Source organism: Nostocoides vanveenii (assembly GCF_039531165.1).
In the GTDB taxonomy this organism is placed as follows: domain Bacteria; phylum Actinomycetota; class Actinomycetes; order Actinomycetales; family Dermatophilaceae; genus Nostocoides_A; species Nostocoides_A vanveenii.
In genome coordinates this window covers 1-50,952 of the sequence record NZ_BAAAPN010000025.1, presented here as the reverse complement: position 1 = coordinate 50,952, position 50,952 = coordinate 1, and the positions used below count along the sequence as shown (strand labels likewise).

The 50,952-nt window shown below is 68.6% G+C and carries 48 protein-coding genes, 1 tRNA gene, 1 pseudogene and 1 riboswitch; of the genes and pseudogenes, 24 read left to right on the top strand and 26 right to left on the bottom strand.

Features of this window, described 5'->3' with window-relative positions:
- Window positions 1-104 precede the first annotated feature (104 nt).
- The 5 genes from ABD209_RS04960 to ABD209_RS04940 form a co-directional block, all read right to left on the bottom strand.
- Complete coding sequence (locus ABD209_RS04960) at window positions 105-392, bottom strand: DUF3263 domain-containing protein (protein WP_324386326.1); 288 nt, start codon at window positions 390-392, stop codon at window positions 105-107.
- Window positions 393-471: 79 nt separating this feature from the next.
- Window positions 472-1,833, bottom strand: a complete 1,362-nt coding sequence (locus tag ABD209_RS04955; RefSeq protein ID WP_324386331.1) for a pyridoxal phosphate-dependent decarboxylase family protein — start codon at window positions 1,831-1,833, stop codon at window positions 472-474.
- A 34-nt stretch (window positions 1,834-1,867) separates the two neighbouring features.
- Window positions 1,868-2,797, bottom strand: a complete 930-nt coding sequence (locus tag ABD209_RS04950) for a carbohydrate ABC transporter permease (RefSeq protein ID WP_324386325.1) — start codon at window positions 2,795-2,797, stop codon at window positions 1,868-1,870.
- A complete protein-coding gene (locus tag ABD209_RS04945; protein ID WP_344062945.1) occupies window positions 2,794-3,681 on the bottom strand; it encodes a carbohydrate ABC transporter permease in 888 nt (295 codons plus the stop codon). The genes ABD209_RS04950 and ABD209_RS04945 overlap by 4 nt, the downstream gene beginning before the upstream one ends.
- A gap of 81 nt (window positions 3,682-3,762) precedes the next feature.
- Window positions 3,763-5,133: an ABC transporter substrate-binding protein gene (locus ABD209_RS04940; protein WP_324386323.1), complete on the bottom strand. Its 1,371-nt coding sequence runs from the start codon at window positions 5,131-5,133 to the stop codon at window positions 3,763-3,765.
- Window positions 5,134-5,321: 188 nt separating this feature from the next.
- Here ABD209_RS04940 and ABD209_RS04935 point away from each other — a divergent pair, with 188 nt between their 5' ends.
- From ABD209_RS04935 to ABD209_RS04925, 3 genes are all read left to right on the top strand, one after another.
- Window positions 5,322-7,382: a beta-galactosidase gene (locus tag ABD209_RS04935; RefSeq protein WP_344062942.1), complete on the top strand. Its 2,061-nt coding sequence runs from the start codon at window positions 5,322-5,324 to the stop codon at window positions 7,380-7,382.
- A gap of 2 nt (window positions 7,383-7,384) precedes the next feature.
- Window positions 7,385-8,200: a DeoR/GlpR family DNA-binding transcription regulator gene (locus tag ABD209_RS04930; RefSeq protein ID WP_324386321.1), complete on the top strand. Its 816-nt coding sequence runs from the start codon at window positions 7,385-7,387 to the stop codon at window positions 8,198-8,200.
- A 70-nt stretch (window positions 8,201-8,270) separates the two neighbouring features.
- A complete protein-coding gene (locus ABD209_RS04925; RefSeq protein ID WP_344062937.1) occupies window positions 8,271-9,080 on the top strand; it encodes an LLM class flavin-dependent oxidoreductase in 810 nt (269 codons plus the stop codon).
- A gap of 3 nt (window positions 9,081-9,083) precedes the next feature.
- On the opposite strand, the gene ABD209_RS04920 is transcribed toward ABD209_RS04925, so the two are convergent.
- From ABD209_RS04920 to cysD, 3 genes are read right to left on the bottom strand one after another with little or no spacing between them, the layout of a single operon-like run.
- Window positions 9,084-9,764 (bottom strand): histidine phosphatase family protein, encoded by a 681-nt coding sequence (locus tag ABD209_RS04920; RefSeq protein ID WP_324386319.1) that lies wholly within the window; start codon window positions 9,762-9,764, stop codon window positions 9,084-9,086.
- An 8-nt stretch (window positions 9,765-9,772) separates the two neighbouring features.
- Window positions 9,773-11,683, bottom strand: coding sequence for a sulfate adenylyltransferase subunit CysN (gene cysN / locus ABD209_RS04915; protein WP_324386318.1), 1,911 nt, complete (start codon window positions 11,681-11,683; stop codon window positions 9,773-9,775).
- Window positions 11,683-12,597, bottom strand: a complete 915-nt coding sequence (gene cysD, locus ABD209_RS04910) for a sulfate adenylyltransferase subunit CysD (protein WP_324386317.1) — start codon at window positions 12,595-12,597, stop codon at window positions 11,683-11,685. Before cysD ends, cysN begins: the two co-directional genes overlap by 1 nt.
- On the opposite strand from cysD, the gene ABD209_RS04905 reads away from it, so the two are divergent.
- Window positions 12,596-12,739, top strand: coding sequence for a hypothetical protein (locus ABD209_RS04905; RefSeq protein WP_324386316.1), 144 nt, complete (start codon window positions 12,596-12,598; stop codon window positions 12,737-12,739). The two genes, cysD and ABD209_RS04905, sit on opposite strands and share 2 nt — an antisense overlap.
- 19 nt (window positions 12,740-12,758) lie before the next feature.
- Here the strand turns inward: ABD209_RS04905 and ABD209_RS04900 are convergent, their stop codons facing one another.
- On the bottom strand, window positions 12,759-13,403 hold the full coding sequence (locus tag ABD209_RS04900; protein WP_344062931.1) for an HAD family hydrolase: 645 nt from the start codon (window positions 13,401-13,403) through the stop codon (window positions 12,759-12,761).
- Window positions 13,404-13,468: 65 nt separating this feature from the next.
- Between ABD209_RS04900 and ABD209_RS04895 the strand changes: the two genes are divergently transcribed.
- From ABD209_RS04895 to ABD209_RS04865, 7 genes are all read left to right on the top strand, one after another.
- Window positions 13,469-14,146 carry a uracil-DNA glycosylase gene (locus ABD209_RS04895; RefSeq protein WP_344062928.1) on the top strand — a complete coding sequence of 226 codons (678 nt, stop codon included), beginning with the start codon at window positions 13,469-13,471 and terminating at the stop codon, window positions 14,144-14,146.
- Between the two features lie 139 nt (window positions 14,147-14,285).
- A complete protein-coding gene (locus ABD209_RS04890) occupies window positions 14,286-15,086 on the top strand; it encodes an SGNH/GDSL hydrolase family protein (RefSeq protein WP_344062925.1) in 801 nt (266 codons plus the stop codon).
- Between the two features lie 118 nt (window positions 15,087-15,204).
- A complete protein-coding gene (locus ABD209_RS04885) occupies window positions 15,205-16,362 on the top strand; it encodes an acyl-CoA dehydrogenase family protein (protein ID WP_344062922.1) in 1,158 nt (385 codons plus the stop codon).
- A 405-nt stretch (window positions 16,363-16,767) separates the two neighbouring features.
- Entirely contained in the window at window positions 16,768-18,915 is a 2,148-nt protein-coding gene (locus ABD209_RS04880; protein ID WP_344062919.1) for a hypothetical protein, read from the top strand.
- A 44-nt stretch (window positions 18,916-18,959) separates the two neighbouring features.
- Window positions 18,960-20,162: a S53 family peptidase gene (locus ABD209_RS04875; RefSeq protein ID WP_344062916.1), complete on the top strand. Its 1,203-nt coding sequence runs from the start codon at window positions 18,960-18,962 to the stop codon at window positions 20,160-20,162.
- Between the two features lie 380 nt (window positions 20,163-20,542).
- Window positions 20,543-20,699, top strand: a riboswitch (cyclic di-AMP (ydaO/yuaA leader).
- 11 nt (window positions 20,700-20,710) lie between these two features.
- Window positions 20,711-21,430, top strand: coding sequence for a transglycosylase family protein (locus ABD209_RS04870; protein ID WP_344062912.1), 720 nt, complete (start codon window positions 20,711-20,713; stop codon window positions 21,428-21,430).
- Window positions 21,431-21,674: 244 nt separating this feature from the next.
- Window positions 21,675-21,747, top strand: a tRNA-Thr gene (locus ABD209_RS04865).
- A gap of 82 nt (window positions 21,748-21,829) precedes the next feature.
- On the opposite strand, the gene ABD209_RS04860 is transcribed toward ABD209_RS04865, so the two are convergent.
- Complete coding sequence (locus tag ABD209_RS04860; RefSeq protein ID WP_344062909.1) at window positions 21,830-22,315, bottom strand: hypothetical protein; 486 nt, start codon at window positions 22,313-22,315, stop codon at window positions 21,830-21,832.
- A 143-nt stretch (window positions 22,316-22,458) separates the two neighbouring features.
- Here ABD209_RS04860 and ABD209_RS04855 point away from each other — a divergent pair, with 143 nt between their 5' ends.
- Both ABD209_RS04855 and ABD209_RS04850 read left to right on the top strand, forming a co-directional pair.
- Window positions 22,459-22,953, top strand: a complete 495-nt coding sequence (locus tag ABD209_RS04855) for a MaoC family dehydratase (protein WP_344062906.1) — start codon at window positions 22,459-22,461, stop codon at window positions 22,951-22,953.
- A complete protein-coding gene (locus ABD209_RS04850) occupies window positions 22,950-23,765 on the top strand; it encodes an HpcH/HpaI aldolase/citrate lyase family protein (RefSeq protein ID WP_344062903.1) in 816 nt (271 codons plus the stop codon). Before ABD209_RS04855 ends, ABD209_RS04850 begins: the two co-directional genes overlap by 4 nt.
- A 155-nt stretch (window positions 23,766-23,920) precedes the next feature.
- Here ABD209_RS04850 and ABD209_RS04845 read toward each other — a convergent pair whose 3' ends face one another.
- The 3 genes from ABD209_RS04845 to ABD209_RS04835 form a co-directional block, all read right to left on the bottom strand.
- Complete coding sequence (locus ABD209_RS04845; protein WP_344062900.1) at window positions 23,921-24,220, bottom strand: DUF6458 family protein; 300 nt, start codon at window positions 24,218-24,220, stop codon at window positions 23,921-23,923.
- Window positions 24,221-24,457: 237 nt separating this feature from the next.
- A complete protein-coding gene (locus ABD209_RS04840) occupies window positions 24,458-25,282 on the bottom strand; it encodes a nitrilase-related carbon-nitrogen hydrolase (RefSeq protein ID WP_344062898.1) in 825 nt (274 codons plus the stop codon).
- Window positions 25,279-27,267 carry a bifunctional copper resistance protein CopD/cytochrome c oxidase assembly protein gene (locus ABD209_RS04835; protein ID WP_344062895.1) on the bottom strand — a complete coding sequence of 663 codons (1,989 nt, stop codon included), beginning with the start codon at window positions 27,265-27,267 and terminating at the stop codon, window positions 25,279-25,281. The genes ABD209_RS04840 and ABD209_RS04835 overlap by 4 nt, the downstream gene beginning before the upstream one ends.
- A 26-nt stretch (window positions 27,268-27,293) precedes the next feature.
- Between ABD209_RS04835 and ABD209_RS04830 the strand changes: the two genes are divergently transcribed.
- From ABD209_RS04830 to ABD209_RS04810, 5 genes are all read left to right on the top strand, one after another.
- Window positions 27,294-28,238: a maleylpyruvate isomerase family mycothiol-dependent enzyme gene (locus ABD209_RS04830; RefSeq protein WP_344062892.1), complete on the top strand. Its 945-nt coding sequence runs from the start codon at window positions 27,294-27,296 to the stop codon at window positions 28,236-28,238.
- A 65-nt stretch (window positions 28,239-28,303) separates the two neighbouring features.
- The gene (locus tag ABD209_RS04825; protein WP_344062889.1) at window positions 28,304-30,052 is read left to right on the top strand and encodes a DEAD/DEAH box helicase; all 1,749 of its coding nucleotides are present in this window, start codon (window positions 28,304-28,306) and stop codon (window positions 30,050-30,052) included.
- A gap of 345 nt (window positions 30,053-30,397) precedes the next feature.
- A complete protein-coding gene (locus ABD209_RS04820) occupies window positions 30,398-30,904 on the top strand; it encodes a MarR family winged helix-turn-helix transcriptional regulator (RefSeq protein ID WP_344062886.1) in 507 nt (168 codons plus the stop codon).
- A gap of 127 nt (window positions 30,905-31,031) precedes the next feature.
- Window positions 31,032-32,651, top strand: coding sequence for an MDR family MFS transporter (locus tag ABD209_RS04815; RefSeq protein ID WP_344062883.1), 1,620 nt, complete (start codon window positions 31,032-31,034; stop codon window positions 32,649-32,651).
- A gap of 79 nt (window positions 32,652-32,730) precedes the next feature.
- Window positions 32,731-34,809: a hypothetical protein gene (locus tag ABD209_RS04810; RefSeq protein ID WP_344062881.1), complete on the top strand. Its 2,079-nt coding sequence runs from the start codon at window positions 32,731-32,733 to the stop codon at window positions 34,807-34,809.
- A gap of 10 nt (window positions 34,810-34,819) precedes the next feature.
- Here ABD209_RS04810 and ABD209_RS04805 read toward each other — a convergent pair whose 3' ends face one another.
- The 4 genes from ABD209_RS04805 to pdhA all read right to left on the bottom strand — a co-directional run bounded on the left by ABD209_RS04805 (window position 34,820) and on the right by pdhA (window position 39,735).
- Complete coding sequence (locus ABD209_RS04805) at window positions 34,820-35,788, bottom strand: TolB family protein (protein ID WP_344062878.1); 969 nt, start codon at window positions 35,786-35,788, stop codon at window positions 34,820-34,822.
- A 160-nt stretch (window positions 35,789-35,948) separates the two neighbouring features.
- The gene (locus tag ABD209_RS04800) at window positions 35,949-37,583 is read right to left on the bottom strand and encodes a dihydrolipoamide acetyltransferase family protein (RefSeq protein WP_344062874.1); all 1,635 of its coding nucleotides are present in this window, start codon (window positions 37,581-37,583) and stop codon (window positions 35,949-35,951) included.
- A gap of 35 nt (window positions 37,584-37,618) precedes the next feature.
- Entirely contained in the window at window positions 37,619-38,590 is a 972-nt protein-coding gene (locus ABD209_RS04795; protein ID WP_324387536.1) for an alpha-ketoacid dehydrogenase subunit beta, read from the bottom strand.
- Window positions 38,587-39,735 (bottom strand): pyruvate dehydrogenase (acetyl-transferring) E1 component subunit alpha, encoded by a 1,149-nt coding sequence (gene pdhA / locus ABD209_RS04790; protein ID WP_324387537.1) that lies wholly within the window; start codon window positions 39,733-39,735, stop codon window positions 38,587-38,589. Before pdhA ends, ABD209_RS04795 begins: the two co-directional genes overlap by 4 nt.
- A 300-nt stretch (window positions 39,736-40,035) precedes the next feature.
- Between pdhA and ABD209_RS04785 the strand changes: the two genes are divergently transcribed.
- Window positions 40,036-40,551: a DUF309 domain-containing protein gene (locus ABD209_RS04785; protein WP_344062867.1), complete on the top strand. Its 516-nt coding sequence runs from the start codon at window positions 40,036-40,038 to the stop codon at window positions 40,549-40,551.
- Window positions 40,552-40,566: 15 nt separating this feature from the next.
- Here the strand turns inward: ABD209_RS04785 and ABD209_RS04780 are convergent, their stop codons facing one another.
- From ABD209_RS04780 to ABD209_RS04760, 5 genes are all read right to left on the bottom strand, one after another.
- Complete coding sequence (locus ABD209_RS04780) at window positions 40,567-41,352, bottom strand: thermonuclease family protein (protein ID WP_344062864.1); 786 nt, start codon at window positions 41,350-41,352, stop codon at window positions 40,567-40,569.
- 119 nt (window positions 41,353-41,471) lie between these two features.
- Window positions 41,472-41,885 (bottom strand): hypothetical protein, encoded by a 414-nt coding sequence (locus tag ABD209_RS04775; RefSeq protein ID WP_344062861.1) that lies wholly within the window; start codon window positions 41,883-41,885, stop codon window positions 41,472-41,474.
- A 125-nt stretch (window positions 41,886-42,010) separates the two neighbouring features.
- Window positions 42,011-42,610: a histidine phosphatase family protein gene (locus ABD209_RS04770; protein ID WP_344062858.1), complete on the bottom strand. Its 600-nt coding sequence runs from the start codon at window positions 42,608-42,610 to the stop codon at window positions 42,011-42,013.
- Window positions 42,611-42,619: 9 nt separating this feature from the next.
- Window positions 42,620-43,711 (bottom strand): histidinol-phosphate transaminase, encoded by a 1,092-nt coding sequence (hisC, locus tag ABD209_RS04765; RefSeq protein WP_344062856.1) that lies wholly within the window; start codon window positions 43,709-43,711, stop codon window positions 42,620-42,622.
- Window positions 43,712-43,716: 5 nt separating this feature from the next.
- Window positions 43,717-44,109, bottom strand: a complete 393-nt coding sequence (locus ABD209_RS04760; RefSeq protein WP_324386350.1) for a phage holin family protein — start codon at window positions 44,107-44,109, stop codon at window positions 43,717-43,719.
- A 156-nt stretch (window positions 44,110-44,265) separates the two neighbouring features.
- Between ABD209_RS04760 and ABD209_RS04755 the strand changes: the two genes are divergently transcribed.
- The 4 genes from ABD209_RS04755 to ABD209_RS04740 all read left to right on the top strand — a co-directional run bounded on the left by ABD209_RS04755 (window position 44,266) and on the right by ABD209_RS04740 (window position 48,154).
- The gene (locus tag ABD209_RS04755) at window positions 44,266-45,204 is read left to right on the top strand and encodes an ABC transporter substrate-binding protein (RefSeq protein ID WP_344062852.1); all 939 of its coding nucleotides are present in this window, start codon (window positions 44,266-44,268) and stop codon (window positions 45,202-45,204) included.
- 3 nt (window positions 45,205-45,207) lie between these two features.
- Complete coding sequence (locus tag ABD209_RS04750; protein WP_344062849.1) at window positions 45,208-46,176, top strand: amino acid ABC transporter permease; 969 nt, start codon at window positions 45,208-45,210, stop codon at window positions 46,174-46,176.
- Window positions 46,173-47,009 (top strand): amino acid ABC transporter ATP-binding protein, encoded by an 837-nt coding sequence (locus ABD209_RS04745; protein WP_344062846.1) that lies wholly within the window; start codon window positions 46,173-46,175, stop codon window positions 47,007-47,009. The genes ABD209_RS04750 and ABD209_RS04745 overlap by 4 nt, the downstream gene beginning before the upstream one ends.
- Window positions 47,010-47,179: 170 nt before the next feature.
- Window positions 47,180-48,154, top strand: coding sequence for a hypothetical protein (locus tag ABD209_RS04740; RefSeq protein ID WP_344062843.1), 975 nt, complete (start codon window positions 47,180-47,182; stop codon window positions 48,152-48,154).
- An 82-nt stretch (window positions 48,155-48,236) separates the two neighbouring features.
- On the opposite strand, the gene ABD209_RS04735 is transcribed toward ABD209_RS04740, so the two are convergent.
- The 4 genes from ABD209_RS04735 to ABD209_RS04720 are packed head-to-tail and all read right to left on the bottom strand — an operon-like array spanning window position 48,237 to window position 49,877.
- A complete protein-coding gene (locus ABD209_RS04735; protein WP_344062840.1) occupies window positions 48,237-48,524 on the bottom strand; it encodes a hypothetical protein in 288 nt (95 codons plus the stop codon).
- 51 nt (window positions 48,525-48,575) lie between these two features.
- Window positions 48,576-48,854 (bottom strand): transposase, encoded by a 279-nt coding sequence (locus ABD209_RS04730; RefSeq protein WP_344062949.1) that lies wholly within the window; start codon window positions 48,852-48,854, stop codon window positions 48,576-48,578.
- Between the two features lie 43 nt (window positions 48,855-48,897).
- Window positions 48,898-49,299 carry a transposase gene (locus tag ABD209_RS04725; RefSeq protein ID WP_344062837.1) on the bottom strand — a complete coding sequence of 134 codons (402 nt, stop codon included), beginning with the start codon at window positions 49,297-49,299 and terminating at the stop codon, window positions 48,898-48,900.
- Window positions 49,296-49,877 carry a helix-turn-helix domain-containing protein gene (locus tag ABD209_RS04720; protein WP_344062834.1) on the bottom strand — a complete coding sequence of 194 codons (582 nt, stop codon included), beginning with the start codon at window positions 49,875-49,877 and terminating at the stop codon, window positions 49,296-49,298. Before ABD209_RS04720 ends, ABD209_RS04725 begins: the two co-directional genes overlap by 4 nt.
- Window positions 49,878-50,344: 467 nt before the next feature.
- On the opposite strand from ABD209_RS04720, the pseudogene ABD209_RS04715 reads away from it, so the two are divergent.
- Window positions 50,345-50,862 (top strand): annotated as a pseudogene (locus tag ABD209_RS04715) (transposase); the annotation flags it as partial.
- Window positions 50,863-50,952 lie beyond the last annotated feature (90 nt).

The window sequence follows — 50,952 nt, the reverse complement described above, 5'->3', positions numbered from 1 at the left end:
CCGGTGACAACACCCCCCGGATCATCGACGACAGGGGCAGTAAGTCATGCCGGACTCAGCGACCGAGATCCTCAGGTCGAGGACCCATCACGAAGGTAACGGGGTCAGACCTCCAGGCCCAACCGGCGTGCCGAGCGTTGCCGCTGGCGTGAAGCGCGCAACCGGCGCAGCCGCTTGATGAGCATCGGGTCAGCGGCCAGCGCGGCCGGGTTGTCGAGCAGTCCGTTGAGCACCTGGTAGTAGCGCGTGCTGCTCATGTCGAAGAGATCACGCACCGCCTGCTCCTTCGAGCCGGCGTACTTCCACCATTGACGCTCGAACGCGAGGATCTCGCGGTCGCGGTCGCTGAGCGCCGCCTGATCGGGCGCGCTCGTGACGGTGGCAGTAGTCATCGCCCTCAGCATACCGCCTCGAATGACACGCCTGTCATTCCCGGCGGGCGCGTCGCGCGCTTTCCCGCCCGCGCCCCCGTCAGGCCATGGTGTCGAGGATGGCGCGAATGTCGCCCTCGGAGGTCTCGGGATTGACGATCGCGAAGCGGGCCAGGGTCTCGCCGGCATGGGTGGTCGGCACCACGAAGGCGAACTCATCGCCCAGCAGCTCGTCGCTCCACCGGTGATAGTCGGCGGCCGCCCACCCCAGGCGCCGGAAGACCACGACGGTCAGGTCGCGCTCGCGCACCAACTCCAGATAGGGCCGGCGGGCGACCTCGTCCTCGGCATAGCGGGCGATATTCAAGGTGTGCTCGATCGCCGCGGTGTAGGCATCGGTCCCGTTCACGGTCAGCGAGAACCAGAACGGCAAGCCGCGCGCCCGCCGCGTCAGCCCGATCGAGTAGTCGGTCGGATTCCACTCCGGCGCCTCAGTCAAGACATCGAGATAGCCCGCCTTCTGCGTGTGCGCCGCGCGCGCGAGCGCCGGGTCGCGATAGAGCAGGGCGCAGCAGTCATACGGGGCGAAGAGCCATTTGTGCGGATCGACGATGAAGGAATCGCAGTGCTCGACACCGGCATACCGATCCCGGATCGAGGGGGCGGCGAGGCCGGCACCGCCGTACGCCCCGTCGACATGGAACCAGATGCCGAACTCGCGGCAGACCTCGCCGACCGAGGCGAGATCGTCGATGACCCCGAAGTTCGTCGTCCCCGCGGTCGCGACGACGGCGAAGACGTTCTCGGGGCCGCGTTCGAGGAGCACCGAGCGCAGGTTGGCACCGGTCAGTCGCCAGTTCTCATCCAAGGGCACCCCGACGAACTCGGCGTCCATCACCTCGGCCGCCGACTTGATCGAACTGTGCGCGCCCTCGGTGGACACCAGCAGGGTAGGGCGCACCCCGGTCTCCGCCCGCGACCGTGCCGTATGGCGTGCGGCCACCAGCGCGGACAGGTTGCCGATCGTGCCACCGGAGGTGAATACCCCGCCCGCCCCCGCGGGCATACCGGCCAGGTCGGCAATCCAGCGCAAGGCGAGGTTCTCGGCATATACCGCGCCGGAGCCTTCGAGCCACGACCCGCCGTAGATCGAGGAGGCACCGACGACGACATCGAACATCGAGGCCGCGTCACTAGGCGCGCACGGGATGAAGGAGAGATAGCGCGGGTGGTCGGTCGAGAGGCAACTCGGGGCGAGGTCGTCGGCGAAGATCCGCATCGCCTCGGTGCCGCCCAGGCCGCCGGGCGTGATGGTCTGCCCGACGCGCTCGACCAGCTCGGCCTCGGTGAGCGGCTTGTCGAGCGGGGGCGCGCTACGGATCCGGTCCGCGGCATACGCGATCACAGCCTCGCTGAGTGTGTCGAGGTCGGTATGCCGGTTGGACCGGTAGGAGGTGCCCATCACACATCGGAGCCTACCGAGCGCCCCGGGGCGATCAGCCCTTCGTGGCCCCGAGCGTCAACCCGGAGACGAACTGCTTCTGGAGCAGGAAGAAGATGATCAGCGTCGGCAGGGCGACGAGCACCGAGCCGGCCGCAACGAGGTTGTTGTCGGTGAAGAACTGGCCGCGCAGATTATTCAGCGAACTCGTCACGGGGAACTTGTCACCCTGCTGCAAAAGCACCGTGGCCCAGAAGAATTCGTTGTAGATCCACGTGACTTCCAAGGTTGCCAAGGCAGCCAGCGGCGGGCGGCACAGCGGCAAGGTCAGCTGGAAGAACTGCCGAAGCACGCCGGCCCCGTCGACGACGGCCGACTCGTAGAGCTCCCTGGGGATGGTCTTCATATAGTTCGAGAGCACAAACGAGCAGAAGCCGGTCTGGAAGGCGACATTGACTAGGATCAGCCCGAGGTGGCTGTTGAGGAGCGTGCCCGAGCTGGACAGAAACTCCGGCATCGGGATCTTGCGGAACATGCGGTAAACGGGGATCAAAAGCGCCTGCGGCGGAAGGAGATTCGCGGCAGTGAACAGGCCGAGAAGCGCCAGGTTGAACTTGAACGAGAAGCGTGCGACCACGAAGGCGATGCAGCAGGAGAGAAAGAGGGTCAGCAGCACCGCGGGCACGGTGATCTTCACCGAGTTCATGAAGGTGTGCGCGAAGTTCGCCTGCTCCCAGGCGTTCTTGTAGTTCTCCATGGTGAAGCCACCGAAAGAGACATAGCCGTGCTTGGCGGTATACGCATAGTCGCGGAAACTGTTGAGGATTGCGTAGAAGACGGGGAAGAACCAGATCAGCGCCATCACCACGAGGAAAATCTGGGTGGGCCGGCTGGCTTTACCCGACCCCGTTGCCGTCTTGCTTACCTTGAGCGGGTTCTGCGTGGCCACGGGCACGACGGCGAGATCGCCGTTGACGTTACTCACCGCTGCTCCTTCATCACGATGCGCAAATAGATGACGATGAAAACCGAGGAGATCAGCAACATGAAGGTCGCCAGCGCCGACCCGAAGCCGATCCGGCTCGCCTCCCCGACGATGTTTTGGGTGACCAGGGTGGCGATCAGCTCCAGGCCGTTGCGGCCCTTGTTGATGACCCAGACCAGGTCGAAGGCCCGCAGGGACTCGATGACCGAGACCACCAAGACGATGATGTTGATCGGCGCGAGCACCGGAAAGACGATCTTGAAGAAGGTCTGCTTTTCGCTCGCCCCGTCCACTCGCGCGGCCTCACGCAGCGAAACGTCGACACCCTTTAAGCCGGCCAGATAGAGCAGCATGATGTAGCCGGTATGCCGCCAGCACGCGGCAATCAACGCCGACCACAGGTTGTACTTCGGGTCGCCGTACCAGTCGATGGTGGACCCGGTCAGTCCGTTGATCAGGCCCTGGTCGCGGCTGTAGATCAGCTGCCAGATGAAGCCGACGAGCGCGAGCGAGAGCACAACCGGCAGATAGAAGGCCGACTGGTAAACGCGCGAGCCACGCATCTCCTTATCGAGAAGCACCGCGAGGAACATCCCGAAGGGAGTCGCGAGCAGGAAGGTCACGGCCAGCCAGATGAGGTTGTGCCGCACCGCCGGCCAGAAGGGTGGATAGATCGTCACCACATCGTGGTAGTTCTTCATCCCCATCCACTTGGCATCACCGATCGGGCCGATGCCATTCCAGTTGGTGAAGGACAACAACACCGACCCGATGGCTGGCAGCCATACCAACCAGACGACGAGGATTGTCGGGATGATGATCATCAAGGCGACGATGATGCGGTCGAGACCGGACAGTTGGTTGATCCCCTTGTACCGCGCCATATATTTGAGCCCCTTACTCTCCAAGGTGATTGCCGCATGCCGCGCCGGCCACGTGCGTGCCGGCGCGGCCTACGTCCTGGGTCACGATCCGAAGATGCTGACCTTCTGGGCCTGGATGTTCTTGGTGAGCCCGTCGATGTCGTTCGGGTTCTTGATGAAGTCCTGGATGGCCGGGATCATCACCGTGGAGGCGAAGTCGGGGCGGGTGTCGCGGTCCATGAACTGGGCAATCGACTTCGCCGACGCGACGAACTCGACGGCCTTCTTCTGCAGAGCCGTGTAGCCGCTGGTGTCGACCCCACTATTCGTCGCGATGACGCTCGGGTCGGACTTGACGGCCAGCCCCTGGGCCTCGGCGCCGCCGACATACTTCAGCAGAGCCTTGGCGCCGGCGTCGTTCTTGGGGCTGGCGCTCATCATGTAGCCGTCGATCGGTGCCTCGATGGCGTCGGCACCGATGGCCGAGTCGATCTCGGGGAAGGTGAAGAAGTCGAGGTCGTCCTGCTCGGCGCCCTTCTCGAACTGCTGGGCGACGAACATGCCGAGGAGGTACATGCCGGACTTCTTCTGCTGCAGACTCTGCGCGGCCTCTTGCCACGTGCGGCCGAGGCTGTCGGGCTGGTGCAGCTCGAGCAGGCCCTTCCAGGTGTCGAAGGTCTTCTTGACCTTGTCCCCGGCCCAGTCCTCCTTGCCGGCCATCAGGTTGACGTGGAAGTCGTAGCCGTTGACGCGCATGTTGATGGCGTCGAAGGTGCCCATGGCCGGCCAGCCGTCCTTGTCGCCGAAGGCGATCGGGGCCAGGCCGTCGGCTTTCATCTTTGCGCCGAGGGTCTTGAGCTCATCGAGCGTCTTGGGGATCTCGTAGCCCTTCTCCTGCCACATCGACTTGCGGTAGAAGAGCGCCCAGGGGTAGTAGGTCGACGGCATGAAGTACTGCTTGCCGTCGTCGCCCGTCGACGACTTCTTCAGGGCGTCGTTCAGGCCCTGCATGCCGGTCCAGACGTCGGAGATGTCACCGGCGAGGCCCTGGCTGGCGAAGAAGCGCATCCGGTAGCCGGCGAACCACATGAAGACGTCGTCCGGGCTGCCTTGCAGGTAATTGTTGATGTTCTCTTGGAAGGTGTTGTGGTCGACCGTGTTGACTTTGACGGTCAGACCGGAGTTGGCCTTCTGGAAGGCGTCCATGACGCCCTGGATGGCCGCCTTCGGCACGGCGTCGGACTGGTTGGAGCCGAGGGTGACCTCACCGGTCGCGGCGGCCGTCGAGCCGCCGGACCCGGACGCTGTGCCCGTCGAGCCCGAGGTCGTCGTGCTGTCGCTGCCGCCGCACCCGGCCAGGGTGAGCGCGCTGAGGGCGACACCGCCGGTCAGCAGGGTGCGCCGGTCCAGGCCCCGGACCGAGGGGGGAACCAGGGAGGCGAGGTATTCCTCGAAGGTTGCGGGACGGGGCATGGGCTTCTCTCCTTTGAGTGCGCTCCGTTATCGAACAGTAATCACCAGAAGCGATCACGGGTAACCGAAGCATGGCCCGCCGCCAGGGAGCCTGTCAACACCCTCGGGGAAACAATTGCGCCACCATCCCCCAGACATTCTGTCCATACCTGTTGACAAACGTTTGATTCGTCGCAAGGCTCGTCGTCATGCGAGCCTGGCCCACCGGCCGCCTGGCGTATGGCGGCGACTACAACCCCGAGCAATGGCCCCGCGCGATCTGGCGCGCGGACGTCGACCTGATGCATCGGGCGAGCGTCTCCTTTGTCACGCTCGGGGTGTTCTCGTGGTCATGGCTCGAGCCGCACAAGGGCGAGTACGAGTTCGGCTGGCTTGATGACGTGATGGACCTGATGGCCGAGGCGGACATCGCGGTCGACCTGGCGACGGCGACGGCGAGCCCGCCGCCGTGGCTGACCACGGCATACCCGGACATCCTGCCGCGCACCGCGGACGGGGTGATCATGTGGCCCGGCAGCCGGCAGAGCTGGTGTCCGAGCAGCCCGATCTTCGCCGATGCCTCGCGCGCGCTGGTGACGCAACTCGCCCAGCGCTATCACTCACACCCGGCGCTGGCGATGTGGCACATCTCCAACGAGTATGCCTGCCACAACCTGCCGTGCTACTGCGACACCTGTGCGGCCGCCTTCCGCACCTGGCTGCAGAACCGTTACGGCACAACGGATGCGCTGAATCACGCATGGGGGACGGCGTTCTGGAGTCAGCGCTATACGGACTTCGAGCAGGTGCTCCCGCCGCGCCGAACGCCGACGTTTCACAACCCTACCCAGGTGCTCGACTACCACCGCTTCGGCTCCGACACCCTGCTCGGGCTCTATCGCGGCGAACGGACGATTCTGGCCGACCTCTCCCCCGGCGTGCCGGTGACGACGAACTTCATGACGATGACCGGCTTCCGGCTGCTCGACTACAACCAGTGGGCGCCCGAGCAGGACGTCGTCTCCACCGACCATTACCGCGTCGCGGCCTTGCCGAACGCGACCGCCGAGTTGTCCTTCCAAGGAGCGGTCACCCGCGGGCTCGCCGGCGGTGCACCGTGGTTGCTCATGGAGCACTCGACGAGCGCGGTGAACTGGCAGCCGGTCAATCCGGCCAAGCCGCTCGGCGGGACGATCCACGACAGCCTGACCCATGTCGCCAATGGCGCGGACACGATCGGCTATTTCCAGTGGCGCGCCTCGCGCGCGGGTGCCGAGAAGTGGCACTCCGCGCTCGTTCCGCACGCGGGCGCGGACAGTGCGCGCTTCGCGGAGGTATGCCGTTTGGGCGCCGCCGCCGCCGCGCTCGGCGAGGTCGCCGGCTCGCGGGTAGAGGCCGCGGTCGCGATCCTCTACGACTTCCAGGCGCTGTGGGCGGCCTCCGGTCCGGCAATGCCCAGCGCTGCCGCCGACTACCCGGAGATGGCGCAAGCCGTGCATAAGTCATTGCGGGACATGGGGATCACCGCCGATGTCGTGCACCCGTCTGCGGATCTGTCGCGTTATCGGGTGATCGTCGTTCCGACGCTCTATCTGGTCACCGACGAGCATGCCGCGGCAATCGCCGCCGCCGCGGAGGCCGGGGCCCAGGTGCTCGTCACCTACTTCTCCGGCATCTCCGACGAGCACGACCACATCCGGCTCGGCGGTTATCCGGGCGCCTTCCGTGAGCTGCTCGGCGTGCGCGTCGAAGAGTTCAACCCGCTGCTGGACGGTGACGAGGTCGGACTGCTGGCCGCCGGCCCGGGAAGGTCGAACGAAGCCGGTGCAGCCGCCACCGGGGCGGATACGGCGGGCGCGGACGTGGGCACCGGGCGCCGCTGGTCGGAGTGGTGCGCGGTGACCGACGCCGCGCCGCTGTGGACGTATGCCGGCGGCCCCTGCGCCGGCTCCGTGGCGCTTGCCCGCCGGCATACGGGATCGGGTGCCGCGTGGTATCTCGGCACACTGCCCGACGAGGCCGCTTTGGCCAATGTGCTGGCGTCGATCACCGAGGCCGCGGGCGTCGGCCCCGTGGTCGCGGAGTTGCCGGTGGGCGTTGAGGCGATCCGCCGGCGCGCGGCCGACGGGCGATCCTGGGTCTTCCTGCTCAACCACACCGACGACCCGATCACCGTGCCGCTCAGTGGTTTTGACGTATTGACCGGGGCCGTGACCGACGGTCACGCCGCCTTGACGGCCGGAGGGGTCGCCGTCCTTCGAGAGGAGTAGCCATGCTCGCCAGCCAGCGCCACGCCCGCATCGTCGAGCGGGTCGCCGAGTCCGGGGCAGTTCGCGTTGCGGACTTGGTCTCCGAACTCGCCGTCTCGGACATGACGATCCGCCGAGACATCGAACAACTGGCGCGGCGCGGCTTGCTCGAGCGGGTGCACGGCGGCGCGGTGGCGATCGGGCATGTCGGGATGCCCGCGCTCCCCCCGAGCACCGACGAGCCGGGCTTCCTCGCCAAGTCGGCGCTGATGCAGTCGGCCAAACGGGCGATCGCCGCGCAGGCTGCCGAGTTGGTGGACCCGGGTGCGGCCATCGCGCTGTCGGCGGGCACCACGACGGTCGAATTGGCGCGGCAGTTGCGCCACGTCCCCGACCTGACCATCGTGACGAACTCGATCCCGGCCGCGCAGGTGCTCGGTGACACCGCCGCGATCAGCGGGCACACGGTCGTCTTGACCGGCGGAACGCGCACCCCGAGTGAGGCGCTGGTCGGGCCGATCGCGGTGGGCGCGCTGCGCACGCTGCACGTCGACCTGCTCTTTCTCGGCTGCCACGGCATCGACCCTCGGGCGGGCTTGACGACGCCGAATCTCGTTGAGGCGGAGACTAATCGGGCGTTGATCGGCTCCGCGCGCAGTGTCTGTGTCGTGGCCGATCACACCAAATGGGGCGTTATCGGCCTGGGCACCATCGTCGGCCTGGACGCCGTCGACATCTTGATCACCGACGCCGGCCTAGCCGCCCGCGGCCGCGAGGTGCTGACCGACCGGATCGAGCGCGTCATCATCGCCGCACCCCGCGACGCTGCGACCGACTGAGCGAGGCTCCCGCCAACCGGGTCGCCGGTCCGCGACGACGAGATGTTCGCCACCTTGCTAACGTCGGCCGATGGTCGAACTCGGTCTCATCTTTCCCCCGGACCAGCCTCCCGAGCACCTGATAAATGTCGCCAGGGCGGCTGAAGAGGCGGGCCTACCGGAGCTGTGGCTGTGGGAGGACTGCTTTGCCGAGGGCGGAATCTCTTGCGCGGCAGCCGCGCTCGCCGCCACCGACCGGCTGCGCGTCGGCATCGGCTTGTTGCCGGTGCCCCTGCGCAATGTCGCCCTCATGGCGATGGAGCTCGCCACGCTCGAGCGATTGCACCCCGGCCGGCTGTTGCCGGGGATCGGCCACGGCGTCCTGGGCTGGATGGGCCAGGCGGGCGTACGAGCCGCCTCCCCCTTGACTCTGCTGCGCGAATATGGGGGCGCGCTGAGGGCGCTGCTCGACGGTGAATCGGTCACGATGACGGGCCGGTATGTCGCTCTTGATCGCGTGCAGTTGCGGCACCCGACCGCGACGAGAGTGCCCCTGCTCGTCGGCGCCGAGGGCCCGAAAACCCTTGCGCTGGCCGGCGAAATCGGTGATGGCGTGATCTTCACCGGCGGCACGACCCCAGCTCAACTACGCCGGGGCTTGACCATCGCACACGAAGCCCGCACTGCCGCAGGCATCCTGGGGCCGCCAGATGCGATCGTCTTTGCCGCCGCCCACATCACCGCCCCGGCCGAGCAGATTGCCCAGGCTGTCACTGAGCTTGCCGACGCCGGCGCCCACCGGGTCGCGGTGTGCGCGCTCTCCCCCCACGGCCCACCGGACGGCACGCTCGCCCTGGTCGACTTCGCGGCCACCCTCCGCGACGTCCAGACGATGCTCTGAAGGTCAAGGCGAAGGTGGCTGGAGTGCCGAGTCTCCAGTGACATCGTGGCCGGTGTCGCGGTCGAGGCCCGCGCCGCCGAGCGGCTCGGTCCGCCAGAGCGCGACCCGCCAACCAGTGGCCGGGCTGCCATCGAGGGCGACGAGTCCGGTGTTGTGCACGCGCAGCGTGCCGAACTCCGCCACCCGGTCCGCTCCCGCACGCAACAGGGCGTAGCCGCGGATGGCGGCGCCGTGGCTGACGACGGCCACCGTGGCGTCCGGGCCGTGCGCTGCCGCGATCGCGGTGAGGGCCGCGTCGTAGCGCGCCAGGAAGTCATGTCCGCTCGACCCGCCAGGGATCACCCGGTCGAGGTCACCGAGCACCCAGGCCGCGACGGTGCCGACATAGGTCTCGATCGCCGTAGAGTCGCTCGCCATCTCCAGGTCGCCGGCGCTGATCTCCTCGATGCCCTCGATGACCTCGACGGACAGGCCGAGGGCTGCTGCCAGAGGCGCAGCGGTCTGTTGGGTGCGCACCAGCGGCGAAGCGTAGACCGCGCTGATCGGCTCACCCGCGAGCGCCGCGGGCAAGGCCGCGGCCTGGCGCCGACCCAGGTCGGTCAGGTCGGCGCCAGGCCGGGCGGTGTCGAGTGCGCCGACCACATTGCTCGGCGTTTGTCCGTGCCGGATCAGCAGCAGGCGCATCGGGTCGGTCAGGGGATCAGGCGGGCGATGATCTCGGCCGCAGCGTCCTTCGGGCTGGTGGTGAGCGCGTCGATGCGGACCTCGGCGGCGGTGGGCGCTTCATACGGGCTGTTGACGCCCGTGAAGTGCGTCAGCTCACCGGCGCGGGCGCGGGCATAGAGGCCCTTGGTGTCGCGCTTCTCCGCCTCTTCGAGCGGCAGGTCGACGAAGACCTCGACGAACTCGCCGTCCGCGATCAGGTCGCGCGCCATCCGCCGCTCGGCGGTGAAGGGCGAGATCGAGGAGACGATGACGATCAGGCCGGCGTCGGTCATCAGCTTGGCAACCTCCGCCAGGCGGCGCGCATTCTCGACACGGTCGGCGTCGTCGAAGCCGAGATCCTTGGACAACCCGTGCCGGATGTTGTCACCGTCGAGCAGGAAGGTATGCCGGTTCATCCGCGCCAACTGCACCTCCAGCTCGTTGGCGACCTCGGACTTGCCGGAGCCCGAGAGCCCGGTCAGCCAGACGACCGCCGGGGCCTGGTGCTTCATCCGAGCGTGGTGGCTGCGGTCGATGTCCAGGGCCTGCCAGGCGACATTCTTCGCCCGACGCAGCGCGAAGTGGATCATGCCCGCGGCGACGGTCGCGTTGGTCATCTTGTCGACGACGATGAAGCCACCGAGGTCGTGGCTTTGGGTATACGGCTCGAAGACGACCGGCCGGTCGGTGGAGAAGGTCACGACGCCGATCGCGTTGAGCCCCAATGTCTTTGCTGCCATGTGGTCCATGGTGTTGACATTGATGGCGTACTTCGGGCGCTCGAACTGCGCGGTGACCGTCGTCGTGCCGATCTTGATCCAATAGGGACGGCCGGGAAGCATCTCGGCGTCGTCCATCCACACCAGGTGGCACTCGAAGTGGTCGGCCGCCTCGGCCGGGGCCGAGTCGAGCACGAGGACATCGCCGCGCGAGCAGTCGATCTCGTCCTCGAGGGTCAAGGTGACGGCCTGCCCGACGACGGCCTCTTCGAGGTCGCCGTCGAAGGTGACGATCCGCGCGACCGTCGAGGTCTTGTTCGACGGCAGGACGCGCACCGAGTCACCCACCTTGACGATGCCATTGGCGATCGTGCCCGCGAACCCGCGGAAGTTGAGGTCGGGGCGCGTGACGCGCTGGACCGGCATACGGAACGGACGTGCCTGGTCGAGGGTCTGGTCGAGTTCGACCGTCTCGAGGTGATTCATCAGCGTGGTGCCGGTGTACCACGGCGTGTTCGGCGAATGGGTGGTGATGTTGTCGCCCAGGAAGCCCGAGATCGGAATGGCCGTGAAGTCGGCGATCCCGATCGAGTCGGCGAAGTCGCGATAGGCGGCGACGATCTCCTCGAAGCGGTCCTTGCTGTAGTCGACGAGGTCCATCTTGTTGACGGCAAGCACGATGTGCCGGATGCCGATCAGGTGCGCGAGGAAGCTGTGACGGCGGGTCTGGGTCAGCACACCCTTGCGCGCGTCGATGAGGATAACGGCGAGCTCGGCGGTCGAGGCGCCGGTGACCATATTGCGCGTGTACTGCTCGTGGCCGGGGGTGTCGGCGACGATGAACTTGCGCTTCTCGGTGCCGAAGAAGCGGTAGGCGACATCGATGGTGATGCCCTGCTCGCGCTCGGCGGCGAGGCCGTCGACCAGCAGCGCGAAGTCGATCGCTTCGCCCTGGGTGCCGACGCGCTTGGAGTCGGACTCCAGCGCCTGCAGGTGGTCCTCGAAGATCATGTGCGAGTCGTAGAGCATCCGCCCGATCAGGGTGGACTTGCCGTCATCGACCGACCCGCAGGTGATGAAGCGCAGCATCGTCTTGTGCTGGTGCGCGTCGAGATAGGCGTCGATGTCCTCGGCGATAAGGGATTCGACCTGGTAGATCGGCTCGTCGGTCGTCGTCATCAGAAGTAGCCTTCCTGCTTCTTCTTCTCCATGGACGCGGCGCTGTCGTGGTCGATCGCACGACCCTGGCGCTCGGACGTCGTGGTCAGCAGGATCTCCTGGATGACCTCGGGCAAGGTGTGGGCGGTGCTGTCGACCGCACCGGTCAGCGGGTAGCACCCCAGGGTGCGGAAGCGCACGCTACGCAGCTGCGGCACCTCGCCGGGAGCCAACGGCATACGGTCGTCGTCGACCATGATCGTCAGGCCGTCGCGCTCGACCACGGGCCGCTCGGCGGCGAAGTAGAGGGGGACGATCTCGATGCCCTCGAGGTGGATGTACTGCCAAATGTCGAGCTCGGTCCAGTTCGAGAGCGGGAAGACGCGCATCGACTCGCCCGGGTGCTTGCGGGCGTTGTAGAGCTTCCACAGCTCGGGGCGCTGGTTCTTGGGGTCCCATTGGTGGCGGGAGTTGCGGAAGGAGAAGACGCGCTCCTTGGCGCGCGACTTCTCCTCATCGCGCCGGCCGCCGCCGAAGGCTGCGTCGAAACCCCACTTGTCGAGCGCCTGCTTCAGGCCCTCGGTCTTCCACATGTCCGTATGCAGCGGGCCGTGATCGAAGGGATTGATCCCCTTCTCCTTGGCCTCCGGGTTCTGGTAGACGAGCAGCTCCATGCCGGCCTCGCGGGCGGCCTTGTCGCGCAACTCGTACATCGCCTTGAACTTCCACGTCGTGTCGACGTGGAGCAGCGGGAAGGGGGGTGGCGCGGGGTAGAAGGCCTTGCGGGCGAGGTGGAGCATCGTCGCGGAGTCCTTGCCGATGCTGTAAAGCATCACCGGGTTCTCCGCCTCGGCCACGACCTCCCGCATGATGTGGATTGCCTCGGCCTCGAGCCGCTGCAGGTGCGTCAGCGTGGAGGGCACAGTTTGCGCCATGGATCAGCCTTCCCTGAATGTCTCGATTGCGGCTGCTGCCCCCTGGCTGCCCGCCGACGCGGCGAACGGAGCGCCTGCGCCACACACGGTGACCGAGATTACCACCGGCCCCTCGAACTCCCGAAAACCCGCCGCCTGCTGACACCCGGCAACGCCGGATATCACCCCAACAACACGGCATGCAGCGCGGCCACGTCATCGATCACGTGGTCGGGCCCGGCCGCGACGAGGTCATCGCGCGCGCCGGCGCCCCAGGTCACGGCGATCGACGGCATACCGGCGGCTTGGGCGGCGCGGATGTCGACCACGGCATCGCCGACATAGACACACCGCTCGACCGGCGTGGAGAGCCGGGCCGCGCCATGGAGCAGGGGCGCCGGGTCGGGCTTGTGCTGTGACGTCGACTCCATGGTCGCCAGCAGTTCGATCCGACCCTTGAGATCGCTCAAGCGCAGCGCGTCCTCGGCCGTCGTCAACCGCTTGGAGGTGACCACGCCGAAGCGCGCCTGCGCCTCGTTTAGGTCCCTGACCAGGGCGTCGATCCCCGGGTAGCGGCGAATCAGGCGGGCCGCCTGGGCGAGATTCCACTCGATGTAGACGCGTTCGAGCTCGCGGGCGTGATCGGGGTATTCGTCCGCGAACACCTCGCCCAGCCGACGCCCGATCCAGCTGCGGATCACCGGCTCCGGACGGGTCTCGCCGACGACCTGGGTGAGCGCGTGGTCGAAGGAGGCGAGGATCAGCGGGATGGTGTCGACGAGGGTGCCGTCGAGATCGAACAGGATGCCGGCGCGCGGTGAGATCACCGGGATAGCCTGCCAGCGGCATACGTCCTCGGGACAGAGCCGTTCACCGGCGAGAAGGAGAAGGTATGGCGGCGCGCCCGCTCCCCGACCTCGTCCACCCCTCGTGGGCGGCAGCGCTGGCGCCGGTCGCGGAGGTAATCGCCGAGTTGGGCGAGTTCCTGCGCGCGGAGATCGCGGCCGGCCGCGGCTACCTCCCGGCCGGGCCACTGGTGCTGCGGGCGTTTGCCGCCCCGATGGACGCGGTGCGGGTGTTGATCGTTGGACAGGATCCCTATCCGACGCCGGGGCATCCGGTGGGGCTCTCGTTCTCGGTGGCACCCGATGTGCGCCCGATCCCGCGCAGCCTGGAGAACATCTACCGCGAGTTGCAGACCGACCTCGGCCTACCCGCGCCGACGACCGGCGACCTGACGCCATGGGCGGATCGGGGCGTGCTGCTGCTCAACCGCGTGCTCACGGTGCGGCCCGGCGCGTCTGCCTCGCACCGCGGGAAGGGCTGGGAGGAGGTCACGGGGTGCGCGATCGACGCGCTCGTGGTGCGCGGCGGCCCGCTCGTGGCGATCCTGTGGGGGCGGGACGCGCGCAACCTCCGCCCCCGGCTCGGGGCGACCGCCGCCATCGAGAGCGCGCACCCCTCGCCGCTGTCGGCGCACTCCGGCTTCTTCGGCTCGCGGCCCTTCTCGCGCGCCAATGCGGCACTCGTCGCCCAGGGCGCCGAGCCGCTGGACTGGTCCCTCCCGTGACCGGACTCTCGCCGGCCGGGCGAGCCGACAGCTTTCCCGCCCGATGCCACAACCCCGTCATGCGCAGGGGAAGATTTCCTATGCGAACAAGGACTTGCCGGCAGCGGGCGGGAAAGCCGACCACTGATGGGACTGCCGTATGACGCCCCACAGCTGGACCCGCTATGTCGCCATCGGCGACTCCTTCACCGAAGGGATGTGCGATCCACTGCCCGAGCCGTCGACCGGGTTCGTCGGGTGGGCAGACCGGCTCGCGGCGCACCTCGCGGGGGTGGCGGCCGAGGCCGGGGTTGACTTCGGCTATGCCAACCTCGCCGTCCGCGGCCGCAAGTTGGGCGATGTCGTCGGGCCGCAGTTGGACGCCGCCCTGGCGATGGCGCCCGATCTGGTCTCGATGGTCGGCGGCGGCAACGACATCCTGCGCCCCAGCGTCGACCTCGACGCGATCGCCGATCGTTTGGAAGCCGCCGTCGTGCGGATCCGAGCCACGGGCGCGGACGTGTTGCTCGCGACTCCGACCGACCCAGCCAAGGCGGGACTGTTCAAGGCGCTGCGACCGCGCCACGCGGTGCATACGGCCAATCTGTTCTCGCTCGCGGCCCGCCACGGGTGCGCGATCATCGACATCTGGGGACTCGACGCGCTCCAGGACTGGCGCATGTGGGCCGACGACCGCATCCACCTGACCAGCGAGGGACACCGCCGAGTGGCGCTCGCCGCCCAAGCCGCGCTCGGCTTCGACACCGATCGAGCGGACTGGGCGACACCACTGCCCCCGGCCGATCCTGCTGGCCGCCGCGAGGCCCTGTCCTCCCACTTGCACTGGGGCAGAACGCATTTGGGGCCCTGGGTGGATCGGCGACTCCACGGTCGGTCGTCGGGGGACGCGCAGACGGCCAAACGCCCAACCCTTGCGCCTGTCTCCGAACCCCGGGCCTAACGTCAGCTAGCAGCGTTTAGGTGACCTCCAGCAGGGTCTACCCTGCTCGACGTCACCCAGCCTGTGCTGAGTGCGGGCCATGAGGTCGGCCCCGGCCTCGCTCGCTACATTGGCCGGTATGCCCGTGTCCCGCCTGATGCCCGACGAACTCGGCGACGATCTCATCACCCTGGTCCGCCAGATCGCCGACAAGGAGTTGCGACCGCGCGTCGACGAGGCCGAGGCAGCGGCCGCCCGCGGCGCCGAACTGCCCCGCGACATCTTCACCACGCTCGGCGCGGCCGGCCTGCTCTCGCTGCCATATGCCGAGGAGTTCGGCGGCGGCGCTCAGCCCTACGAGACCTATTTGCAGGTCGTCGAGGAGATCGGCAGCGCCTGGATGAGCGTTGCCGTCGGGACGTCCGTGCACTCCCTGACGTGCTATCCCGTCGCCGCGTATGGCAGCCCAGAACAGCAGGCCGAGCTGCTCCCGGCGATGCTCTCCGGCGAGACGCTCGGGGCCTACTGCCTCTCCGAGCCGCTCGCGGGCTCCGACATCGCGTCCATGACGACGCGCGCCGTCGGTGACGGCACGGCATACGTGCTCAATGGGACGAAGTCGTGGATCTCGCACGCCGGGCACGCGGACTTCTACACGACCTTCGCGCGGACCTCGGACGACGGCGGGCGCGGGCTCTCGTGCTTCGTCGTCCCCGCCGACGCGCCCGGGCTGAGCTTCGGGACGCCGGAACGCAAGATGGGCCTGCACTGCGACCCGGTCAGCGAGGTGCTCTTCGACAATGTCCGAGTCGACGCGTCCCGCCGGATCGGGGCCGAGGGTCAGGGCATGGCCATCGCCTTGTCGGCGCTCGACTCCGGTCGCCTCGGAATCGCCGCTGCGGCAACGGGTTTGGCGCAGTCCGCGCTCGACCTGGCGACCAGCTACGCCAAGGACCGCGTCCAGTTCGGCCGGCCGATCGCGAGCAACCAGGGCCTCGCCTTCCTGATCGCGGACATGGCGGCGGCCGTCGGCGCCGCCCGCGCGAGCTATCTGTATGCCGCCCGGTTGCGCGACGCCCGACGGCCCTTCAGCGCCGAGGCAGCCACGGCGAAGCTGGTGGCCACGGACGCCGCCATGAAGGTCACCACCGACGCGGTCCAAGTTCTCGGGGGCGCGGGCTACACGGCCGATTTCCCAGCCGAGCGCTATTTCCGCGAGGCCAAGGTGACCCAAATCTTCGAGGGCACCAACCAGATCCAGCGGCTGGTGATCAGCCGGCACGCGCTCGGCGGCTGAACCGGACGACCCATCCGTTGACATACCGGGTATGGGGGTGGAAGATCGCGCCCGGGCCGGCGAAATACCGTATGCCCCGGCACCGATGGGAGGGGACGTCATGGGTTGTCGCGCACGCTCTCTGCTCCCTGCGCAGGCGCAATCCGTCCAATCTGGCGAAAAGCCGTTGCTGCGCGGCGATTTCCGCGGCTCGCCTGAGGCTGCCCTCACATCTCGCGATCGCAGGCAACCTTTCGGCGCGTGCACCCGTGAAACACCCAGAGGAAGTACGGCGAAGAATGGCCGATGGTCGCAGCCGGATCAGCCGCTCGGTTGATGGCGCCCGGCCGGCCACCGAGCAAGCTTCCCAACGGAAGGCCCCGCGGCAGCCGCTGACGGGATCGTGAATCGAGAAGGGCAAGGGGAATGACCAGACGAACCACCTGGGCCGCCACGGCCGCAATCGCGGCCCTCGCCGCCGGCGGGCTGGCACCGCTCGCGGCGAGCGCGCAGGCACCGAGCAATGTCACAGCCGATTGGCAGGCCACTGCGGCCACCAGCAGCCGGGCGGTCGTGTTGCCGACCGGGGACGTCATCCGGGCCCATGGCACGACCCCCGTGCTCCTGCACCGCGCCACCTCCGGCCCACTGGTCACTATGGCGATCGGCAAGGCCCGCTACGTCTACCCCGCGGCTCTGCAGCACCAGGTCGGCGGCGTCCTCGACGCCGCGCTTTTCGACGTCAACGCCGACGCCACCGGCAGCACCCGGGTCCCCGTCTCGATCCGGTATGCCAGCGCCGACGCCCCCACCGCCGTCCCCGGCATCGAGGTCACCGGGCGGAGCGGGTTGAGCGCCACCGGTTATGTCACACCCGCCAGCAGCCGCGCCCTTGGCCGAGCCCTCGCCACGCAGAGTGGCGACGCCCTCTTCGCCGGGGTGGCCAGCGTCCGGGCCATGCGCCCGAGCGCACCGACTCCCCAATGGCCTATGCACACCGTCACGGTCAACGTCGTCGACGACCAGGGCAAGCCCTTCGAGGGCATGTTCGGCTACCTCAACACCACCGACGCGCAGAAGGGTGGCGGCGTCGGCTTCGCCATCCGCGGCAAGGCCAAGATCAGCTTGCCCCAGGGAACCTGGCAATTCGTGGTGGTGGCGTCCAATGCGGACGCGACGAAGTCCTACATCGCCACCTCGCCCGAGGTCACAGTCAATAGCCCCCGGGATGTCCGCGTTGACGTTCGCTCGGCCACCACCCCAATCAGGACGACCCTGGCCAAGCCGGTGCGAGAGGGTGGCGCGGAGATCACCGAGTACGGCCGCGACATCGTCACGGGTGACTACTTCTCCGGGGCGTCCTGGGTGCTGCTGGGTGACTACGAAACAGGAGAGACCTTCGTGACTCCGACCGTGGGCGCCCTACACGGCACGCAACGCGTTGCGCAGGTCGTCGTCGCCGACGGGGGAAGCGCGTCGGCCCCCTACCGGTACTCGACGAATAGTGGCGTGACCGGCCGCATCCCGGCCAGCCCCATCATCGCGCGCGTCGATGCCTCGAACACGGCGATCTACCGCACCAAGCTGGTCGGCGGCTTCGACCTCGCCACCTCGATGTACGGCCGGTCGGCGAATCCGCCGACGGGTGGCTGGTCGGTGGGCATGCCGCCGCCGGCGCGCGCCTTCACCGAATACGTCTCCACCGGTGGCGGCCTGATCCACGGCGCCTCGCTGACGCAGTACATCAGCTTCGATCCCGTCTTCACCGAGAAGGGGGATTTCACCGAGGATGGGCACGTCGGCCCCAAGGCGGGCACGACCACCTCCGATGTCTGGGGCCAGGCCCCGCTGCATCAGGCCTTCCGGTCACCCGGTGTCGCACCGGCGCAGTCCTGCCCGGCGTGCCTCGGCTTCGGGTCCGGCGTCAAGGGTTTCACGATCGGTGCTCTCCCGCTGAGCGATCGCACGCATACGGGCAGCGGCGACTTCACCGAGCCGGACACCTTCACCTCGCACCTGACGATCAAGGCCGATGGCGCGACGATCATCGACCAGGACGGCCACCTCAGCGGCGCGACCGCCATCCCGGACAACACCAAGGTGCTGACCACCAGCCAGATCGCGTCCCGCTCGGGTGCACCGTTCACCCTCGCGACGACGATGACCACGACGATGTCGATCAAGACGTCATCCGCGGTCAACGCGCCGGCGACTTGGTGGTGTCTGACCCAGACGACGTGCAAGGTTCTGCCCTTCCTCTCGGTGGACTACGCCGCCGCGTCGACCGACGCGAACGTTCTCCCCGCCGGTAGGCAGTCGATCGGGCTCACGGTCAACCAAGTCGGGCGCACGGTCGCCCAGGGCGTCACCTCGGTCAAGGCGTGGGTGTCGTATGACGGCCGCACCTGGAGCGTCGCCCCCGTCACCGGATCCGGCGCGACGTATGCCGCCGCCCTCACCGTCCCCGCGGCCGGCGCTGGCCGCACCGTCGTCGGCCTCAAGGTCGCCGTGACCGACTCGGCCGGCACCACCTTGTCCGAGCAGATCGACGGCGCCTTCCTCCTGGCGCGCTGAGCGCCCGCGACTTCACGAGAGCGAGAGAAACAGACATGAATCGCATGACCATCCGACGTGGGCTCGTGGCGCTGGCAGGCGTCACCGTCGCAGGCACCGCTTTGATCCCCGCGCTCACGGCAAGCGCCGCACCCGCGGGAGCGGGCACCCATACGGCCGCGAAGCCGAGCGGGAAGCCGTGCTCCTCCGAGACGCGCGCCGGGTACAGCCGGTGCATGAGCCGCTTCCACGCCGGCTCCGGAGCGACCCCGGCCAAGGCGATGCCGTCGGGGCTATCCCCCGCCGATCTGCGCTCGGCCTACAAGCTTCCGGCGACTGGTGCGAACTCCACGGTCGCCATCATCATCGCCTTCGACGTTCCGAACGCCGAGAAGGACCTCGCGGTCTATCGCAAGACCATGGGGCTGCCGCCGTGCACCACGGCCAACGGCTGCTTCAGCAAGCTCAACCAGCGCGGTGAGCGGGGCAACTACCCACAGCCCGACGGCGGCTGGGCCCTGGAGGGTTCGATGGACCTCGACATGGTCTCCGCGGCGTGCCCGAGTTGCAAGATCCTGCTGATCGAGGCCGACGACAACTACAACAACAACCTTGCCGAGGCAACCCGCACCGCGTGGCGCAAGGGCGCCACGGTGACCTCGCACTCCTACGGCGGGCTCGAGACGGGCTACCTGTGGGCGGATCGGGACGCCTACGAGCACAAGGGCACGACGGCTGTCGCCTCCAGCGGCGACTACGGGTTCACGTCGGCAGCCGTGCCCGCGGCCTACCGCAAGGTCGTCGCGGTCGGCGGGACGACGCTCAACAAGGCGCCTGGCACGTCGCGCGGCTGGGACGAGGACGTCTGGGGCGGCAGCGGGAGCGGGTGCTCGGCATACGTCGCCAAGAGCCCGTGGCAGAAGGACACCCACTGCCAGATGCGCACGATCGCCGATGTGTCGGCGGTCGCCGACCCGGCCACCGGCGTCGCGGTCTATGACACCTACCCCAACCCCTTCGGCCTGCCCCCAGGCTGGGTCGTCGGTGGTGGCACCAGCGCGTCCGCGCCGATCATCGCGGGTCTGATCGGTCTGGCGGGCAATGGCGCAACCTATTCGTCGGCCCAGGCCTATCGCACGCCGAGCGCGTTCTACGACGTCGTCGGCGGCCGCAATGGCCCATGCGGCGGGGACTACCTGTGCAACGGCCTCAAGGGCTATGACGCGCCCACCGGCGTGGGTTCACCCAAGGGCCTCGGCGGGCTCTGAAACGCGCCACCTCAAACCCCGGTCCGGACACTGTCCGGGCCGGGGTTTTTCCGTGCGCGCCGACGCCCGGGTTTCGGGCGCGCCAGCGCCGGGTTCGGGCTTGTCCGTGGGCCTGGGCTCGGGCGGTGCAGGGTTCGGGCTTGTCCGTGGGCCTGGGCTCGGGCGGTGCAGGGGTTCGGGCTTGTCCGTGCCCGGCTGCCCAGCGGTGGCGAGGCAGTTGGGCCCGCGCGGAAGCGGGGATCCGCGGCGCATCGCGCTCACGGCGGGCGAACAGAGATTGCACAGGCGCACCAGCAGCCCCTACGGTGTGACCCGGTCCTCGGACCGCCACAACTGCACACACACTTCACCATTCATCCCGGGCGGCCGCGCGCCCAACCATCCAGCGGCCGCCGACGCGAGTCACTCGCACGGATGGCTGGGGGACCCACGTGTGGCCCGCATCGATGCCGGCCTTGGGGTGCAGCCGGCCGAGCCGGCGGGGAACCTGACCTCCCTAACCCGACAGCTAACCCCGGCGGCGCGACGTCAGGAAAGGGCACTCCCCCATGGCCATTCGCGCCACCCTCCGTTCATCCAGCCCGTATGCCGGCCGCCACCGCGCCGCCCGCCGCCCCAGTCGCGCGCTGCTCACCGCCGCCGGCTCGGCCGCGGCTGTCGGCGCCGTCCTCGCCCCGACCGCGGCGCACGCCGACACCGTGTGGGATGCGGTCGCCGACTGCGAGAGCAGCGGCAACTGGTCGATCAACACGGGCAACGGTTACTACGGCGGCCTGCAGTTCTCGGCATCCACCTGGACCGGCTTCGGCGGCGGCAAGTACGCGCCCTACGCCCACCAGGCCAGCAAGGGCGCCCAGATCTACATCGCTCAGGCCGTGCTGAAGGTCCAGGGCCCGGGTGCGTGGCCGGTCTGCGGCGCGCGGGCCGGCCTGACCGTGACCAACGGGCTCGCGGTCGACCCCTGGACCGACACCACGGGCTCGGGCGGCTCGACCGGTGGTAGCTCCTCGACCAAGCTCGTCGTCGACGGCGTGCTCGGACCCAAGACCTATGGCGCAATGGAGAAGTGGATCGGCCGGCCGGTCGACGGCAGCTTCACCCTCAGCGACCGCAAGGCCCTCCAGACCAAGCTCAAGGTCACTGCGGACGGCGTGATCGGCCCGATCACGACGAAGGCCCTGCAGAAGGTCGTCGCCCACACCCAGGACGGCATCTGGGATTCCAGTACGACCAAGGCCCTGCAGACCTACCTCAACAAGGTCCTCTGACAGCCCCCGTCGAGAGGCCGGTTCAGCCCCGTCGAGAGGCCGGTTCAGCCCCGTCGAGAGGCCGGTTCAGCCCCGTCGAGCGGCCCCGATCGGCGTTGGCCCGGCCCGCCCGGCCTACACGTCGGGACAGACCTGATGCTGGGGGACGCACCTTCGTCGGTTCGGTGGGATCCGGCGCCAGGCGGCACGCCAGCCGCCTGGCGTCCGGCGGTTGATATCCTCACCCGTGCCCTTCGGGGCGTCGGCCGACGTGGCGCAATTGGCAGCGCACCTGTCTTGTAAACAGGTGGTTGGGGGTTCGAGTCCCCCCGTCGGCTCTCTCTGACGCCCCCCAGAAATCCCTTCGTGGCCCAGGCCTCGTAGCGCCTCGCCTCCTGGGAGGCGGCCTGGGACCGCAGGTCAGTCCGGGTCCGGACCGGATGCGCGCGCCTCGTCGACATTCTTGATCGCGTCCTGCAGTCTGGCGATCCAGTCGGCTTCGTGCTGACCGACGAGCCGCACGCACCAGGCCAGCGCGTCCGCGCGCGATCGAGCCACGCCGCCGGCGACCAGGGTGTCGAGGACCAACCGCTCGGGCTGACGTAGCCGCGTCATTACTGGCGTCGCGAGGTGGGTGAAGAGCACACCCATCTCCCCGCTCCGGGCGCCCCAGGCCACCTTGCGATTGAACGCGTCCTCAAGTCCGCGCGCGATGCGCATGCGCTGCTCGCGGGTGGCTTCGCGGAACCGGTCGATGCGGTCGGTATCGTCCCCGGCCGCGTCCTGGCCGGGGGTGGCCGGGACCCGGCCGATGATGGTGATCTCCTCGCGGTCGATGCGCACGTCGGGAGCGCCGTCGAAAAGATCCACCGGTATGACTTTCAGAACCTCAGTCGTAATCTCCATGGTTGATTACACCATTACATGACCATCCCTGCAAGCGTTATGCCCCGGTCGAGGCACGACCCTCCCACGCAGGTGGTCGCGTGGAAGGCCGAGCCGAGCGATAGCGTGGCGGGCACGGCATACGGGCAGCGAAGGAGCCAGCCATGGACGGGCCAGGTCGGATCATCGAGCAGCGGGGGCTGTGGTTCGAGGAGTTCGAGGTGGGCGCCACCTATCGGCACCGGCCGGGCCGGACGGTCACCGAGGCCGACAATGTGGTCTTCACGACGCTGACGATGAATACTCAGCCGTTACACCTCGACGCGGCGATCTCCGATGCGCTCCCGCCCTTCCATGCGCGGCTGGTGAACTCGATGTTCACCCTCTCCACGCTGGTCGGTCTCTCGGTCGCGCAGCTGACGCAGGGCACGCTCGTGGCCAATCTGGGCTTCTCGGCGATCGCCTTCCCCGCCCCCGTCTTCATCGGCGACACCTTGTATGCCGAGACCCTTGTCACCGACAAGCGCCCGTCGCGCAGCCGTCCGGGCGAAGGCATCGTGAGCCTGGAGCACACCGCGCGCAATCAGTCGGGGACAGTGGTCGCGACGGCCGCCCGGCAGACGCTCGTTCGGCTCCAGCCCGCAGAGCAGCACGTATGACCGCCTGGCAGCCCGGCCCGGCGTGGCTCTTCTGCCCCGCGGACCGGCCCGACCGTTACGCAAAGGCAGCGGGACGCGCCGATGTCGTGATCATCGACCTCGAGGACGCCGTCGCTCCGGATCGCAAGGCACAGGCTCGGGCCGACCTGACGGCATACGGCGATTGCGATCCGGAACGCACCCTCGTGCGCGTCAATCCGGCGGGCACCGCCGACCACGAGCGTGACCTGGAAGCGTTGGCGCGCAACCAGATTCGCCGGGTTATGCTGGCCAAGACCGAGCTGCCGGAGGACGTCACCGGCCTGAGTGGGTATGACGTGGTCGCTCTCTTCGAGACCCCGCGCGGCATCGTCCGCGCCGCCGAGATCATGCGCGTCCCGCACGTCGTGGGCGCGATGTGGGGCGCCGAGGACCTCGTCGCCGCCATGGGCGGCACCTCCAGCCGGGACGCTGTCGGCGCGTATCGGCCGTATGCCGTGCACGCCCAGAGCGTTGCCCTTCTCGCCGCGAAGGCCGAGGGCAAACTCGCCATCGACGCCGTGCATCTCGACATCCCGGATCTCGACGGGCTCCGGGCGGAGACGGCGACTGCCGCGGCGTCCGGCTTCGACGCCAAGGCGCTAATCCATCCGGGGCACGTGGGGGTGGTCCGCGAGGTCTATGCGCCCACCCCTGAACGCGTGGCTTGGGCCGAGCGGGTGCTCGCAGGCGTGGCCGAGCACGGCGCCGGGGTATTTAGCCTCGACGGTCAAATGGTGGACGGCCCGGTCGTTGCCCAGGCCCGACGGGTGCTGGGCTGGGTTGCCAACTGAGTCTGGTACGGCCTCAGCGGCCAGGAACGACGTGGGCAGCTGGTCCGCTGCCGCGAAACGCAATCCCCAGTCGTCACTGAACCGGCCACTTGACGGGGCTGAACCGGCCACTCGACGGGGCTGAACCGGCCACTCGACGGGCTGTGACCGGCTAGTCACGCGCAGACTGCAGGACTCAGACGGGTGCAGGACGCGGAATAGGTCAGCCGCGGTCGACGCGAGTTTCGTCGATGGTGGTGCCCGTTGGGGTCGGTCGACGTGACCCGGGTGGCGTTGTAGCCGCCGGCGCGGCGCGACCCGGCTTGCGCTAGGAAAGACAGCACGATGGCGAGTGCGCCCGCGCCCATGCAGATATAGCCGATCATCGTCAGGTCCACAGCGCTGATGCTGTCGCGGACGGCGAAGGACAGGATCGCCCCGACGACGAGCAGGAAAATACCGAGTCCGATGTACATGAAGGTGCTCGTTACACGTGTGAGGGCGGGGATCACCCGCCCGGTCGTTACCGAGCGTAGGTCGGTGCGTCGCCGGATGGTGGGTTAGTGTCCGCCCAAACCCGCCTCGGCGCAGTTCGCCCCGAGCTCGACGCACTCGCGCACAGCCGACTGGAAACGGCCCTGGACCCGCCTTTCGATGACCCTTAACCGGCCTCTCGACGACCCTGAACCGGCCTTTCGACGGGGGTCAGGGGATCAGAGGCGGCGGTCGGCGAGGACCGGGAACTCCTGCCGGTAGGTCGCCATGTCGGCGAGATCGACGTCGACCGACAGCACCTCCTGGCCCGCCCCGGCTTCGGCGAGCACCTCACCGCGCGACGAGACCACCTGCGAGCGACCGCCCATCTCATAGCCCGCGTGCGTGCCCGCCGTATTGCAGGCGATCAGCACGCACTGGTTCTCGATCGCCCGCGCACGACCAAGCAACGACCAGTGCCCGATGCGCGCGGCCGGCCACGCCGCTGGCACCAGGAAGACCTCAGCCCCAGCCGACACCTGGCGCCGGTAGAGCTCGGGGAAGCGCAGGTCGTAGCACGTCGACAACATCGCCGTCGCGCCCTCGGGATGCAGCCCGACGCGCGCCAGCGGCTCGGTCCCGGCTTCCATCAGTTTCGGTTCCCCCGAGCCGAAACCGAAGCGGTGCACCTTGCGATAGATGGCCACCGGATCGCCCGCCGGGGACAGCACGACGGAGGTGTTCGAAAGCGAATGCCCTTCGGGCCCAGGAGCTTTCAGCCGCTCCACCAACGACCCCATGTGCAAGAGCACGCCGGCATCGCGCGCCGCGCGAGCCATCGCCGCCACGATCGACGGATTGCCGTCCTCCCCCACGGACTCCAGATCAAGCGCCTCGGCGAGCCCGTCCCAGCGTCGGTAGTCGAAGCCGGTCATCGGCCACAGCTCGGGCAGGATCACCAAATCGTGCCCCCGCTGCGCGCGCACCAGGTCGGCCGCGCGTGCGACGCGTTCGGCCATCGGCTCGTGATCGTCATACGCCAGTTGGATGACGGCGACCTTCATCGGCCGGCCCCCTTTCGGTCGCGCTCGGCCAGCGAGGCGAGATAGGCGTTGTATGCCGTGAGTTCGGCGTCGTGGTCACGGTCCGCCTGCCGATCGAGCCGGACGGTCTCACGGCGATCCTGCCGCAGCCATTGAATCGTGACCATGATCGCCAGCGCCAGGGTGGGCGCCTCGCCGATCCCCCAGGCGATCGCTCCACCGCGCTGCTGATCCGGGATCGGGTCGGGCAGCCAGCCCAGGCCCAAGTTGGAGTAGAAGTCCGGCGCGAGCAGGGTGGTGCTTCCGGTGATGATCACGCCGAGGAAGGCGTGGAAGCTGATCGTCGCGAAGAGCACCACCAGCAGGATCAGCGGCGACCACTTCTTGGGGCCGGGATCGGTGCCGACCAGCACCCAGGCGAACAGATAGCCCGAGAGCAGGAAGTGCACGGTCATCAGCACGTGCCCGGTGTGCGTGGCGAGCGCGTAGGTGAAGAGCGGCGTGAAATAGAAGGTCGCCAGGCTGAAGAAGAAGATCACCGCGGCGACCACGGGGTTGGCGACGAACTGCAGATAGCGCGAATGCACCAGCGCGAGGACGAACTCCCGCGGACCCATCGTCTTGTCGGGCCGCGCCGGCAGAGCCCGCAGCGCCAGCGTGATGGGCGCCGCCGGCACGAGGAACAGCGGCACCAGCATCGCGATAGTCATGTGCATGATCATGTGCCAGGAGAACATGATCCGGCCGTAGACCCCGGGCGCTCCGCACATCGCATACACGAAGATCAGCCACCCGATCACCCAGATCAGCGTCTGCCAAGCCGGCCAGCGCACGCCCCGCGCCCGCAGCCGCAGCGCCCAGCGGACATAGATCCCGATGGCGAGGGCCGCGATCGCGACCCATAACCAGTCCGTATGCCAGACGCTCACCCACGCGTCCGCGGGCGGTGGCCCGGGGTCGGGGTAACCGGTCAGGCGATAGACCGAGGTCGGGTCCGGCGAGAGTTTGCCGAGGGCCGGGGGCGGGCTGGCCGCGAGCGCGACGGCCGTGCCGAGGGCGACCCCCATCAGCACCAACTCACCGAGCACCAGCCGCACAAAAGCGGTTCGGTCATCGGCATCCGTGTCCAGCCGGGCGACCAGCCGGCGCCGGTGCCACCAGCCGGCGACGCCGAGCAGCACCAGCGCGCTCGCCTTGACCATGAGCATCGCGCCATATGCCGTGGCCAGGTCCCCGATCGCAGAGAGGTTGAACCACGCGGCGAGCAGGCCGCTGAGGGCGATCGCGGCATACGACCAGCCGGCGAGTGTGGAGAAGCGAGCGGTGGTGACCGCGAGATGGGGCGCCAGCGACCGGCTCATGATCGCCAGGGCGAGCAGGCCACCGACCCAGCTGGTCACGGCGATCAGGTGCACGGCGAGCGCATTGATCGAGCTCATGTGGTCGCGGCTGACGGCCGAGTGCCCCGCCAGAGCTTGTGGCATGAGCGCCAGCCAGCCGAGCACGGTCACCCACGCCAGCCCCTGGGTCCCACGCGCGCTCCCGGTCAACACGATGATCGCTCCGACAACGATCAGCGACAGGATCGACATCCGGGTCGGGGCCAGTTCGAAGGCGAGCCCGAAGAATTGCGACCAGTAACGCGGCTGGGCTGGCGTCAGGCCGGAGATCTCGGCGAAGTCGCCGAGGAGGGCGATGACCAGGCCGGCCAGCCACAGGCCGGCACTCATCCCGGCCAGCCGGGTGGCCGTGGCCCGCCGGTGCGTGCGGGTGGTTTCCGGTGCGAGGAAGGCGCCGAGGATGGCGAGGCCGATCGTCGCGCAGGCGCCGAGATCGCGTAGGACGCGCCCGATCGGCACGCTCCACCGGGCGATCGGTCCCGGGTCGCCGATCGCATAGGCCGCGACCGCCCCGCCCAGCGCCGCGAAGATCGCCACGGCGAGCAGCGCGGGCAGGCCGAGGACCAATCCCGGGCGCCGGTCGACGGCGCCGCGTTCCGATGTCACGAGACCAGACTAAGTACGCTGTACCGATGCCCATCCACCCGCCCGCCCCAGCCGACCTGCCGGGGCTTTTTGCCGCGTGGCGAGCGAGCATCGCGGCCCTGGTAGATCTGGGCCGGGCGTGCTCGGACGCCGACTTCGCCCGCCCGACTGCCTGCCCCGGGTGGAGCGTCCAGGATCAACTCGCCCACGTGGCGAGCGTCGAGTCCCTGCTCACGGGGGCCGAACCACTGTCGGCCGACGTGCCCCACTACCCGCACATTCGGCACGAGATGGGCGCCTTCATGGAAGAGGGCGTCGAGGCCCGGCGCCGGTGGGCGGGTGCCGCGGTCGTGGACGAGTTGGATGCCGTTCTCGCCCAGGGCGAGAGCACGTATGTCGCCCCCGGCCGCACGCTCGACGCCCCCGTTGCCTCCCCGCTGGGTGAGATGACGGTCGGCGACCTGCTCACGCTGCGGATCATGGACGCCTGGGTGCACGAGCAGGATGTTCGCGCCGCCCTAGAGCGGCCCGGGGGGTGGGATACCGGCGCCGCGGCGGTCTTCGTCGAGGGCGCTTTCACCCGCCTGCCACGACTGCTCGGCCCCATGCTGCGGCCCGGCGAGGCCGTGCTCTTCGCGGTCACCGGCCCGGTGGCGGGCGCCACCGGCGTTGGCTTGCTGGCCCTGTCGGACGAGCCAGGCGAGGTCGCCCTGGCCCAGTTGGACGACCCGGGCCAGTGGGCGGGCGAGGTCGCCCTCGTGCCGCTGAGCACCGAGACCTTCACCCGGCGCGCGGCCGGCCGCATCCCGGCAACTGCCGCCCGTGGCACTGGTAGCGGCGCTGGTCCCGGGACTGACGGCGGCGTTGGTGACGGCACCCGCAGCAACGCTGGCGATGACCGCACTGTCAGCGCGGGCCATGGCGAGACGCCTGACGGCGCGAGCGACAGCCTGGCTCAGCGGGCCCTGGAGGCGCTGGCCTTCGTCCCGTGACCCGCGCCCGCGGGCGGTGAGTTGCGCTCGGGGGTGGGGACACGGCATACGGCCGGTGAGAGGTCATGAGCAGGGATTTTGCGAATCTGTCGCCCGCCTATCCCGGGCGCGCGCCCTGGGGGACGGCGTCCTCGCTGCGGGCCTGGCAGGCCGCCGCGCTGGAGCAGTACCTCACCGACGGGCCGCGGGACTTCCTCGCCGTCGCGACCCCGGGAGCCGGCAAGACGACCTTCGCGCTGCGCGTCGCGCGGGAACTGCTCGACGCGCGGATCATCACCAAAATCACCGTCGTCACCCCGACCGAGCACTTGAAGGTCCAGTGGGCCGACGCCGCGCACCGGGCGGGCATCGCGCTCGACCCCGGCCTGGGCGGATCGCGTCGCGGCCGCTCGCGCGAGTTCGCCGGGACCGCCGTGACGTATGCCGGCGTAGCCGCGCGCCATTTTCACTACCGGGCGGTGACCGAGAACTCCAACATGCTGGTGATCCTCGACGAGATCCACCACGCCGGCGACGCGCGGACGTGGGGAGAGGCGGTCGCTGAGTGCTTCGCGCCCGCGCGGCGGCGGCTGGCCCCGACGGGGACGCCGTTTCGGTCCGACGACAACCCCATTCCTTTTGTGCGGTATGAGGAGTTGGCGGACGGGTCGCGGCGATCGGCGGCGGACTACACCTACGGGTATGCCGAGGCGTTGCGCGATCACGTCGTGCGGCCGGTGCTGTTCATGGCCTATGGCGGGCCGATGCGGTGGCGGACCAAGGCGGGCGATGAGCTGGAGGCGCAGCTCGCCGAGCCGATGACCAAGGACCTCACCGCGCACGCCTGGCGAACGGCGCTTGACCCCAAGGGCCAATGGATTCAGGCGGTGCTGCGGGCGGCCGATGTGCGGCTGACCGAGACCCGGCGGCACGTGCCGGATGCGGGCGGTCTGGTGATCGCGACCGACCAGGCGCAGGCACGGGCATACGCCCGGGTGCTCGCGGAGGTCAGCGGCGAGAAGCCCACGGTGGTGCTCTCGGACGACACCGGGTCCTCGCGCAAGATCGAGGAGTTCGCCGAGTCCGAGTCGCGGTGGCTGGTGGCCGTGCGGATGGTGTCGGAGGGCGTCGACGTGCCCCGGCTCGCGGTCGGCGTCTATGCGACGGCGACGTCGACGCCTTTGTTCTTCGCGCAGGCAATCGGGCGCTTCGTGCGGGCCCGGCGACGAGGCGAGGTGGCGACCGTCTTCGTGCCGAGCGTGGCGCCCTTGCTGGCGAATGCCGCTGCGCTGGAACGCGAACGCGATCACGTGATCGGTGCGCGCGCGGGCGAGGAGATCTCGGAGGAGGAGCTGCTGGCGCGGGCCAACCGGGAGGACTCGGCGGCGGACGACCTGCTCGGCGAATGGGAGGCGCTGGACTCGCAGGCGCATTTCGACCATGTGCTGTTCGACGCGCACCAGTTCGGGCTGCAGGCGGCCGCTGGGACTCAGGACGAGTTGGACTATCTCGGGTTGCCCGGGCTGCTGGAGCCGGACCAGGTGCGCGAGGTGCTCCACGACCGGCAGCGCCGGCACGCCGCGCGCCAGTCGCGCCGGGAGCGGCGCGAGAAGGTGACGCCCGAGGTGTCGCTGCACCGGGCCCTGGAGGCCCAGCGCAAGTTGCTGAACTCGCTGGTCAGCCAGCTCGCGCACACGCGCGGGGTGCCCCACTCGCACGTGCACGCCGAGTTGCGCCGCCAGGCCGGTGGCCCCCCGCTCTCGCGGGCAACGACCGAGGAGGTCGAGGCCCGGATCGTCCTGATCCGGCGTTGGCACGCCGATTCGCGCGCCTGACCCCCGGACCTAACCTCTGCTAGCAGGGTTTAGGGGCACGTCCAGCAGGGTAGACCCTGCTCGACGTCACCCAACCTGTGCTGAGTCGCCGTATGCCGCGGGGCTTGGGCGCGCTCCACGTCAACACCGACAACCATCAACGGAGACGTACGTCGGTGGAGACGTACGCCGGCGGAGACGTACGCCATCGCTCAAGCGGGTGGAGGGACGGCCCCGCAATCATGTTGCGCTGGCGACGAGATGTCCCGCTCGCGGGTCAGCCTTCGGCCGCCGGTCACCTGCGGGCTCACAGATGGGGCCGCTAACCAGTTGCATCCGCAAGCAACTATCTGGCACTATTTGCATGTGCAAGCAACCACGTGCCCGGAGGCCCCCACGGCGGCCGATGCCCTCGGCATGCAACTGATCCGGGTCGCCAAGCAGATGCGCGCGGTCCGGGCGACAGCCCCACAGGTTCACCCCGCGGTCGACGCGGGCTCCTACCCGCTGCTGTTCAACCTCGCCGGCGATCCCCTGCGGATCTCCGCGCTGGCCGAGCGGGTCCACACCGAGATGTCCACCGTGAGCCGGGCGGTCGCCGGGCTCGAACGCGCCGGCCTGCTCGATCGCATCCCCGATCCGGCCGACGGCCGCGCGCACCTGGTGACGCTCACCCCCGGGGGGCACGCCGTGCTCGCCAACCTGCGCGAGCAGCGGCAGGCCTGGTTCACCGAACTCCTCCACGACTGGTCCGACGCCGATGTCGACCACCTTCTCACCCTGCTTCGACGCCTGGGTGACTCCATCGAGACGTATGCCGGCAACGCAAGTCACGCCAACGGCATACGTCCCGAGCGCGCAGCGCACGCCTGACCGACCCGCGCCGAATAGGCGCGATCGCTAGCTCCTGCAACAGGATTCACCGCAGCATTAGCTGCTCGGGCAGCGCCGCCCCCGACCATCCACCCCCCTCCTCCCCGACTCCTCGAGGCCACCTCCTATGAGCCCTGATCATCCCGATACCGCGCTGACACACCGGCAGATCGTCACGATCCTGACCGGCCTGATGCTCGGCATGTTCCTCGCCGCCCTCGATCAGACGATCGTCGCCACGGCCATCCGCACCATCTCCGACGACCTGCACGGCCTGGACCGCCAGGCGTGGGTCACGACGGCCTACCTCATCACCTCGACGATCGTCACGCCGCTCTACGGCAAGTTGTCCGACATCTACGGACGCAAGCCGTTCTTTCTCACCGCCATCTCGGTCTTCATCATCGGCTCGGTGATGTGCACCTTCGCCAACTCGATGACTCAGCTCGCGGCCTTCCGCGCGGTCCAAGGCATCGGCGCCGGCGGCCTGTTTAGCCTTGCCCTGGCGATCATCGGCGACATCGTGCCGCCGATGGAGCGGGCGAAATACCAGGGCTACTTCCTCGCCGTCTTCGGCACCTCCAGCGTGCTCGGCCCGGTCATCGGCGGCTTCTTCGCCGGTATGACGAGCTTCCTCGGCATCGCCGGCTGGCGCTGGGTCTTCCTCGTGAACGTCCCGATCGGCATCGTCGCGCTCCTCGTGGTCGTGCGGACGCTGCACCTGCGGCATACGCGCCTCGACCACCGCATCGACTGGTGGGGCGCCGCGGCGCTCTCGGTCGGCCTGGTGCCGCTGCTGCTCGTCGCCGAGCAGGGCCGCGAATGGGGCTGGACCTCGACCGACGCCATCCTCTGCTACGTCATCGGCGTCGCCGGCGTGCTGGCCTTCCAGTTCATCGAATGGCGGATGGGCGAGGAGGCGCTGTTGCCGATCCGCCTCTTCGCCAACAAGACCATCGGCATCGGGTCGATCGCCTCGACCGTGCTCGGTATGGCGCTCTTCGGCGGCATCGCGTGTCTCCCGCTCTACCTGCAGATCGTCAAGGGCGCCTCGCCGACCGAGGCCGGCCTGCAGTTGCTCCCGCTGACCCTCGGCATCATGGCCGGCTCGGTGATCTCCGGTCAGACCATCAGCCGCACCGGGCGCTACCGGCCCTTCCTGCGCGCCGGCGGGCCGATGATCGCGATCGCCCTGTTCACGCTGCACTGGACGAAGTTCGACACCCCCCTCTGGCAACTGATGATCGTCATGGTGCTCTTCGGCATGGGAATGGGCTTCATGATGCAGCCGCTCATGCTGGCCATTCAGGCCGCGGCCGACCGCCGCGATATGGGTGTCGCGACCGCGTCGGCGACGTTCACCCGGCAGATCGGTGGCACCCTGGGCACGGCGGTCTTCCTCTCGATCCTCTTCTCGGCCCTGCCCACACGGATCGCCGAGCGGATGACCGAGGCCCGTGGCACCGCCGACTTCCAGGCCGCGCTGGCCGACCCGGCGAATGCCGAGTTCGTGGCGCAGCTGAAGTCCGGGGCCAGCTCGAATGCGGTCATGAAGGACTCCTCGTTCTTGACCAGCCTGGACCCGCGCTTGGCCAAGCCCTTCCTTCAGGGCTTCGCCGACTCGATGGACCACGTCTTCCTATTCGCCTCGGCCGTCATGGTGCTCGGCGCGATCGTGGCCTGGGCGATCCCGCAGATCGACCTGCGCCTTCCCGCGCCGGACGAAGTCCCGGTCCTGGCCGAGTAGGCCGGCCCTCCGAGCAAGTCCGCGCCCGGTCGGCGCCCCGGGCGGGACTCGGCTGGTCGGCTCACCTAGTGTCGAGAACATGAGTTTTCGCAGGTCGGCCCTGAGCGGCTTCAACGGTAGCGTGCTGGCGCTCTGTCTTGCCGCCGGCACCGTCCCGGCTGCTGCCCACGCCGGTGCGGCGGCTGTCGCCGTACCGGCGACCGCCGTGCCCGGCCCACCGGCGACCGTCGTGCCCGCCCCACCGGCGACCGTCGTGCCTGGCCCACCGGCGGCCGCTCTGCCCAGCTCGCGAGCAGCCGGAGCGCCTAGCGGCCTGCCGACCGTCGCGGCAGACCGAGGCCCCACGATCGACCTGATCTGCGACGACATCGGCCGGGTCACGTTGACGCCCGACCCCGCCAGCACGTATGGCGCGCGGGTCGCCGACACCTCCGCCCTGGCGCTCACCGGCCGCATCGGCCTGACCGCACGCACGCCCGCGGGTCCCCAGATCACGGCGCCCGCCCAGGGCACCGGCTCCGCGTGCCACTCCGCGACCACCCGCCTCGTTCTCGCGCCGTGGCTGCGCGCGATCGGACGCGACGTCGGGGAGGGGGCCACGGCATACGGGCTCGGGACGATCACCGCGCACGTGCGGATCACCGCCACACCGACGCCACTGCCGGCGGACCCGAGCGCCCAGCGCTTCCCCTTCGAGAGCGAACTCGCGAGCTACATCCGCGCGCGCGGCGGCGAAGTCACGGTCTCGGTGCGACCGACCGGGAGCACCCGCCTGGAGACCTACACCTATGGCGCGACGCGGCAGTTCACGGCCAGCATCGTCAAGGTCGGCATCATGGCCGCGGTGATGGATCGCGCTCAGCGACAAGGGCGTTCGCTCTCCAGCTGGGAGCGTTCGAAAATCGCGCCGATGATCCAGGTCAGTGACAACGACGCAGCCACCGCGCTCTTCGATGACATCGGCGGCGGCGCGGGCCTGAAGAGCACCATGCTCGCCATGGGCGCGCGCGACGTCATCGTCGACCCGGCCGGGCACTGGGGCCTGACACAGACCAGCTCGCGCGACTGGGTGATGGTGCTGGGCCACTTCGCCGCGCCCGGCGGCCTGATCAGCGACACCAACCGCACGTATGCCCGTTCGCTGATGACCACCGTCGCCTCCAGTCAGGCGTGGGGCATCACCGCCGGCCCGCCGCGCGGGTCAGTCGCCGTCAAGAACGGGTGGCTGGCCCGCACGACCGGATGGCACGTCAACTCCATCGGCTGGAGCTTTGCGACCCCGGTGCCCTACCAGATCGCCGTCGAGACCCGGGCGACCGGCAGCAGCCAGGCCTATCAGCAGGCAACGATCGAGGGCGTCTCGCGGATCGTCTGGGCCCGTCGTGCGCAACTCGTCGGCACGACCCTCGGGGACGCCACGGGCAATGGCACCGTCGACCTGCTCAGCGTCACCTGGCAGGGCGCGATGGCCGTCCACTCCGGCGATGGGACGGGTGGCTTCGCCGCGCCCAGCCCACGTGGTGGCGACTGGTCGGGGTACTCGTGGTTCGGCTCGCCCGGCGACGTCGACGGGGATGGCCACAATGATCTCTTCGGAGTGACCAAGACCGACGGCGACCTGGCGCTTTTCCGGGGGCTGGGGGCGGCGGCATACGCCTCTGGGGTGGTCGTGGCGAGCGGCTGGGGGCAATACCGGCTGGTGGCTGCCGTCGGCCGCTTCGACAACAACAGCTCCCCCGACCTGCTGGCGCTCGGGCCCGATGGCATCGTCAGCCACTTCGCCTGCGGCAGCAAAGGCAATGTCGTGCTCAAAGCCACCCTTGGGCGCAATCTCGCTGCGGCACAGAAGCCTTTCCAGGTCGGCGATGTGACGGGCGACGGCCTGGGCGATGTCGGGATCGTCGACGGGACCGGCCAGTTGTCGATCTGGCGCTCGTCCGCGACCGGCTTCGCCAAGGTGCGGGACGTGTGGAAGGGCTTCGACTCCCGGCGGCTGATCGCGAGCCCGGGTGACCTCAACGGCGACGGCGTCACCGACCTGGTGACGGTCACCAGGGACACCGGCGCGATGACGCGTTATCTCGGGCGGGGCGACGGCACGTTCACCGGGGGCGTCGCGCTGACGACGAGTGGCACGGCATACGCGCTGCTGTGGTGACCGGGCTCGCTCAGGACCGTTTCCAGTCGAGCGGGAGGGCGTTGGCGAGGAAGAGCCTGTTCCGCGTGCCGTCGGGCTTGATGAAATAGGTCGACCCCGGCGTCTGCGGCGTGCCAAGCCCTCCTTGGGCGTACGCGATCAGCAGGCCGTCGGGCGACCAGACCGTCGACCACTGATTGCCGACCGCCGGGTTGCAGCTGGTGACATCGGTGGCGGTGTGCGCCGAGACTGCGGCCTTCTGGATGCAGTTGTAGTCCGTCTGGTGACCGCCGGACTTGTCCGCGTTGAGCACAAAGGCCGAGCCGCCAGGATTCCAGTCGCACGAGAGCGCGTCGACACTCCAATAGTTGGCGCGCGCGGCACCCGTACTACCGTCGATCAACTTGGGCGCCCGGCCGACGTTGCCGTCGAAATAGTTGACACCCTCGGTGATCAGGATGGTGTTGTTGACCGGGCTCCAGCGCGGGGCGACGTAGTCCCAACGCTCGCTGCCGTCGCCAGCTAGACGGGAGCTGGTCAACCGGATCGCGCTGCCATCCGGTGCGCTCGAGTTGAGGCGGTAGACGTCGTAATAGGAGACGCCGTTGACCCTCCGCTCCCCGGTGAACGCGATCTTGCTGCCGTCGCGCGACCACGAGGGGTCGGTCTGGGACAGGGCAGAGGTCGTGACCCGCACCTTCTGCGAGCCATCGGCCTTCATGGTCCACGCGTCGTCGTTGCCCGAACTGCGATCGCTGGAGGCGATCTTCGTCCCGTCCGGGGAGCACTGGGCGTTGGTGACCGTGCCGCTTGTCGTCAGTTGACGCAAGACGGCACCGGTCGGGAGGACCGTGTAGAGGTTGCCGCCGCGCCCAAAGAGCAAGGCCCCGTTGGCGGGGGCGGGTTGAGCCGATGCGGTACTGGTACCGACGCCGGCGGCGGCGGCGAGGGCGGTCAATGTGGTCGAGACGAGAGCGAGATCCAGGCGACGGGAACGCACCGATCCTCCTGATGTCCGGGACGCCCGATCACGACTCCGTCGCACGCGTCCGTGGGTCCGGTTGCCCCGCCGATCCGCGTCGGAGCACAGCATTTCAGCGGCCGCGCCCGCTGTCATCGGAAACTGAATAACCCCTGAGCGCGTTGACCCCAGCCGCGCCCTACCCCCAGACCAGTCCGCGCGCCGGGTCGGCGAGGATCGCGGCGACGTCGGCGAGGAAACGCGACCCGAGCTCGCCGTCGACCAGGCGGTGGTCGAAGGAGAGCGCCAGCGTCGTCATCCACCGCGGCTCGATCCGCTCGTCGGCGCCCGACCCGACCACCCACGGCTTGCGGGCGATCGTCCCGAAGGCCAGGATCGCGGACTCGCCGGGGTTGATGATCGGCGTGCCGGCGTCGATCCCGAAGACCCCGATATTGGTGATCGTGATCGTCCCGCCGCTCATGTCGGCCGGTTGGGTCTTGCCCTCGCGCGCGGTCGCGGTCAGCTCGCCGATGGCGCCCGCCAGCTCGCGCATGGTCATCAGGTCGGCATCCTTGACATTGGGCACGAGCAGCCCGCGTGGGGTCGCCGCTGCGATGCCGAGGTTGACGTAGTGCTTGACGACGATCTCTTGGGCGGCCTCGTCCCAGGTGGCGTTGACGCCCGGATTGCGCCGCACGGCAACGCACATCGCCTTGGCGAGCACCAGCAGCGGGGTGACCTTGACCTCGCGGAACTCGCGGTCCTTCTTCAGCCGCTCGACCAGTTCCATGGTCGCGGTGACGTCCACGTCGACCCACTCGGTGACATGCGGCGCCGTGAAGGCCGACCCGACCATCGCCGCCGCGGTGACCTTACGCACCCCCTTGATCGGCATGCGCTCCTCCCCGCGATTGCCGTATGCCGTTGCCGCACCACGGTTTTCGGCTCTCGGACCGCTCGTCCCGGCTCCCGCGGCCGTGGCAGCGCTGGTCGCAGCACCGGCACCGTCCGTTGCGCCTCCGGCGGCAGCGAGCACGTCCTCGCGGGTGATGACGCCGCCGTCACCGGAGCCGGCGATGTCGACGAGGTCGACTCCGAGGTCCTTAGCGAGCTTGCGCACGGGCGGCTTGGCCAGCGCCCGCATCCGCGCCTGGACCTCGGGCGAGTGGTCGGTCAACTCGGTCAGTGGGCGCCGGTCACGCAGCACGTGCGTGGAATGCGCGGCGACGAGTTCCCCGACGCCGCTGCTCGCGTCGGCGTAGACGGACTGCTTGACCGCCGGCTCCTCGTCCGGGTAGTGCGCGACGGTCTGCAGCAGCTGGGCCTTGCGGCGCGGGCGGCGCTTGGCCTCGGTGTGCTTGACGCCATAGCCGACGAGCACCGGGGTGCGCTCCAGCTTCGCCGGAGCAGCCGCGGCCCCCGAGCCGGCCTGATCCATTGAACCAGCGGGTTGCGGCGTGACCGATTGTCCCGCAACGGTTTCCGACTGCCTGACCTCCGGTGCGCCAGGCGTGGCCGTGGGCGCCGCGCCGGTCGCGGCGGCTCCCGGCCCCTGCGCCGCAGCACTCCCACCGCCCGATGGCAACGACCCACCCGAGCCGTCGTCGATGACGATGATCGGCGTGCCGACCTCGACGGTTGCGCCCTCGTCGACGAGCAGGGCGGCGACCACGCCGGCATACGGGATGGGAAGCTCGACGATCGACTTCGCGGTCTCGACTTCGACGACGATGTCGTTGACTTTGACGGTGTCGCCGACGGCGACTCGCCAGGTGACCAGGTCGGCCTCGGTCAGGCCCTCGCCGGGATCGGGGAGCTTGAACTCACGCATGGAACGTCATACCTCCGGACGGATTCGTTGAGCGGTCAGTGCGCGAGCACACGGTCGACGGCGTCGAGGACCCGGTCGAGATCGGGCAGGAATTCTTCCTCGATCCGGCTCGGCGGGTAGGGCACGTTGTAGCCGCCCACGCGCAGCACCGGGGCCTCCAGCGAATAGAAGCACTCCTGCTGGATCTGGGCCGCGAGCTCCGCGCCCATCCCGAGGAAGGTCGCGGCCTCGTGCACGACCACGCACCGGCCGGTCTTGCGCACCGACGCGAAGATGGCGTCGGTGTCCAGCGGTGTCAGCGAGCGCAGATCGATGACCTCCAGCGACTGGCCCTCCTCCTCGGCGGCCTGGGCCGCCTGCAGGCAGGAGCGCACCATCGGGCCATACGCTAAGACGGTCACATCGGTGCCGGGCCGAATCACATTGGCGCTGAACAAATCTCGCGATGGGGCCGCGCCGACCTCGCCCTTGTCCCAGTAGCGGCGCTTGGGCTCGTAGAAGAGGATCGGGTCCGGGTGGGCGATCGCCTGCTGGATCATCCAGTGGGCGTCGTCGGGGTTGCTGCACGCCACGACGCGCAGCCCCGCGGTGTGCGCGAAGTAGGCCTCATTGGACTCGCTGTGATGCTCGACGGCACCGATGCCGCCGCCGACGGGGATGCGGATGACCATCGGCAGCGTGACATTGCCCAGCGATCGCGCGTGCAGTTTGGCGACCTGGCTGACGATGTGGTCGAAGGCGGGGTAGACGAAGCCGTCGAACTGGATCTCCACCACCGGCTTGTAACCGCGCAGCGCCATCCCGATCGCGGTCGCGACGATGCCCGCTTCGGCGAGCGGGGTGTCGATGACCCGGTCCTCGCCGAAGTCCTTTTGCAGGCCCTCGGTGATCCGGAAGACGCCACCGAGCTTGCCGATGTCCTCCCCCATGAGCAGCACCTTGGGGTCGGCTTCCATCGCGGCGCGCAGGCCGGAGTTGAGCGCCTTGGCCAATGTCAGGGTGCTCATGACGCGTGCGCCCCCTCGAAGCTGCCGAGGTAGTCCTCGAGGCGCTCGCGCTCGGCCGTCATCACCGGATGATCATCGACATAGACATGGTCGAACATCGACAAGGGGCTCGGGTCCGGCAGGGCCAGGCAGCGCTCCCGCAGATCCGCGCCGACCGTGTCGGCTTCGGCATCGCAGGCGTCGAAGAAGACCTGACCGACGCCGTAGGACCGCGCCAACAGCGTCCGCAGCCGGGCGATCGGATCCCGCAGCTTCCACACTTCGACCTCGGCGGAGACACGGTACTTGGTCGGGTCGTCGGAGGTCGTGTGCGCGCCCATCCGATAGGTGAAGGCCTCGATCAGGGCCGGCCCCTGCCCGTCGCGGGCGTCGTCGAGCGCGGCCTTGGTCACGGCATACGTCGCGAGGACGTCGTTGCCGTCGACGCGGGTGCCAGGGAAGCCATAGCCCTTGGCGCGCTGATAGATCGGGACGCGCATCTGACGCTCGTTGGGCTCGGAGATGGCCCACTGGTTGTTCTGGCAGAAGAAGACGACCGGCGCGTTGTTGACCCCAGCGAAGACGAAGGCTTCCCCGACATCGCCCTGGGCGCTCGCCCCGTCGCCGAAGTAGGCGATGACGGCCGTGTCGCGGTCCGGCTCGCCGGTGCCCACGGCGTGATCGCGCTGGACGCCCATGGCGTAGCCGGTCGCGTGCAGCGTCTGGGCGCCGATGATGATCGTGTAGAGATTGAAGTTCTTCTCGAACGGGTTCCACCCGCCGTTGTGCACGCCGCGGAACATCCCGAGCAGGTTGAGCGGGTCGACCCCGCGGCACCAGGCGACGCCGTGCTCGCGATAGGTCGGAAACGCGAAGTCCTGCGGCCGCAGCGCGCGGCCCGAACCGACCTGCGCGGCCTCCTGGCCGAGGCAGGGCGCCCAGAGACCGAGCTCCCCCTGACGCTGCAGCGCGGTGGCCTCGTTGTCGATCCGGCGCACCAGGACCATGTCCCGGTAGAAGCCCTGGATGTCCTCCTGCGTCAACCCGTCCACGATGGGGTCGAAGCGCTCATCACTGACGCGCTCGCCCTCCGGGGTGACCAACTGGACCATGTCCGGCCCGCCGTCCCGCGGCTCGATCCGCGGGGTCCTCGCCTGCTCCGGCATCTCGCTCCATTCCCCACCCGTGTGCGGGGGTGTCCGCCGGCCGGGTGCTTTATGTCGAATCGCCGGCGTTGGCTGCGTGGGTGCCGGGGGTGACCGGTCTGCCTGCAGGCCTCGGTGCGGCGGGCGTCACGACCACGTCGTCGTGGCCGCGTGTGCATGCTGCGTCGGCCCTAACCTACCGCGCGCGACCCCCGGACCTAACCTCTGCTAGCAGCAGTTAGGTGTCCTACAACAGGGTCGAGCCTGCTGGACGTCACCTACCCTGTGCTGAGTGCCGCCGCACGCGGAAGGAGTGCCCGTATGCCGCCCGCTCCCGCCCGCGCCCGCGAGCCCTCCCGTATGCCGCCCGCTCCTCCCCGTGATCGCGAGCCCTCCCGCATGCCGCCCGCTCCCGACCGCGACCGCGACGCCTCCGGACGCGCTCGCCAGCAACGCCCGCGCGACGCCCTCGGCCGCCCGCTCGCCTATGGCGCCGTCGGTGTCGAGCCGGTCTCCGAGGAGCCCTTGCCCCCCATGGAGACCATCGCCGCTGCCCGGGCGCGGTTGCGCGAGGGCCGCCCGTTCAGCGCGCACGAGGTCCTGGAGGCCCGCTGGAAGGCCGCTCCCGAGGGCGAGCGCGACCTATGGCAAGGCCTGGCCCAGATCTGCGTGGGCCTGACCCACGCCGCCCGCGGGAATGCCACGGGCTCCGCAGCGCTACGCGCTCGCGGCGCCGCCCGGCTGGACACGAATGCCGTGGGCGAGGGAACGGCATACGGGCTCGATGTGGCGGACATCGCCGCCCGCGCCCGTCGCGCGCAACCGCCTTGGGCCTGACTGGGACCGACGACGTCAGCAGGGGCGCCAGGTCTGGCCACCAGGGGCATAGCACCGTGGCCCGGTGTAGCCGGGATAGCCCCCGCTGGAGCCGCCGGACGAGCCGCTGGAGGACCTCGGCGGCCGGCTGTTCGCAGCGGCGGCGGCAGCCGCGCGGGCCCGGGCCGCAGCTGCCGCTCTTGCGCGGGCTGCTGCCTTCGCCCGCGCTTCGGCAAGTGCCCGTGCGCGCGCCTCGGCGCGCGCGATCGCGGCCTCTCGAGCGGTTGTCACGGCAGCGTCGATCCACGCAGGGAAGGCGTCCGTGGATTTGCTGGCAACCGTCGCGGCAGCCAGGGCGCTGGCCCAGGCAGCGCCGCCGTCGGCCAGATCGGCCGGGAGCACCGGGGGCGGCTCGGTGGCGCATCCCTCGGGGAACTCGGGCTGGGGCTGGCCACGGTAGTCGGCCTGGGCGGGGTGCCATTCGAAGCCGGTCGTGGCGTCGTACTCAGCCCGTGCCAGCCCGGCCTTGATCAGGGCCAGGCCGAGATCATTCCCATCAGGAAGCGTCACATAGCGCAGGAGGCGGCCATAGCGGTCGCGATCGGTGACCGACGCCGGATCGACCAGGGCGATCGTGCTTCCGGGTGGCGCCGCCTGGTTCGAGAAATCAGCGGCTTCTTGGCTCACCGGGCAGTTTGTCGAGAGCTCGGCAGCATTGATGCCGATGAGTCGCACCTCACCCACCGAGGTGATTAGCGAGTCGCCGTCCTTCCAACGGACGACCACAGCAGTCCCGCTGCCCACATCACCGCGCACATCCATGCGGTTACCCGACGACTTCTCAAGCGCGACACGATCGGCTTGAAGCGCCTTCGGCACGCCCGAAATCGCCTGGTCCGCAATGTGATAAGCATTCTTGGCTGTCTTGAAATGCGAGTGCTTCAGAGCACTTTCGCCTCGGGAGAGCTGGGAGGCAGCGCGCCGGATGAGCTTTGCGCTGGCGGAGTCCGGCACGGATGCTCCTTGGACAAGGCCGCAACCTCCCGCGCCGGCCCCGATCGCCAGTCCTGGCCTTCGGTGAAGTCGACGGTCGACTCGAAGTTCGACGCCCAGTCGGCCAGCGCACTTAGCTCGCCCCGCGGGGCCTCCGCCTCCAGCGAGACAACGGAGTCGCGAATGGGCGGCCTCGTGGTCGTGGCGCCCAGCGTCGGCGATCCCTGGGTCGTCGGTTCCTGAGCCGTCGCCGGTGATTCGCCATGGTTCAGCACGGGCACAAGCACGGCGATCACGGCGGCAGCAGCCCCTGCGGCGAGCAGAACCGCGGACCTCTTCTGCGTGGCAGGTCTGGTGGGCACGGCGAAACTCCTGGCGACAGCTTGTACGGGAATTCGAACGGCCAGGCACGCTGGAGCATTGACACGAGCCTGGTCGTCAGAAGGGGAATGGCAAGGGTAGCTCGCCTTCCGAGCCCAATGGGGCCTTAGCGTCCGGACTCATCACCTTGACCCGCCACCTCATCCAGCGGGCGCCAGCCGCTCAGGACGCGCCGGGTGTCGCGGTCGAAGGTGTAGAAGTGGCCCTGGCCGGGCTGGTCGTAGGCGCGCGCGATGGGCACGCCCGAGAGGGCGCACCACAGCAGCGTGCCCACGGCCCCGTGGCTGACGATCACGACGTCGCCGTCTCCGGAGGCCGGGTCGGCGAGCACGTCCTCGACCGCCGCGACGATGCGCTCCTGCTCGTCCGCGGCCGTCGCCCAGCCGCGCACGCTGCGTGACGGCTCGGCGAAGAAGGCATCCGCCAGCGCCTCGAACTCTGCGGGCGGGACGAATCCCGTTGCGCTGCGGTCGTTCTCACCCAATCCCGTATGCCGTTGCCGCGGCAACGCGCCCGCCAGCAGGTCCGCACACTCGATCGCCTTGCGCTCGTCCGACGACCACACCGAGGTCACATCGCGCAACCACGCACCCCCCGCGAGGGCCGCAGCGCGCGCCCGGCCCACCTCCGACAGCCCCCAGCCCGGCACCGGGACGGCCGGGTCGACCACCACCTGGGGGTGCGTCAGGAAGACCACGCGCGGCATACGGCAACCTCAGGCGCGCGCGGCGCGCCAGCGGGCGGCGATCTCGAGCAGCCGGTCGGAGGCCTCGGGCTCGCCGATCGTCGCGCGCACCCCGTCCGTGCCATATGGCCGCACGGTCAACGCACGTCGTTCGCACACCTCCGCGAACGCCGCTGTGTCCTCGCCGAGCGGGAACCACACAAAGTTCGCCTGGCTCGCCGGCAGCCGCCACCCCTGGACCGCCAGGGCGGCCTCGACGCGCTCCCGCTCGGCCACGAGGTCCTTGACCCGGACGGTCAACTCATCGATCGCCTCCAGCGAGGCGAGCGCGGCGGCCTGAGCAAGCAGATTGACCCCGAAGGGCGTCGCCGTCGCCCGCAGTGCCTCGGCCAGTGGCTCGGGCGCCACGGCATACCCGACGCGGAGGCCGGCGAGGCCGTAGGCCTTCGAGAACGTCCGCAGGACAACGACATTGGGGAAATCGCGAGCAATCGACAGACTGTCGGGCGCACCAGGGTGGGTGACGAACTCCAGATACGCCTCGTCGATGACCACGAGCACATGGGGAGGAACGGCGTCCAGAAAGAGCCGCAAGTCCGCGTCGGGGACGAACGTGCCGGTGGGGTTGTTCGGCGTGCAGACGAGGACGACCTTGGTGCGCGAGGTGATGGCGCCGAGCATCGCTGGCAGGTCGTGCTCGTGCCCGGAGGTGAGGGGCACGGGCACCGGACGGGCGCCCGCCAGCGCGGTGACGATCGGGTAGGCCTCGAAGGAGCGCCAGGCGAAGACCACCTCATCGCCCGGCTCGCACATGGCGGTCATGATTTGTCCGAGGACGCCGACCGACCCGGTGCCGCAGGCGATTTGACCGACTCCGACGCCGAGCCGCTCGGCGAGCGCCTCCCGCAGGGCAGTGTTGCCCATGTCGGGATAGCGATTGATCCCTGCCGCAGCCTCGCGCACGACGGCGAGCACGCTCCGCAGCGGCGGATAAGGATTCTCGTTCGAGGAGATCTTGTAGGCCGTCAGTCCCGCCACCGGGGCCGGTGGGCGTCCCGGGCGATAGGCCGGCAGGCTCGCCAGGACCGGGCGAGGCGCGGGGGTGGCGGGACCGGACGGCATACGGCTCACTTCTTGTCGTCGTCGGGCAGGACGAAGTTGAGCACCATCGAGACCAGGGTGATCACCAGGGCGGCCATGACGGCATTCCAGAAGAAGTGGTCGATGGTGAAGTCGAGATTCAGGGCCGAGCAGATCCACTCGGTGATCTGCAACATGAAGGCGTTGACGATGAAGGTGAACAGGCCCAGCGTCAAGATAATCGCGGGAAAGGAGAAGAACGTGGCGATCGGCTTCACCACCGCGTTGACCACGCCGAAGATGATCGCGACGAGCACGATGGTCAGCAGCCGGGTGGAGAGCTTGTCCGCGTCCTCCCCCAGCCGGACCCCGTTGACCACAAGCGCGGCGACCCAGAGTGCGACGGCGTTGACACCGACCTTGATGAGCATGTTCTGCATACGGCCATCCTGACCGATAAAGCTGTTGCCGCGCTGGACCTCGGGAAACGGTTTTGTAACCGGATGGTGCTGGGCAGCGCAACGTGCGCGGGCTACGCTCCGACGGACACGTCATACGGACGCTCGTCATGGTTGCTTTGCCCCTGGAGGATTCTCGTGCTTCGCCGTCGTTCTGCTCTCGCCCTCGCGGGCGCCTTCTCGCTCACGCTGGCGCTCGGCGCCTGCGGCTCCGACTCGCTGTCGAACTCGTCGACGTCGGCGAGTGCAGGCGGGGGCGCCACCACCTCCGCGGCATCCCCGACGAGCGAGGCCGTCGACCCGGCGCTCGCCGCCAAGGTGCCGGACAAGATCAAGACGGCGGGCAAGATCGTCATCGGCACGGACGCGACCTATCAGCCCAATGAGTACCTCGACAACGACGGCAAGACCGTGATCGGTATGGACGTGGAACTCTTCGACGCCGTCGCCGCCAAGCTCGGCCTCAAGACGGAATGGGCGCCGACCGGTTTCGACCAGATCATCCTCGGCGTCGGCAGCGGTAAGTATGACGTAGGCGTCTCCTCGTTCACCATCAACGCCGACCGGATGAAGGTCGCGACGATGGTGTCCTACTTCAAAGCCGGCACCCAGTGGGTTGTCGCCAAGGGCAATCCGGAGAAGGTCGACCCGGACAACGCCTGCGGCAAGAAGGTGGCCGCTCAGAAGGCCACCGTCCAGTCCGATGTGGACTACCCCAAGCGCAACAAGGCCTGCACCGACGCCGGCAAGCCCCCGATCCAGTTGCTCATCGACGCCGACCAGGGCAAGGTCACGGCGATGGTCCAGAACGGGAAGGCCGACGCGATGATGGTGGACCTGCCGCCGGCGATCGCCGCGGTCGAGACGACCAATGGCGAGTTGGAACTCCTTGGCCAGCAATACGATTCGGCGCCGTACGGGTATGTCCTGCCCAAGGACCAGACGGCCTTCGGTGAGGCGATCGTCGGCGCCCTCAAGGCCCTCGATGCCGACGGCACCTACAAAGCCATCCTTACCAAGTGGAAGACCGAAGGCGGGGCCATCAACGACTTCGCGGTCAACCCCTCTGTGGGCTGATCGGTGACGGACCTGACCACGGACCGACCGGGCGCGATCCACGCCCGGCCGGTCCGGCATCCCGGACGTTGGATCGCTGTCGTCGGGATCGCGATCGTCGTGGCCATGATGATCAGTTCGGTCGTCACCAACCCCAAGTGGAACTGGTCGCTGGCCTTCCAGATCATGCAGCAGAAGCCCGTCATTGAGGGCCTGTGGAAGGGGACCATTTTCGGCACCATCGGCTCGATGGCGCTTGGCATCGTTCTGGGCGTCATCCTCGCTGTCATGCGGTTGTCCGACAACCCGGTCCTGCGCGGCGTCTCGTTCGTCTATACGTGGTTCTTCCGAGCGATGCCGCGCTACGTGCTGCTCGCCTTTATGGGCGGCGCGATCGCGCTGCTCTACCGCAACTTCGATGTCGGCATCCCGTTCGGCCAGCAGATCAGCAGAGCCCTCGGCCTTGGCTGGGACGGCACCTTCTGGTCCTTCAGCTGGAACAGCATTTCGAGCACGATCTGGGTGGGCATCCTCGGTCTCGGCCTCTCCGAAGCGGCGTATATGGCCGAGATCGCGCGGGCGGGCATCTTGTCGGTCGACAAGGGCCAGTCGGAGGCAGCGCAAGCGCTGGGCATGTCGCCAGGCCAGACGATGCGGCGGATCGTCCTGCCCCAGTCGATGCGGGTCATCGTGCCCCCGACCGGCAACGAGACCATCGCCATGGTCAAGGACACCTCGCTCTTCATTGCGGCCTCGATCATCACCGAGCTCTACTTCCAGGCCTACGGGTTTGGTCAGCGCAGCTTCCAGATCGTGCCTGGCTTTATGGCGGCCGTGCTGTGGTACCTCATCGTCTGCAGTGTCCTGATGGTCGGCCAGGCCTGGCTCGAACGTCACTTCGGCCGCGGCTTCGGCACCGCGAAGAAGCCGAAAAACCAAGCGCTGAAAGCGAAAATGGTCGGCGTCGGCAATGCGGGAGCGGGCTCGGTATGACGGATCGACCTCAGGGCGGAACGCCGCTCGTTCATGCGGTGAATGTCACCAAGTCCTTCGGTAGCAATCAGGTGCTCAAGGGCATCGACATGGATGTCCACAAGGGCGAGGTCGTCTGCTTCCTCGGGCCGTCGGGGTCGGGCAAGACGACTTTCCTGCGCTGCATCAACCAATTGGAGACGATCGACGGCGGCCGAATCTGGGTCGACGGCGACCTGATGGGCTACGCCGACAAGGGTGGCCGGTTGCATCGGCTGCACGACAAAGAGATCGCCCGCCAGCGCCGCGACATCGGCATGGTCTTCCAGCGTTTCAACCTCTTCCCGCACATGACGGTGCTCGAGAACATCGTCGAAGCCCCGTGCCAGGTCAAGGGCGAGAGCAAGGCGGAGGTGACCGAACGCGCCCATACGCTCCTGAAGCGGGTCGGGCTCGCCGACAAGCCAGCCGCCTACCCAGCCCAACTTTCCGGCGGGCAGCAGCAGCGGGTGGCGATCGCGCGGGCCCTGGCGATGCGCCCGAAGCTGATGCTCTTCGACGAGCCGACGTCCGCGCTCGACCCGGAACTGGTCGGCGAGGTGCTCACTGTCATGCGGGAGTTGGCCAATGAAGGCATGACCATGATCGTCGTCACCCACGAGATGGGCTTCGCGCGCGATGTGGCCGACCGCGTCGTTTTCATGGACGGTGGCGTGGTCGTCGAACAGGGCCCACCGAAGCGGGTCATCAACGACCCGCAGCACGAGCGCACCCGCAGCTTCCTGCGCCGGATGCGCGCCGAACACGAAGAGACCGCCTCCGCCCTGAAGGATCGCGTCGACGAAGCAATGTGACAATGATTCGACTCTTGCCCACCGAACGTCCGGGGGAAAGACCCGTCACGGATGCAGTTGCGCCTCGCGCTCGCGGGCACACCGGTAGTTCGCAGCAAGGTGTAACTAAACTCACGGCCGATGGTGAGACTTCGCTTGTCGCCCAGGAGTTGACGCGGGAGGTTGTCCATATGGAGCCGCTAGAGGAACTGACAGACGAATTGGCCGCCCTGCACCGGGGCCAGGGCGTGCGCACGGGAGATATCCACCGACTCATCGGCCCGGCCCTGATGGCGGCACTGCAGCTCGAAGACCCTCTATCACCCGTGCAGGCCCGCGATTACCTCATCTCCGGGCTGGTGGCAGGTATTCGCACGCTCCCGCCGCGTCAGGCCACGGTCTTCGAGTTCGCGTCTGGACTCAAGAGCGCGGAGCCGACCATGGCCGCCCGTCTCGACCGGGCAGCCAGCGAACTCGACCGCGACACACGCACCCTCCGTCGCTGGCTGGAAAAGGCAAATGTCGGTGTGGCGATCTACCTCATGCGCAACCACGGCCACGCCGAGGTCGAGGCATCCGGCCACCCCCGACGCGACGATTGGTATATCGAGTCGATGTGGGTTGAGGCCGACTTACGAGCCCGTCAGCCAGTCTTTCGGATACAGAAGTCACTGTTTCCGACGGTCGGTGGCGCCACCCAACTTACCGAGCCGATCAGTTTGCCACCGCACCCCGCCGAGTCCCTCGGAGATATCTCTGTGGCAATCTCCGGTGGCGCCCGGCTCATCGAAGTCCGACGCAGTGGCCCGTCGCTATGGATGACCCAACTATCGCTGCCCGCACCAATGCGCGTGGGTGAGATCGTGACGTTCGGGCTCGAGTGCACGCTCCCCGCGCGCGACTGGATGGCCCCGATGTCCGTTTTCACGCCGATCCGTCCCACGAGGGAATTCCGATGCACCGTTCATTTCGGCAGCCCGATGGTCGCCAAGCGGGCGTGGATTCTTCGCAACGCCCTGCCCAACTTCTTTGGCGTCGAGCCCATGACTCCCTTGGCCGAGGAGATCGACCTGGCAGCCGATGTCCCCGTGGACGTACGTTTCACCAATCCCCTGCCTGGGCTGACCAGTGGCATCCAATGGGCGTGGGCTGACGACGCCCCCTAACCGCGCACAGTACGAAGCGGGCCGACTGGGAGATCCAGTCGGCCCGCTGGCCACTTCGGCGTCGCACGGCTGCGTCGCCTTCTCAGCCGAAGAGCGTGATGATCCACCCGTAAGTGTGCATCTTCGCCACCTCCATTCCTTGTCGATTCCCGGGAAGTTCCGGCAAAACAAGGAAATGACCATTTGGCGAATTCGTCGATGGATTGAACAACCCATAGGGTTGACGAACCCATTCATCTAAAGGATGTGGGTCGACCAACCCATGAGGATAGACATCTATGGGTTGTTTAACCCATAGACATTCTTTGCGCAATTGGTAAGGCATCGCGTTTGATGCCGTTGCCACCTTGCGGCACCCGTCCTTGATCATCAAACGGGACTTTGGGGGGTCTTCGATTTTCCGCGTGATGTGGCTGGGTGGTCACGCTGCCGTCCGGGCGGCGTTGTAGCGCATGATGCGGCATCGGTAGTTCTCGCGGGAGCGGTAGCCGCGGCCGGTCCTCTTGATGTTCTTCACGGTGACGTTGGCGGCTTCGGTCTTGGCGTTGGTGGCTCGGGTCCGGATGAACGTGGCAATCGCTGGCCACCAGGTGTCGATGGTCTTCTTCAGCCGGCTCGTCTCGGGCATCGCGGCGAGGGTGACGTAGCGGTTGAAGGTGGCTCGTTCACGTTGGGCGTCAGCGACGGTGGTGCAGGCCAGGACGCGGCGGAGTTGTTCCTTGACGCCCCATGCGGCGCCGATCTCACGGGGTTGGGTCGTCCTGGGCGAGAACGGTTTTGAGCTTGGTGCGGCCGCGGGCGGATAGGGAGTCGTAGCCGCGCATGAGCAGGAGCCGGTTGGCCCAGGTCAGGTCGCTGCCTCGGCCGCGGCGGTCGTGCCGGTCCCACGACACGCGGCGGCGCACGTTGGTGACCATGGCGTTGGCGAGCTGGATGAGGTGGAAGTGGTCGACCGAGACGCTGGCCTTGGGCAGCCAGGACCGGACCGCGGACCGGAACGCCGCGCTGGGGTCGATCGCCACGACCCGTACCCGGTGCCGCCACCAGCGGGGCCGGGTCTTGAGCCAGGTCTTGACCGCGGCAGAGTCACGGCCGTCGACGACGCCGATCACCTGCCCGGTGGCCAAGTTGGTGAACGTCGTCATCCACGGCTCGACTCGCCGCCACGTGTCGTGCTCGTCCCTGTACCTCGGACGGCGCGGAACCGGTGCTCATCAATGCCCAGGGAATACACCAGCGCGGGTCGTGCCGCCGCTCGCTCGGCGTTGGCAGCGGCGGCGCGGGTCAGCTGCCGCATCGCGGTCGGCCACGACACCCCGAGCTCGGCGGCGACCGCATCCACGCAGCGGACCTGCCCAGACAGCGCCGTGACGATCCGTTCCTTGAGCCGGGTCGTCAGCCGCGCGTAGGGCGGGACCTGGTCGGTGTGCTCGGTGAACGTCGCCTTCCCGCAGAGCGATTCGCCGCAACGCCACCGCTTCTTCACCCACCACACCGTCACCTGCCCGTCGAAAGGCACATCCCGAACCCGCTGCATGGTGCGCTGATCCACCCGGGCTGTGACCACCCCACACGACGGGCAGCCCGCCTCGCTGACCAGGGTCTCGATGAACACCTCCCGCCCACCACGCTCGTCGCGGGTAACTGCCAGCACGCGGTACTCGGGCAGGTTGAACAACACAGACGCCGCGTCACTGGCAGCGTCGACCGTAGGCTTGAACACGCTCGTGGTCCTGACTGACTGGATGCATAGACACCACCCAGCCTGCTACAGGGCCACGAGCCCTCACATCAGGACCACATCACGCGGAGAGTCGGAGAGCCACTTTGGGTTCACCAAACCCCGGCACCGCGAGCGGGCGAAGAACCGCCATCAGCTGCTGATCCTGTTCACCAACGCGAACTGGCTGATGCGCGGCCGGGCTGTCGCCCTGATCGGGTGACGGCCACCGCTTCACCCTGCCCGGATACACGAAAAACCCTCAACGCGAACAAGATTCGACCTCCGCAGAGGCCAGAACACGCGCGGTTACGAGCGCTCCGACGGCCGATCCCGCCTCAGATCAGATCAGCGTTTCGAGGCTCATCACAGATAAGGGTGTAGGGCTGGGCGGCGCGTCGGTCGCTGGGTAGGGGTCGAGGCCCCCTGAGGATGGAAGTTCTGACACTGCCTATCCGGAGGACCTCGACGTGGTTGACGCTACCTTCGCTTGCCCTGACCTGACGACGTTCGCCCGCCTCGATGGGCTCGGGCTGGTGGTGACCGGTCAACGGGTCGAACCCGATCGGGCGGTGCTGGCGTGCCGTGTTGTCGAGGATGACCGATGGTGTCGACGCTGCGGTTGCGAGGGCACGGCCCGGGACAGCGTGGTCCGGGAGTTGGCGCACGAACCGTTCGGGTGGCGACCCACCACGTGTCGGTGACGGTCCGCCGCTACCGGTGCCGCGGCTGCGGTCACGTGTGGCGCCAGGACACGAGCAAGGCCGCCGACGCTCGCGCGAAGGTCTCCCGGGCCGGGTTGGCGTGGGCCTTGACCGGCCTGGTCGTCCAGCACCTGACCGTCGCTCGGGTCGCCGAGGCGCTCGGGGTCGCGTGGAACACCGCCAACGACGCGGTCCTGGCCGAGGGGAAGCGGGTCCTGATCGCTGACCCGGCCCGGTTCGACGGGGTCGCTGTTGTCGGGGTGGACGAGCACGTGGTGCGCCACGAGGCGCTGTTGTTTCGGATGGAGGTGAGAGACCGACATCGCTTGGCCGTCGCAGCGGCTGGGTGAAGCTGGCGGCAGTCGGCCCTCGGG

What these genes read in the sequence shown, in the direction of transcription:
- ABD209_RS04810 (WP_344062881.1), top strand. Translation starts at nt 32,731, where the DNA reads ATGAGTTTTCGCAGGTCGGCCCTGAGCGGCTTCAACGGTAGCGTGCTG.
- ABD209_RS04845 (WP_344062900.1), bottom strand. Translation starts at nt 24,220, where the DNA reads ATGTACATCGGACTCGGTATTTTCCTGCTCGTCGTCGGGGCGATCCTG.
- ABD209_RS04785 (WP_344062867.1), top strand. Translation starts at nt 40,036, where the DNA reads ATGCCGCCCGCTCCCGCCCGCGCCCGCGAGCCCTCCCGTATGCCGCCC.
- ABD209_RS04825 (WP_344062889.1), top strand. Translation starts at nt 28,304, where the DNA reads ATGAGCAGGGATTTTGCGAATCTGTCGCCCGCCTATCCCGGGCGCGCG.
- ABD209_RS04800 (WP_344062874.1), bottom strand. Translation starts at nt 37,583, where the DNA reads ATGCGTGAGTTCAAGCTCCCCGATCCCGGCGAGGGCCTGACCGAGGCC.
- ABD209_RS04850 (WP_344062903.1), top strand. Translation starts at nt 22,950, where the DNA reads ATGACCGCCTGGCAGCCCGGCCCGGCGTGGCTCTTCTGCCCCGCGGAC.
- ABD209_RS04745 (WP_344062846.1), top strand. Translation starts at nt 46,173, where the DNA reads ATGACGGATCGACCTCAGGGCGGAACGCCGCTCGTTCATGCGGTGAAT.
- ABD209_RS04940 (WP_324386323.1), bottom strand. Translation starts at nt 5,133, where the DNA reads ATGCCCCGTCCCGCAACCTTCGAGGAATACCTCGCCTCCCTGGTTCCC.
- ABD209_RS04855 (WP_344062906.1), top strand. Translation starts at nt 22,459, where the DNA reads ATGGACGGGCCAGGTCGGATCATCGAGCAGCGGGGGCTGTGGTTCGAG.
- cysN (WP_324386318.1), bottom strand. Translation starts at nt 11,683, where the DNA reads ATGACGACGACCGACGAGCCGATCTACCAGGTCGAATCCCTTATCGCC.
- ABD209_RS04885 (WP_344062922.1), top strand. Translation starts at nt 15,205, where the DNA reads ATGCCCGTGTCCCGCCTGATGCCCGACGAACTCGGCGACGATCTCATC.
- ABD209_RS04935 (WP_344062942.1), top strand. Translation starts at nt 5,322, where the DNA reads ATGCGAGCCTGGCCCACCGGCCGCCTGGCGTATGGCGGCGACTACAAC.
- ABD209_RS04860 (WP_344062909.1), bottom strand. Translation starts at nt 22,315, where the DNA reads ATGGAGATTACGACTGAGGTTCTGAAAGTCATACCGGTGGATCTTTTC.
- ABD209_RS04740 (WP_344062843.1), top strand. Translation starts at nt 47,180, where the DNA reads ATGGAGCCGCTAGAGGAACTGACAGACGAATTGGCCGCCCTGCACCGG.
- ABD209_RS04870 (WP_344062912.1), top strand. Translation starts at nt 20,711, where the DNA reads ATGGCCATTCGCGCCACCCTCCGTTCATCCAGCCCGTATGCCGGCCGC.
- ABD209_RS04725 (WP_344062837.1), bottom strand. Translation starts at nt 49,299, where the DNA reads ATGACGACGTTCACCAACTTGGCCACCGGGCAGGTGATCGGCGTCGTC.
- ABD209_RS04780 (WP_344062864.1), bottom strand. Translation starts at nt 41,352, where the DNA reads ATGGATGTGCGCGGTGATGTGGGCAGCGGGACTGCTGTGGTCGTCCGT.
- ABD209_RS04960 (WP_324386326.1), bottom strand. Translation starts at nt 392, where the DNA reads ATGACTACTGCCACCGTCACGAGCGCGCCCGATCAGGCGGCGCTCAGC.
- ABD209_RS04895 (WP_344062928.1), top strand. Translation starts at nt 13,469, where the DNA reads ATGGCGGCGCGCCCGCTCCCCGACCTCGTCCACCCCTCGTGGGCGGCA.
- ABD209_RS04735 (WP_344062840.1), bottom strand. Translation starts at nt 48,524, where the DNA reads ATGATCAAGGACGGGTGCCGCAAGGTGGCAACGGCATCAAACGCGATG.
- ABD209_RS04890 (WP_344062925.1), top strand. Translation starts at nt 14,286, where the DNA reads ATGACGCCCCACAGCTGGACCCGCTATGTCGCCATCGGCGACTCCTTC.
- ABD209_RS04945 (WP_344062945.1), bottom strand. Translation starts at nt 3,681, where the DNA reads ATGGCGCGGTACAAGGGGATCAACCAACTGTCCGGTCTCGACCGCATC.
- ABD209_RS04905 (WP_324386316.1), top strand. Translation starts at nt 12,596, where the DNA reads ATGGATCAGCCTTCCCTGAATGTCTCGATTGCGGCTGCTGCCCCCTGG.
- ABD209_RS04840 (WP_344062898.1), bottom strand. Translation starts at nt 25,282, where the DNA reads ATGAAGGTCGCCGTCATCCAACTGGCGTATGACGATCACGAGCCGATG.
- ABD209_RS04815 (WP_344062883.1), top strand. Translation starts at nt 31,032, where the DNA reads ATGAGCCCTGATCATCCCGATACCGCGCTGACACACCGGCAGATCGTC.
- ABD209_RS04830 (WP_344062892.1), top strand. Translation starts at nt 27,294, where the DNA reads ATGCCCATCCACCCGCCCGCCCCAGCCGACCTGCCGGGGCTTTTTGCC.
- ABD209_RS04955 (WP_324386331.1), bottom strand. Translation starts at nt 1,833, where the DNA reads ATGGGCACCTCCTACCGGTCCAACCGGCATACCGACCTCGACACACTC.
- ABD209_RS04760 (WP_324386350.1), bottom strand. Translation starts at nt 44,109, where the DNA reads ATGCAGAACATGCTCATCAAGGTCGGTGTCAACGCCGTCGCACTCTGG.
- ABD209_RS04795 (WP_324387536.1), bottom strand. Translation starts at nt 38,590, where the DNA reads ATGAGCACCCTGACATTGGCCAAGGCGCTCAACTCCGGCCTGCGCGCC.
- ABD209_RS04880 (WP_344062919.1), top strand. Translation starts at nt 16,768, where the DNA reads ATGACCAGACGAACCACCTGGGCCGCCACGGCCGCAATCGCGGCCCTC.
- ABD209_RS04770 (WP_344062858.1), bottom strand. Translation starts at nt 42,610, where the DNA reads ATGCCGCGCGTGGTCTTCCTGACGCACCCCCAGGTGGTGGTCGACCCG.
- pdhA (WP_324387537.1), bottom strand. Translation starts at nt 39,735, where the DNA reads ATGCCGGAGCAGGCGAGGACCCCGCGGATCGAGCCGCGGGACGGCGGG.
- cysD (WP_324386317.1), bottom strand. Translation starts at nt 12,597, where the DNA reads ATGGCGCAAACTGTGCCCTCCACGCTGACGCACCTGCAGCGGCTCGAG.
- ABD209_RS04920 (WP_324386319.1), bottom strand. Translation starts at nt 9,764, where the DNA reads ATGCGCCTGCTGCTGATCCGGCACGGACAAACGCCGAGCAATGTGGTC.
- ABD209_RS04875 (WP_344062916.1), top strand. Translation starts at nt 18,960, where the DNA reads ATGACCATCCGACGTGGGCTCGTGGCGCTGGCAGGCGTCACCGTCGCA.
- hisC (WP_344062856.1), bottom strand. Translation starts at nt 43,711, where the DNA reads ATGCCGTCCGGTCCCGCCACCCCCGCGCCTCGCCCGGTCCTGGCGAGC.
- ABD209_RS04925 (WP_344062937.1), top strand. Translation starts at nt 8,271, where the DNA reads ATGGTCGAACTCGGTCTCATCTTTCCCCCGGACCAGCCTCCCGAGCAC.
- ABD209_RS04930 (WP_324386321.1), top strand. Translation starts at nt 7,385, where the DNA reads ATGCTCGCCAGCCAGCGCCACGCCCGCATCGTCGAGCGGGTCGCCGAG.